The 55719-nt window shown below is 30.5% G+C and carries 58 protein-coding genes and 1 pseudogene; 4 read left to right on the plus strand and 55 right to left on the minus strand.

The annotated features are described in order from the left end of the window. Positions 1 to 434: 434 nt before the first annotated feature. A complete protein-coding gene (locus GOQ27_RS00935) occupies positions 435 to 629 on the minus strand; it encodes a DUF4177 domain-containing protein (protein ID WP_203364936.1) in 195 nt (64 codons plus the stop codon). A 316-nt stretch (positions 630 to 945) separates the two neighbouring features. Next, positions 946 to 1479 carry a hypothetical protein gene (locus tag GOQ27_RS00940; protein WP_203364937.1) on the minus strand — a complete coding sequence of 178 codons (534 nt, stop codon included), beginning with the start codon at positions 1477 to 1479 and terminating at the stop codon, positions 946 to 948. A gap of 178 nt (positions 1480 to 1657) precedes the next feature. On the opposite strand from GOQ27_RS00940, the gene GOQ27_RS00945 reads away from it, so the two are divergent. Together GOQ27_RS00945 and GOQ27_RS00950 are read left to right on the plus strand one after the other, a co-directional pair. Further along, positions 1658 to 2032, plus strand: a complete 375-nt coding sequence (locus GOQ27_RS00945; protein WP_203364938.1) for a BlaI/MecI/CopY family transcriptional regulator — start codon at positions 1658 to 1660, stop codon at positions 2030 to 2032. An 11-nt stretch (positions 2033 to 2043) separates the two neighbouring features. Continuing rightward, positions 2044 to 3765 (plus strand): M56 family metallopeptidase, encoded by a 1722-nt coding sequence (locus tag GOQ27_RS00950; RefSeq protein ID WP_203364939.1) that lies wholly within the window; start codon positions 2044 to 2046, stop codon positions 3763 to 3765. Between the two features lie 45 nt (positions 3766 to 3810). On the opposite strand, the gene kamE is transcribed toward GOQ27_RS00950, so the two are convergent. The 22 genes from kamE to GOQ27_RS01060 form a co-directional block, all read right to left on the minus strand. Next, positions 3811 to 4566, minus strand: coding sequence for a lysine 5,6-aminomutase subunit beta (gene kamE, locus GOQ27_RS00955; protein ID WP_203364940.1), 756 nt, complete (start codon positions 4564 to 4566; stop codon positions 3811 to 3813). Further along, a complete protein-coding gene (gene kamD, locus GOQ27_RS00960; protein WP_203364941.1) occupies positions 4566 to 6122 on the minus strand; it encodes a lysine 5,6-aminomutase subunit alpha in 1557 nt (518 codons plus the stop codon). Before kamD ends, kamE begins: the two co-directional genes overlap by 1 nt. Next, positions 6112 to 7761, minus strand: coding sequence for a lysine 5,6-aminomutase reactivase ATPase KamC (gene kamC, locus GOQ27_RS00965; protein WP_203364942.1), 1650 nt, complete (start codon positions 7759 to 7761; stop codon positions 6112 to 6114). The genes kamD and kamC overlap by 11 nt, the downstream gene beginning before the upstream one ends. Positions 7762 to 7773: 12 nt before the next feature. Continuing rightward, a complete protein-coding gene (gene kamB, locus GOQ27_RS00970) occupies positions 7774 to 8787 on the minus strand; it encodes a lysine 5,6-aminomutase reactivase subunit KamB (protein ID WP_203364943.1) in 1014 nt (337 codons plus the stop codon). A 108-nt stretch (positions 8788 to 8895) separates the two neighbouring features. Then, positions 8896 to 10161 carry a lysine 2,3-aminomutase gene (gene kamA / locus GOQ27_RS00975; RefSeq protein WP_203364944.1) on the minus strand — a complete coding sequence of 422 codons (1266 nt, stop codon included), beginning with the start codon at positions 10159 to 10161 and terminating at the stop codon, positions 8896 to 8898. Positions 10162 to 10181: 20 nt separating this feature from the next. Further along, on the minus strand, positions 10182 to 11219 hold the full coding sequence (kdd, locus tag GOQ27_RS00980; RefSeq protein WP_203364945.1) for an L-erythro-3,5-diaminohexanoate dehydrogenase: 1038 nt from the start codon (positions 11217 to 11219) through the stop codon (positions 10182 to 10184). Between the two features lie 381 nt (positions 11220 to 11600). Then, the gene (locus GOQ27_RS00985; protein WP_252187703.1) at positions 11601 to 12995 is read right to left on the minus strand and encodes a sigma-54 interaction domain-containing protein; all 1395 of its coding nucleotides are present in this window, start codon (positions 12993 to 12995) and stop codon (positions 11601 to 11603) included. 76 nt (positions 12996 to 13071) lie between these two features. Next, entirely contained in the window at positions 13072 to 13488 is a 417-nt protein-coding gene (locus GOQ27_RS00990; RefSeq protein WP_203364947.1) for a YwiB family protein, read from the minus strand. Between the two features lie 79 nt (positions 13489 to 13567). Continuing rightward, complete coding sequence (locus GOQ27_RS00995) at positions 13568 to 15904, minus strand: ABC transporter permease (protein ID WP_203364948.1); 2337 nt, start codon at positions 15902 to 15904, stop codon at positions 13568 to 13570. Next, positions 15904 to 16614, minus strand: a complete 711-nt coding sequence (locus GOQ27_RS01000) for an ABC transporter ATP-binding protein (RefSeq protein ID WP_203364949.1) — start codon at positions 16612 to 16614, stop codon at positions 15904 to 15906. The genes GOQ27_RS00995 and GOQ27_RS01000 overlap by 1 nt, the downstream gene beginning before the upstream one ends. A 108-nt stretch (positions 16615 to 16722) precedes the next feature. Next, entirely contained in the window at positions 16723 to 18087 is a 1365-nt protein-coding gene (ypeB, locus tag GOQ27_RS01005; RefSeq protein WP_203364950.1) for a germination protein YpeB, read from the minus strand. A 14-nt stretch (positions 18088 to 18101) separates the two neighbouring features. Further along, the gene (sleB, locus tag GOQ27_RS01010) at positions 18102 to 18827 is read right to left on the minus strand and encodes a spore cortex-lytic enzyme (protein WP_203364951.1); all 726 of its coding nucleotides are present in this window, start codon (positions 18825 to 18827) and stop codon (positions 18102 to 18104) included. A gap of 101 nt (positions 18828 to 18928) precedes the next feature. Continuing rightward, positions 18929 to 19600, minus strand: a complete 672-nt coding sequence (gene spoIIR, locus GOQ27_RS01015; protein WP_203364952.1) for a stage II sporulation protein R — start codon at positions 19598 to 19600, stop codon at positions 18929 to 18931. Positions 19601 to 19736: 136 nt separating this feature from the next. After that, complete coding sequence (locus GOQ27_RS01020) at positions 19737 to 20879, minus strand: Ger(x)C family spore germination protein (protein ID WP_203364953.1); 1143 nt, start codon at positions 20877 to 20879, stop codon at positions 19737 to 19739. Beyond that, positions 20876 to 21979, minus strand: coding sequence for a GerAB/ArcD/ProY family transporter (locus tag GOQ27_RS01025; RefSeq protein WP_203364954.1), 1104 nt, complete (start codon positions 21977 to 21979; stop codon positions 20876 to 20878). The genes GOQ27_RS01020 and GOQ27_RS01025 overlap by 4 nt, the downstream gene beginning before the upstream one ends. Further along, positions 21963 to 23564, minus strand: a complete 1602-nt coding sequence (locus GOQ27_RS01030; protein WP_425475000.1) for a spore germination protein — start codon at positions 23562 to 23564, stop codon at positions 21963 to 21965. Before GOQ27_RS01030 ends, GOQ27_RS01025 begins: the two co-directional genes overlap by 17 nt. Before the next feature lie 18 nt (positions 23565 to 23582). Further along, complete coding sequence (locus GOQ27_RS01035) at positions 23583 to 23783, minus strand: CLC_0170 family protein (protein ID WP_203364955.1); 201 nt, start codon at positions 23781 to 23783, stop codon at positions 23583 to 23585. A gap of 331 nt (positions 23784 to 24114) precedes the next feature. Next, entirely contained in the window at positions 24115 to 24795 is a 681-nt protein-coding gene (locus GOQ27_RS01040) for a GntR family transcriptional regulator (protein WP_203364956.1), read from the minus strand. A 36-nt stretch (positions 24796 to 24831) separates the two neighbouring features. Next, positions 24832 to 25683: a 4-(cytidine 5'-diphospho)-2-C-methyl-D-erythritol kinase gene (gene ispE / locus GOQ27_RS01045; protein WP_207751242.1), complete on the minus strand. Its 852-nt coding sequence runs from the start codon at positions 25681 to 25683 to the stop codon at positions 24832 to 24834. A gap of 128 nt (positions 25684 to 25811) precedes the next feature. Further along, positions 25812 to 27380, minus strand: a complete 1569-nt coding sequence (locus tag GOQ27_RS01050; protein ID WP_203364957.1) for a DUF3794 and LysM peptidoglycan-binding domain-containing protein — start codon at positions 27378 to 27380, stop codon at positions 25812 to 25814. 349 nt (positions 27381 to 27729) lie between these two features. Then, the gene (locus GOQ27_RS01055; RefSeq protein WP_484477097.1) at positions 27730 to 28026 is read right to left on the minus strand and encodes a Veg family protein; all 297 of its coding nucleotides are present in this window, start codon (positions 28024 to 28026) and stop codon (positions 27730 to 27732) included. Between the two features lie 113 nt (positions 28027 to 28139). After that, positions 28140 to 29558 carry an N-acetylmuramoyl-L-alanine amidase gene (locus GOQ27_RS01060; RefSeq protein WP_203364958.1) on the minus strand — a complete coding sequence of 473 codons (1419 nt, stop codon included), beginning with the start codon at positions 29556 to 29558 and terminating at the stop codon, positions 28140 to 28142. Between the two features lie 208 nt (positions 29559 to 29766). Here GOQ27_RS01060 and GOQ27_RS01065 point away from each other — a divergent pair, with 208 nt between their 5' ends. Then, positions 29767 to 31569, plus strand: coding sequence for a heme NO-binding domain-containing protein (locus GOQ27_RS01065; protein ID WP_203364959.1), 1803 nt, complete (start codon positions 29767 to 29769; stop codon positions 31567 to 31569). A gap of 11 nt (positions 31570 to 31580) precedes the next feature. Here the strand turns inward: GOQ27_RS01065 and GOQ27_RS01070 are convergent, their stop codons facing one another. The 31 genes and pseudogenes from GOQ27_RS01070 to GOQ27_RS01215 form a co-directional block, all read right to left on the minus strand. Further along, a complete protein-coding gene (locus GOQ27_RS01070; RefSeq protein ID WP_203364960.1) occupies positions 31581 to 31919 on the minus strand; it encodes a DUF3784 domain-containing protein in 339 nt (112 codons plus the stop codon). A gap of 105 nt (positions 31920 to 32024) precedes the next feature. Next, positions 32025 to 32516: a hypothetical protein gene (locus tag GOQ27_RS01075; protein ID WP_203364961.1), complete on the minus strand. Its 492-nt coding sequence runs from the start codon at positions 32514 to 32516 to the stop codon at positions 32025 to 32027. Between the two features lie 57 nt (positions 32517 to 32573). Next, positions 32574 to 33089: a hypothetical protein gene (locus GOQ27_RS01080; protein WP_203364962.1), complete on the minus strand. Its 516-nt coding sequence runs from the start codon at positions 33087 to 33089 to the stop codon at positions 32574 to 32576. A gap of 19 nt (positions 33090 to 33108) precedes the next feature. Beyond that, the gene (locus GOQ27_RS01085) at positions 33109 to 33501 is read right to left on the minus strand and encodes a GNAT family N-acetyltransferase (protein WP_203364963.1); all 393 of its coding nucleotides are present in this window, start codon (positions 33499 to 33501) and stop codon (positions 33109 to 33111) included. A gap of 127 nt (positions 33502 to 33628) precedes the next feature. Next, complete coding sequence (locus tag GOQ27_RS01090; protein WP_203364964.1) at positions 33629 to 34870, minus strand: MDR family MFS transporter; 1242 nt, start codon at positions 34868 to 34870, stop codon at positions 33629 to 33631. Positions 34871 to 34967: 97 nt separating this feature from the next. Further along, positions 34968 to 35345: a hypothetical protein gene (locus GOQ27_RS01095; RefSeq protein ID WP_203364965.1), complete on the minus strand. Its 378-nt coding sequence runs from the start codon at positions 35343 to 35345 to the stop codon at positions 34968 to 34970. A 44-nt stretch (positions 35346 to 35389) separates the two neighbouring features. Beyond that, positions 35390 to 35572: a DUF6440 family protein gene (locus tag GOQ27_RS01100; protein ID WP_203364966.1), complete on the minus strand. Its 183-nt coding sequence runs from the start codon at positions 35570 to 35572 to the stop codon at positions 35390 to 35392. A 24-nt stretch (positions 35573 to 35596) separates the two neighbouring features. Further along, positions 35597 to 36127: a GNAT family N-acetyltransferase gene (locus tag GOQ27_RS01105; protein ID WP_203364967.1), complete on the minus strand. Its 531-nt coding sequence runs from the start codon at positions 36125 to 36127 to the stop codon at positions 35597 to 35599. A gap of 182 nt (positions 36128 to 36309) precedes the next feature. Next, positions 36310 to 37419, minus strand: coding sequence for a DUF4037 domain-containing protein (locus GOQ27_RS01110; protein ID WP_203364968.1), 1110 nt, complete (start codon positions 37417 to 37419; stop codon positions 36310 to 36312). Positions 37420 to 37445: 26 nt separating this feature from the next. Further along, positions 37446 to 38189: an ABC transporter permease gene (locus GOQ27_RS01115; RefSeq protein WP_203364969.1), complete on the minus strand. Its 744-nt coding sequence runs from the start codon at positions 38187 to 38189 to the stop codon at positions 37446 to 37448. Continuing rightward, on the minus strand, positions 38189 to 39106 hold the full coding sequence (locus GOQ27_RS01120) for an ABC transporter ATP-binding protein (RefSeq protein WP_203364970.1): 918 nt from the start codon (positions 39104 to 39106) through the stop codon (positions 38189 to 38191). The genes GOQ27_RS01115 and GOQ27_RS01120 overlap by 1 nt, the downstream gene beginning before the upstream one ends. Before the next feature lie 30 nt (positions 39107 to 39136). After that, the gene (locus GOQ27_RS01125; RefSeq protein WP_203364971.1) at positions 39137 to 39712 is read right to left on the minus strand and encodes a hypothetical protein; all 576 of its coding nucleotides are present in this window, start codon (positions 39710 to 39712) and stop codon (positions 39137 to 39139) included. 353 nt (positions 39713 to 40065) lie between these two features. Continuing rightward, entirely contained in the window at positions 40066 to 40434 is a 369-nt protein-coding gene (locus GOQ27_RS01130; RefSeq protein WP_203364972.1) for a RidA family protein, read from the minus strand. A gap of 25 nt (positions 40435 to 40459) precedes the next feature. Further along, positions 40460 to 41266 carry an AAC(3) family N-acetyltransferase gene (locus GOQ27_RS01135; protein ID WP_203364973.1) on the minus strand — a complete coding sequence of 269 codons (807 nt, stop codon included), beginning with the start codon at positions 41264 to 41266 and terminating at the stop codon, positions 40460 to 40462. A 33-nt stretch (positions 41267 to 41299) separates the two neighbouring features. After that, on the minus strand, positions 41300 to 41836 hold the full coding sequence (locus GOQ27_RS01140; protein WP_203364974.1) for a GNAT family N-acetyltransferase: 537 nt from the start codon (positions 41834 to 41836) through the stop codon (positions 41300 to 41302). A 25-nt stretch (positions 41837 to 41861) separates the two neighbouring features. Beyond that, entirely contained in the window at positions 41862 to 42344 is a 483-nt protein-coding gene (locus GOQ27_RS01145; RefSeq protein ID WP_203364975.1) for a hypothetical protein, read from the minus strand. Positions 42345 to 42362: 18 nt separating this feature from the next. After that, a complete protein-coding gene (locus GOQ27_RS01150) occupies positions 42363 to 42980 on the minus strand; it encodes a lactate utilization protein (RefSeq protein WP_203364976.1) in 618 nt (205 codons plus the stop codon). Between the two features lie 11 nt (positions 42981 to 42991). Next, positions 42992 to 43705, minus strand: coding sequence for a hypothetical protein (locus GOQ27_RS01155; RefSeq protein WP_203364977.1), 714 nt, complete (start codon positions 43703 to 43705; stop codon positions 42992 to 42994). Positions 43706 to 43735: 30 nt separating this feature from the next. Further along, positions 43736 to 44245, minus strand: coding sequence for a hypothetical protein (locus GOQ27_RS01160; protein WP_203364978.1), 510 nt, complete (start codon positions 44243 to 44245; stop codon positions 43736 to 43738). 579 nt (positions 44246 to 44824) lie between these two features. Then, positions 44825 to 45226, minus strand: a complete 402-nt coding sequence (locus GOQ27_RS01165) for a hypothetical protein (RefSeq protein ID WP_203364979.1) — start codon at positions 45224 to 45226, stop codon at positions 44825 to 44827. A 124-nt stretch (positions 45227 to 45350) separates the two neighbouring features. Beyond that, entirely contained in the window at positions 45351 to 46283 is a 933-nt protein-coding gene (locus GOQ27_RS01170) for a magnesium transporter CorA family protein (protein ID WP_203364980.1), read from the minus strand. Between the two features lie 265 nt (positions 46284 to 46548). After that, complete coding sequence (locus GOQ27_RS01175) at positions 46549 to 46812, minus strand: metal-sensing transcriptional repressor (protein WP_203364981.1); 264 nt, start codon at positions 46810 to 46812, stop codon at positions 46549 to 46551. A 170-nt stretch (positions 46813 to 46982) separates the two neighbouring features. Further along, positions 46983 to 47195 (minus strand): heavy-metal-associated domain-containing protein, encoded by a 213-nt coding sequence (locus GOQ27_RS01180; RefSeq protein ID WP_203364982.1) that lies wholly within the window; start codon positions 47193 to 47195, stop codon positions 46983 to 46985. A gap of 14 nt (positions 47196 to 47209) precedes the next feature. Further along, entirely contained in the window at positions 47210 to 49411 is a 2202-nt protein-coding gene (locus GOQ27_RS01185; RefSeq protein WP_350445867.1) for a heavy metal translocating P-type ATPase, read from the minus strand. Further along, positions 49391 to 49528, minus strand: a pseudogene (locus tag GOQ27_RS17590) (cation transporter); the annotation flags it as partial. The gene GOQ27_RS01185 and the pseudogene GOQ27_RS17590, both read right to left, overlap by 21 nt. Before the next feature lie 220 nt (positions 49529 to 49748). Continuing rightward, positions 49749 to 50801, minus strand: a complete 1053-nt coding sequence (locus GOQ27_RS01190; protein ID WP_203364984.1) for an Mrp/NBP35 family ATP-binding protein — start codon at positions 50799 to 50801, stop codon at positions 49749 to 49751. A gap of 70 nt (positions 50802 to 50871) precedes the next feature. Further along, on the minus strand, positions 50872 to 51453 hold the full coding sequence (locus GOQ27_RS01195; protein WP_203364985.1) for a 5-formyltetrahydrofolate cyclo-ligase: 582 nt from the start codon (positions 51451 to 51453) through the stop codon (positions 50872 to 50874). Between the two features lie 852 nt (positions 51454 to 52305). After that, positions 52306 to 52875 (minus strand): prolipoprotein diacylglyceryl transferase family protein, encoded by a 570-nt coding sequence (locus GOQ27_RS01200; protein ID WP_203364986.1) that lies wholly within the window; start codon positions 52873 to 52875, stop codon positions 52306 to 52308. After that, on the minus strand, positions 52875 to 53525 hold the full coding sequence (locus GOQ27_RS01205; protein WP_203364987.1) for a TlpA family protein disulfide reductase: 651 nt from the start codon (positions 53523 to 53525) through the stop codon (positions 52875 to 52877). Before GOQ27_RS01205 ends, GOQ27_RS01200 begins: the two co-directional genes overlap by 1 nt. A 32-nt stretch (positions 53526 to 53557) precedes the next feature. Next, the gene (locus GOQ27_RS01210) at positions 53558 to 54250 is read right to left on the minus strand and encodes a cytochrome c biogenesis CcdA family protein (RefSeq protein WP_207751243.1); all 693 of its coding nucleotides are present in this window, start codon (positions 54248 to 54250) and stop codon (positions 53558 to 53560) included. Positions 54251 to 54295: 45 nt separating this feature from the next. After that, positions 54296 to 55255 (minus strand): cation diffusion facilitator family transporter, encoded by a 960-nt coding sequence (locus GOQ27_RS01215; RefSeq protein WP_207751244.1) that lies wholly within the window; start codon positions 55253 to 55255, stop codon positions 54296 to 54298. A 173-nt stretch (positions 55256 to 55428) separates the two neighbouring features. On the opposite strand from GOQ27_RS01215, the gene GOQ27_RS01220 reads away from it, so the two are divergent. After that, entirely contained in the window at positions 55429 to 55614 is a 186-nt protein-coding gene (locus GOQ27_RS01220; RefSeq protein WP_350445866.1) for a DUF1858 domain-containing protein, read from the plus strand. The last annotated feature ends 105 nt before the right edge of the window (positions 55615 to 55719 follow it).

A 55719-nucleotide genomic window follows, 5' to 3' on the forward strand; every position in this document is an offset into this window, starting at 1 on the left:
TATTGGATTGAGTAAACATAACCTCTTCCGTAACTTACATTGTTATTCATATCATCACCTATTTCTATTATATCATATGTTGCTAGTATATTCTACTATATAACTATTATTCATATGAATTACTTTTTATCATATGTTATATCTATTAAAAAAATATCGCCTTAACTCATCACTGAAGTAATGAGGGTGCGGGCGATAATACTCAAAACAATACCTCCAATAAACTCGTCACATTATACTACAATCAAGACATACTTTTATATAGCGGCATTCTTTGTGATATAGTTCTTATTTAATCTTTTGTTTTAATTCTTTTAAATAAACCCCGACTCCAACAGTGCATGAAAAGATACCTGCTAATATTACCCCCCAAGAATAACTATTATTAAACGGATGATTTAAAACCCTTGCAACATAGTTTAAAATATAGTATCTTAATTTTCTTTAACTCTTTCAAGAATAATAGTAGTTTCATTTTTATTTGGGTTAGTAAAAAAAACAGTTCTATTTCCAAACTTTATATCAAATATTCTCCACCCTTCTTTTCCATAATCATTTAAAATATTTTCTAACTCCTCAGTAAGAGTTAAAGTACTGAGATTCCATTTAAAAACCTTATATTCATACATAATAAACATCTCTCCTTTTCTATACAATATATTTTTTGTTACAATTAAATTTACAACTACAAATCTAATTCTTAATTTCTATATAAAAGCATTGAATCCTTTTAAATTATAATCAATATTTTCCAAATGTTCTATTTGTTATTGGATTCCAAAATGAAATAATGTATGGTTTCGTACTAAAAATGGCGTTGTGACACAAAAGAATTTTTATATGCCATTTATAAGATATTCTAAAATATGTATATAATGATCGAAATTTAACTATAGCAGAGCCTTAATAAAAAGGATAAAGTATTTTTCTACTTTATCCTTTTTATTATTCCCTTTTTAAAAGGTTTATCATTTCTAATTTATCTTCTTCCCTTATATATCCGTATCTGCCTTCAGTATTAAAAATAATAAGTTTATTAGACTCTTCATCTTTCCATAACCACATTTGAAGTATTATTACTTTTTGTTTACTATTATCTAATTTAATTTTGTAGTCAGGATTATCTAAATCTACGTCAAACTCTCTATTTGCATACTTAAATTCAAAAGATACATTTCCAATATTATCTAAAATTCTATATATACGGGATTTATCAGTAACTTTTATTAAGTCAATACTATCCTCAGTAGATATCCACATTACTTCATGTTCTAGTTTCACAAATTCTTTAGACTCATTTTTTATATAAATAGCTATAGAAAGGATAAATACTACAGATATAATAATTAAAATATTTTGAGTTTTTTCAGAAACTATATTTGAAAGGATATATTTAGCTATAATTACTATCAATCCTCTGAGAAAAAAATTATTGCCATTAGAATTCCATCTAAAATAGGCATGCCTCATATCCTTCATTCATTAATTAGTAGCGTCATGTCTTATCCTTATTTTACCATATAAGAAGATCCATATCACTCAATACTTTTGTATTATAATAGAAAAAGTTAAATATTTGCCTTGACTTTTTATGATTACAGATGTAATCTATATATAAAGACTACATCTGTAATCTATTAATAAGGAGGGTAAAATTATGAAGGATATACCTCAGATCTCTGATGCTGAATGGCAAGTAATGAAGGTTTTATGGGAAAATAAACCCATGACAGCTATGGAAGTTTATAAAGAATTAGAAAGTAATACAGAATGGAAATCTAAAACGGTGAAAACCCTATTAAGACGATTGGTAGATAAAAAAGCTATAGACTACATTGTAGATAACAGAACTTACATCTATACCCCTATAGTTAAAGAAAGTGAATGTATCAAGGCAGAAACTGAAAGCTTATTACAAAAGGTAGCTAATGGATCCTTTAATCTATTAGTACAAAATTTCATTAAAGAACAAAGCTTAAGTCAAAAGGATTTAGATGAACTAAAAGAAATTATAGACAAAAATAAAGAATAGGTGGGGATAATATGAGTCTAGAGCAAATATTTAAGTTTATACTTTTATCATCAGCAATGGGTAGTATTTTAGCTGTGTTAATACTCTTTTTGAAGAAAATATTAAAAAAACAATTGAATGCCCATTGGAGTTATTATATTTGGTTTATATTGCTCATACGATTGATTATGCCCCTTGCTCCAGAAAGTTCAATCAGCATATTTAACCTTTTTGATGATACTAATGCATCTGTTAAAGTTCTACAAGAAGATATTCAAAAGGAGTCCTCTCCTAATACATATTCTAGTGAAAGTAGTTCTAATGAAAATAATATTGCTAAGGAGAGTTATTCTAGCAGTGAACAAACCAATGAACTACTACCTAAGACTAATACAACAGATATAACACCTAAAGAAGGTAATTCATTAGTTACTAAATCTATAGAGAATAACATTTCTTACATGAGTATATTATCCGTCATATGGTTAGTAGGGATAATTATATTGATTCTATATACGATCTTCGCAAATATGAAGCTATGGTTTAATCTTAGAAAGGAATCTGTAAGTAATAGTGAACAAATGTTATCCCTTTGGGAAGAGTGTAAAAAAGAAATGAATATACATAGGTCTATACCTTTAATAACAAGTAAAAATATACATACCCCCACTTTAATTTCATTTATAAAGATACAATTGGTCTTCCCGGAGAAAATGATAAATAAATTATCTAATGAAGAAATAAGATATATATTCTTACACGAACTCTCCCACGTAAAGAGATTAGATACAGTAACTAATTGGATAATGGTTATTATTCAAAGTATACATTGGTTTAATCCTGTAGTCTGGTTCTCTTTTCATAAAATGAGACAGGATTGTGAAATATCCTGTGATGCTACAGTTTTATCCCATTTAAGTAAAGATGAACATAAAGAATATGGAATGACAATTATAAGCTTATTAGAAATGTTCTCTAATAAGTATTACATCCCAGGAACATCTTCTATATTAAGGTCAAAATCAGGAATAAAAAGGAGAATTAAAATGATCACTCAATTTAAAAAGCATCCATTTATATGGTCGGTGATAGGGATTGGATTAGTTGTGATATTGGCATTTATAGGACTTACAAACCCTATAGGTTCTACTAAGGCTGATAATCATGATGAACTTACTGATAAAGCAAACATACTAGAACAACATCAAGCTTATCTTAATTCCCTTAAAATATCATATGATGAGTTTGAATCTTCAGTTCAAAATATTGTATCTGCAGATTATTTAGCTTCTTATGATGATACCCTTATATTCGGTGCAAATGGAAAAGAGTATAAAGTATCTGATATCAAAGGTTTATCTGAAAAAGAATTAAGCAGTTTGCAGGATGAGTTAGTGAGAGTTAGAAAGGAGCTTGGGACTAATAATCCAGAAGTAATTATTGGCTTCTCTAAATCTTATGATGCAGGCATTTATGATTGGAAGTATGTTTATTCTAAAACTATTTTTAAGGATAATAATGGTAAGGACACAGGAATGATAACTACTAAGAGATATACTTTTGAACAACAAGGAGAAGAATGGAGAATAATCAATGTAGACTCTGATATATTTCCTGCTACGATAGATGATAAAGAGATATTAGGTGCATTACTTGATGAATCAATACCTAAGTTAAAATATCAAACAATAAATAATGAGAACTTCGAATATATTTTTAAGCTTGGATTATCTAGCTTTTATGAGATACGATAAACTAATAAAAAGGGTTAACTTGAAATTCAAGTTAACCCTTATACATTATACTAAATCTCTTTCCACTATTTCTGTAACTATAAAGCTTGCCACATCATTTGCAAAGCTTCCTGTTCCAAATCCTGCATCATAGCCTAACTCTTTGGCTAATTCATGGGATAATCTAGGACCCCCGCATACTAATACGATCTTATCTCTTAAACCTTCTGCCTCAAGTAATTCTACTAGTTCAGTAAGGTTTGGGATGTGAACATTTTTCTGTGTAACTATTTGAGATACTAATATCGCATCGGCATCTAATTCTATAGCCTTTGCTACTAGTTCTTCATTGGGTACTTGACTCCCCATATTTATAGCTTCTATTCCTTTATATCTTTCTAATCCATAATGACCATCAAAGCCTTTCATATTCATTATGGCATCAATTCCAACAGTGTGAGCATCCGTACCAGTGCATGCTCCTATTATTGTTATATCTCTTTTTATATTTTCTTTTATATAATCTTCTACTCCATATTTATCCATGGAATCAACTTCAACCTTAGGAACTTCAATTTTAGTATAGTCAATAGTGTGTTGACATTTACCGTATACTACAAAGAAAGTGTAACCTACTCCTAGGTCAGCATAATGTACTACTTCAGGATCTTCTAAACCCATTTTTTTAGCTAATAGTCTAGCCGCTTCCTTTGACTCATCATTATAAGGAATTGGTAATGTAAAAGATGTTTGCATCATACCATCATTTAATGTATCTCCATAAGGTTTTACCCTTGTTAAATCTACCTTTTCTACAGCCATTATCTGTCACCTCCAAGCATTAGTTTAATGAATGGATTGTAGTATCCTTCACCCTTAGTGATAACTCCATCAAGACCTTTTCCACCATCTCTTGGTCTCTTAACTGCTGCAAATTTACCTTTTTCTATAGTAGAGAATAGTCCTTCTTGCTCTATATCCTTAAGAAGTTCATCTGCATCTTTTAATACATTCTGAGCTCTTGTTTGAATCATTCCACCATCTTTGAATTCAATTTCATCTCCTATGTTTCTTGCATTATTAAAAATGTATTTTGCATTTTCTATAGATAGCATTCTATCTTGAAGATGTGGTGTATGGATTGCTTCTGTAGGCATACCTAACAACTGTAGACCTTGATTAGTCCATACGGATACAAGGTTAAACATTGCATCTTGAAGATGTCCTTTAAATATATTTCCTGTCATAAACTTTGTTGGAGGCATATATTTAAGAGGGGCATTAGGGAATATCTCTCTTGCCATTTGAGCTTGAGATAATTCAAGTAAAAATCCATTTTCTAAATTAGGATCCATCTCAAAAGCATGACCTAATCCCATTTGTTCTTCTGGTATTCCAGCTTTTAGGGCAAATTGCTCATTCATAAATTGAGATGCTAATACTGTATGAGCTTCCTCTACTGCATCAGCTGTAGTAAGGTAGTTATCTTCTCCTGTATTTATGATAACTCCACCATATCCATTGATGATTCTAGAGAAGTACTGGTCTACTAATGTTCTTTGCATATTTATATCTCTAAATAATATTCCATATAAAGCATCGTTAAGCATTACATCAAGTCTTTCTAATGCTCCCATTGCTGCAATCTCTGGCATACATAATCCTGAGCAGTAGTTACAAAGTCTTATATATCTTCCAACTTCTTCTCCCACTTCATCAAGGGCTTCTCTCATAAGTCTGAAGTTTTCTTGAGTTGCATATGTTCCTCCAAATCCTTCAGTAGTAGGACCATAAGGTACATAATCTAATAAACTTTGAGCAGTAGTTCTGATTACAGCTATGATGTCTGCTCCCTGTCTAGCCGCTGCTTGAGCTTGAACTATATCTTCATAGATATTTCCTGTTGCAACTATAACATAAAGATAAGGCTTTGTTCCTTCTCCTAAATTCTCAATATATTCTTCTCTTTTAATTCTATTTTGTCTAATTCTTTCTGTTGTATCTTTTGCTATACCATCTATTACTTTGTATATATCTTCATCAGATGCTATAGGTAGCTTAGTTAAGTCAATATCTCCTGCACTAACCATTTCTGCTACTTTTTGGGGACTTTCTTTTGTATGAATCATAGCATTACCTATCCAATAGGCTATACCTTTATTTAGTCCTCCTCCTTCTTTAACATTATCTACTACTACGTTTGGTAATGGTCTTTCTATTTCGTCTACTCCGTCAATACCCAATAGTCTAGCTACTGTTCTTTCTACAGATACCGTAGAGTGCTTATCGATAAATTCTTGAACATCTTCAGCGATATTATTTGCAGCATTTCTTGCACTATCTACTACATTAAAATCAAGATTTAATTTACTCTTCATAGTTTGTCTCCCCTTTCATTAATATTTCTTCGGCTAAATCTAATATTTCTTCTTGAAGTCCCATAAACCTAGCAATATTTAATGCATCCCTAGGCACTTGGGTATTATCTTCTACTCTTTTTAATCTATAGTCCATATACTCACTTATCATATCAATACCATATCTATCATAATTGATCATTTCTTCCTTAAGTCTATCATAGTCTAAGTTTTCCAATCCTACTACTTGATAATGGGCTACACCTGAAGTATTAGCCACATTATCATAGTGAGTTGTTATCACACTAATAGAGGGTTTATCTAAAAGAAATTTAACTATGGCTTTGGATATTGCATAGCCCTCCTTTGGATTTGTCCCTCGCGCTAATTCATCGATTAATATAAGTCCGTTCTTATCACTTTCCCTTAAGGCACTTTTCACCTGATTTATTTCTCCCCCAAAGGTGCTAAGGCCTGAATCGATTGATTGCAAATCTCCTATAGAGACATATATATAATCTACTATAGATACTTCCATATATTTTGCGGGAACTAGTAATCCATATTGTGCCATAGCAGTAAGAAGGGCTATGATTTTTAGTGTGATGGTTTTACCTCCCATGTTGGCTCCAGTGATACATGTGGCTCCAGACTTAAGATCTATTGATATTGGTATGAATTTTCCTCTACGTCTATTAAGTTCATCTTGAACTTCAGGGTGAACCCCTTCAACTATATCAATCTTATTTTCGGTTATTATTTTAGGTTGACTACAGTTAAGACTTAATGCAAGGTAAGCTTTTGCTATTTTTAAGTCAAAATTGGCTATAGCTTCAATATTGTTATTTATAAGAGGTAGATTTCTTGCTATTTCTTTTGACAATCTTTCTCTTATTCTTAATTCTTCTTCTTCTTCTAATTCTTTAAGTTGTTCTAATCTATTTAGTAATTCTTCTATTTCAATTCCATCTACTACTCTATATCTTATAGACATATAGCTTTCTGATAAATACTCAAAGTCTGAGTGCTCTGATATGATTCCATTTAATGATACATCTTCCTTAGGAACTATAACTTCACCTTTAGGGTTAATTCTAATATTAAGCTCTTTTTTTAACCTACTTCTTTTTTCATTCTTCCTTAATTTTATATCCCGTCCTAAAGCTCTTTTTTCTTCCCTTATATTTGTTAATTCTTGAGAATATTCATCATAAATATAGAAGGTTTGAAGATTTTTATCTTGAGGATCAAATAGAGATTTTAATTCTTCTGATGATTGAACCTTCATATCATCATACATGGTAAAGGATAATTTTTGGGTTAATCCTTCAATATCATCTATAAAGGATACAAAGCTCTTTATCTCATAAAGCTCTATCACTGTAAGTATTTGATCATTTTGGGCCCTATATAGGGAATGTCTGATATCTTTAATATGAGCTAGAAGGGATTTTATCTGATTAAATATGTTTTTGTTTTCTTCAACACTTTTTGTAATTACTCCAACCTTTTTTAACTCCTCTTCAAGCTCATTCTTATCAAAATAGGGAGTTATTTCTCTTTTTTTATCTCTCCCATAGGGAGTTAATAATTGAAGTTTATTCATCACATAGTTAAAGCCAATCAGTGATTTTGTATCATCATTCATATATTTAATCAAAATTCCACCTCCTTACATCATCACATCAAATACAGGCAAATCCTTTATATAGCTACTCATTTTTTCTCTAAAATCTTCTGGGTTAAAGTAATATCCTAATGGTGAATAGGGGTTTAATGTTATTGCTACAACATTAATAGTGTTTATCACTTTAACTTTAACTCCTCTTTTCATGAACTTTAACCAATCTTTAGGCCCTATAAAAACCTTTGTCCCATCCGGAACTACTATAGTAACATCCTTATATAATTTAGAAGATTCAGTGATATCCTTTAATGTCTTAGTTACCAAAGACCCCGGGATAAATATATACTTGCTAGTTTCATCTATATTATCTGCTATTATTTTTCCAGAGTTTAATGATGTTTTTATATCTAATTTATTAATGTTATAACTTTCATCTATAATACATATATCCTTAGTTCCATCTAATTTTTCTTTTAAGTTTTCTTCAATTTCAGGAAGTCCTAAAAGAGTTTTCTTATGCAGAGTCTCTTCTATAACCCTATCCATACTTCTGCTAAGTACCGCTCCAGTAGCTAATACTGCTCCTTCGGTTATAGTAGGGTCTGCCACAGCTATTCTGTTTAAGGAACCATCAACTAAGACTAACTCTGCTCCTAATTCCAGTATCCTATCAGATATGTCCTTCATCTCCTTTATAGTTTGAGGTCCAGCGATTTCTATATATCCTCCATCTATCACTCTTCCTAAGACTATATTTCCCATAGGAGATCTGTATTTTGTTATTTCTATTATTTCAATAGTAGCATCGCTTCTATCAATACTACCAGTAGTTGTTGCTATAATATTGCCATCGGAGGCGTATATGGCTGGTTTTTCTGTATTGGTTAATACATCTGTCCGTTCCCCATCTCTCCCAGTAGATGTGATACCTAGATTTATATCTCTATCATATGCATCTTCTATTATTCGATTTAGTGCAACTGTTTTTCCTGCATTTTTTGCCATTCCTATTATTGAGACTATTTTATACTTTTGATGTATTAAACCAATTAACTCCATTCCAGCCTGCCCTCCTTTTATTTGGTTTGTATTATTAATTTGTCATTCTGAACGGAGTGAAGAATCTTAAGATCCTTCGCCTTCGCTCAGGATGACAGACTTAAACTTTTACTCAGCTGTAGTCATTCTATTCTTTGCTCTTTCATTTCTTGCAAGCTTAGTAGGCTCTAGAGCTATATCATGACCTTCTAATAATCCCGCTACACCAGTTAATTTATGATCTTCTTTACCAGTACACACATCACATTTACAAGCAGATTCTTTTACTTCTGGCTCAGTATAAGTAGTAATAACCCCTTCAAAGTTTCTTAAGATAAGCTTGTTTGATGATCTAGATACTACATAGTTTGGCATTACTGGAATCTTTCCACCGCCACCAGGAGCATCTACAACAAATGTTGGTACTGCATAACCTGAAGTATGACCACGAAGACCCTCTATAATCTCAATACCTTTACCTACAGAAGTTCTGAAATGCTCGATTCCCATAGATAAATCACATTGATAGATGTAGTATGGTCTTACTCTAATTTTAACTAATTTATGAACTAAATCTCTCATAGTATGAACACAATCATTTACTCCTCTGAGAAGTACAGATTGGTTTCCTAATGGTACTCCAGCATTAGCTAATAACTCTATAGCTCTTGTAGATTCTTCAGTGATTTCTTTTGGATGATTGAAATGAGTGTTCAACCATACTGGATGATATTTTTTAAGCATATTTACAAGATCTTCAGTTATTCTTTGAGGCATAACAACTGGTGCTCTTGAACCTATTCTTATTATTTCTACGTGAGGAATTTCCCTTAACTCTTTAATTATTTTTTCAAGTCTTTCATCAGAAACTAATAAAGCATCTCCTCCAGATAATAATACGTCTCTAACTCCTGGAGTATTTCTGATATATTCTATAGCTCTTTCTATTCTGTCCATTCCCATAGCTGAGTCCTGTTGTCCTGCAAATCTTCTTCTAGTACAATGTCTACAATACATTGAGCATTGATCTGTTATTAAAAGAAGTACTCTATCAGGATATCTATGAGTTAATCCAGGTACTGGAGAGTCAGTATCTTCATGAAGGGGATCCTCCATATCTGCTGCTCCCATGTGTGTTTCTAATACTTGAGGTACTGCTTGAAGTCTAACTGGACAGTTAGGATCATTTTCATCCATTAATGAAGCATAGTATGGAGTAATACCCATTCTAAATTTCTCTAAAACTTTAGAGATTCTTTCTTCTTCTTCTTTAGTAATGTTTATTATTTTTTTCAAATCTTCAATAGTATCTATTCTATTTCTTACTTGCCACTGCCAATCGTTCCAATCTTCTTCTTTAACATTTTTCCAAATTTCAATATTTTTATAGTTCATTTCATTAGCCCCCTTTTAATTTATGCGTATAGTTCTTCGTATACTTTTCTTAATTCTTCGTTTTCTCTCATTATTTGAAGTGCTATTTCAGCGTGTCCTTTTGTATATCCATTACCCATAATCATGTTTGAGTCTCTTCCTACTCCTTCTGCTCCTAAAGCTGCTTTAGTAAAGCTCGTTGCCATACTGAAGAAATAGATTGTTCCATCATCTTTAGTAGCTAATATACTTCCCATTTCAGTATTTGGCACATTAACATTGTTTATAGTTATATCAGCCATTTTCCCATCAGTTAATTCACTTACTCTATTCATTACATCTACTGCATTAGTAGCATCCCCTACTATATAATGATCAGCTAATCCTAACGCTTTAACTCTCTCAATACTCTTTTCACTATACCCTAGGCAAATAACTGTACCAGTTACTCCTACTCTTTTCTTTGCTTCATATAAACAAAGCATTCCAGACTTTCCTGCTCCACCAATAACTAATACAGTATCTCCTGGTTTAACTAATTTTGCAGTTTGAGCTGGTGCTCCAGCAACATCTAGTACTGATAATGCTAAATTCTCTGGAATATCAGAAGGTAATACTGCATATATTCCACTTTCAAATAGTATAGCTTTTCCATTTATATCAACTTGATCAATATCTTTTCTTACTTCTACTATTTCATCAATTCTTAAAGGGGTTAATGATAAAGAAACTAAAGTTGCTATCTTATCTCCTACTTTAAGATCAGTTTTTCCTTCTAAAGCTGGACCTATTTTTTCAACAGTTCCTATAAGCATTCCACCGGATCCTGTTACTGGATTTTGGTGCTTTCCTCTAGATTCAACTATACCCTTCATTATTTCTTTGATTTTTTCAATATCTCCTCCAGCTTCTTCTTTTATTTGAGTAAAACTAGCTGAGTCAACATTTAATGTTTGAACATCAATAAGAATTTCATTGTCATAAATCTCCATGTTGTTATCTATTTTTGTAGCTGGTTGAGGTAACGTGCCCTTAGGTTCAATTACTCTATGAGTTCCAAATTTACATCCTTTTTTCATAATAACGCCTCCTTAGATTTTTTATATTTTTATTTATTTCGAAAATGTTTTCCTACTTGTAATATAGTTGCAAATAGCATGCCACTTTCAATGTAGTTAATAAATTAACAATCTAAAATAGAGAAAATTAACTTTTATTATACTGGTATTGTTAATAATAATAGCCTCAAAATAAGTATTAGCCTTGGTTAACTTTTTCTTTTTACTATTTTTACATATTCGTAATACTATTTATATTCTGAATATTGAGTGTTTATTATCAAAGAAACTGGGTAAAAATTTCTTATATTTGATTAATTGTGCTGGATTTTGGGCATTAATTAATGGTTATTGTTAAATAATATACTTTTTATCCTTCAAAAAACTCCTAAGATTCATTTCTTAGGAGTTTTTTAATCCATACTTCTTCATCTTATATTGTAATGTCTGTCTCGGTATTGATATAATATCTGCTGTTTTACTGATATTCCAATGGGTTTTATTCAAACCATCTAATATTATTTTTTTCTCCAGTTCCTCTACTGCCTTATTTAATGGTTGCACTTCCTCATCTAGTGAAATAGTATCAATAAATTCTCCAAACTGATAAGGAAGATGTTCTCTTTTTATTATATGAGTCTCCTCTATAGACAATATTCCTTGGATCACATGTTCAAGCTCTCTAATATTTCCTGGCCAATCATATTTATTAAATATGTCTAAGACTTCTTTTGATATATTATCAACAGATGTATCTAGTTTTCTATTATATTTATCAATGAAATACTCTACTAATACTGGGATATCATCCTTTCTTTCTCTTAAAGGAGGTATTTTAAGGTTTATTACACTAAGTCTATAGAATAAATCTTTTCTAATTAGTTTTTCATCCATTGCTTGTTCAGGCTCAGTATTAGTTGCAGTAATCACTCTAACATCCACATCAATAGTCTTTGTTGAGCCTAGTCGTCTTATACTACCATCTTGTAGCACCCTTAACATTTTTGCTTGAAGTTCTAGGGGCATGGAGTTTATCTCATCAAGAAATAATGTACCCTTATTGGCTAATTCAAATAAACCTGGCCTATCCTCAGCTCCGGTAAAACCTCCCTTTACTGTACCAAATAGGATCCCCTCAAGTAAATTAGCAGGTAGGGCTGCACAGTTCTGAGCAATAAAAGGTTTGTTTTTTCTGCCACTGGCATTATGGATTGATTGAACTAATAGTTCCTTTCCTGTCCCAGTTTCACCATATATAAGTACTGGAGAAGAAGTTTGAGATGCCCTTAATGCCATTGCTTTAAGTTTAAGCATCTTTGCATTTTGCCCTATTATATCAACAAATGTATATTTAGCTCTTTCTTTATTCTCCTTAGGATCTTTAGTTTCTTTATATAATTTAGATTGAAGATCTACTATTCTCTCTGATAATTCTCGAACTTTGGTTATATCTCTAGATAACTCAATGGCCCCCTTTATTCTTCCTTTTTCTTTGATAGGAATTGAGGTGTTTATTGTGGTTATCTTATCTCCTTTATAATTGACAAAAGTCTGTTCTGCCTCAAATATAGGACTACCAGTCTGCATTACCTTTATAAGAGTACTGGTATCATGGGATAGGGATGGATAGACTTCAAATATATGTCTACCTAAGGTTTTTTCTACATCTAACTCATCAAGATTTTGAGCTGATTTATTAAAATATAATATTTTACCCTTTTCATCAATTATTTGAATACCTTCTTCTATATAGTTAAGTATTTCAAATATATTTTCTCTAAAAAAAATATTTTTCATCATTATCCTCCTATGCTTAATTTTCGGCACCTGTTGCAAAATAATTGGCATCAATTGATGCCAATTATTAATGTTTTTATGAAAAAGTAATATCTAATGTATTTAGACTTTCCATTGTATTAGATATTATAAGTCTATATTTCAAGCTAAGATCACCTTTACCTTCATCGCTTATATCTACATTTACCTTTTGGGTAGTTACTTCCATATTTAAATTACCATAAGCTGTGGTATATTCGGTATTATATCTGTCACCCTTTTTGAAGGATAATTTAGAGTTATTCTGTCCAAATCTTTTCATCCATACTTCATCATCTTTTATCTTTAATGTAGTAGTGGATCCCTCCATGCCAGATATCTCAGTTTCATCATATACTACATAATAAAAATTATTCTTTTTATAGAATTTTCCTTCTGTTGTTAATTCTATTTTATTACTCTCACCATCATCTGTTTTTTGAGTACCTAATATCTTTACCATTACATCTTTCATTATATCTTCCTCTCTTATCTAGGACTATATTTCTTAGTTTATTTCACATCCCATAGTTTATAATTTATATAGTAATTTATCAAGTAATTCTGTTTTTAAGAGCTTCTATAAAGTCTAGATTCTTTATTTTTCTATAGGTTGCTAATTGAGCAATAATTACAAATATAACCGTTGCAAGGATAGATCCTAAATAACTAAGTAAGGATATATCTACTCTCAATGTATATATATCAGTACTATACATACTCTCTAAATATTTAATCATATATAATCCCAAAGGGATACCTAATAAAATTCCCGTTATAGTCATTATAGCATTTTCCTTAGTAACTATCTTGAATATTTCTTTTTTAGATAGTCCTAATACTCTTAAAGAAGAAAATTCTAATCTTCTCTCAGCTATATTCATTATTGTTGAATTATATATGATAACGAATCCTAAGATTCCTCCGGCCAATAGCATGATGCCTAAACTCAATATAATTAAATCTGTAAACTCCATATATATATTTATCATATCCTTTGTTGATTGGATAAAGGATACATATTCTAGATCATCTAATCTATTTTTAACATCTTCATCAGAGTTTATATATACTCCAGTGGTGATATTACTGCCGATAAATTCTTCTCTCATTTGAGATATATTCATATATCCATTACTTCCTAGAGACTGTCTTATTATACCTTTAACTTCTACTTTAATATTTTCGTCATTATTGAAGGTTTTGATTTCAATATTATCTCCTTCTTCTAGATCCAAGACTTTTGCTAATCCCTCTGATAATAAAATACCCTTCTTCGGTAATTCTATATCATCTCCTTTAACTGAAGTAAAATCATAAAACTCTGTATTTTCCTCTAATCCTATTATAGTCACAACTTTTTCTTTTTCTTCATTAATTATTTCAAAAGGATACTCAATCTTATTCTCTATTTTACCTATTTGTAATTCTTCTTTTATATCCTCTATTACATCTCCCGTCATAGGTCTATTAAAGTTTATATTATACTCCATTAATTGAAAGTCAGTGTAGTGTTTATCAAACATTGTATTCATTGCATCTAGCATTGCAAAGGGCATTATAACTATAGAGAATGTTATAGCTATTCCTAAACTTAAGAATATAAATCTTTTCTTATTTCTGAATATGTTCCTAAATACCATCTTCTCACTAAAGTTTAATCTTCTCCATAAAAATCCTATCCTATCTACAAATACCCTACCGCCTTTTTTAGGAGGATCTGGTCTCATGGATTCAGCTGGATCTATCTTTAATACCTTTCTAGCTCCCCATAGTCCAGCTAATACACAAAACATCACAGATAATATGATGCCATATAGGGTGAATTCCGGATAAAATCTTCCCTCCAAGAAGGGGATATTAAAGAAATTGAGATACATTTTAGCCATCTGATTAGCTAATAAACTTCCTAATAATATCCCTATAACTGATCCTATCAGACCTAAACTTAAGGATAATTTAGTGTAGTGGGCTAATATTTTTCTATTATTATATCCTAAGGACTTCATTACACCGATAGACATCCTATCATTTCTTATCATTCTAGATATCAATGCAGCTATTATAATCCCTGCTACCCCTAGAAATAATAGCGGTATCGTACTAGATACCTGTTTAAGTCCTTTTATCTCTTCATGAACCATTCTATTACTCAACTGATCTTCTCTAGGATATATTCTTCTAATTTTAGATCCTTTCATCTGATCTTCTATTTCTTCTTTTAATACTTCTAAGTTCTCTGTATTTTTTGATGTTACTAAGGCTTCGGTGTAAACACCACTATATCCTAATATCTCTTCTAAGTATTTCTCATCCATATATACTACTCCAAACTTCTTAGGAGTTGGAAGAAGACTTTGTTCATCTTCCATCAAATAGATATATTCAGGACTGGATACTATTCCTTTAATAGTAAATATAATATCCTTTCCTCCTATTTCTAATGTTATATCATTTCCCACATCTAGACTTCTAGCTTCAGCAAATTGCTTTAGCATTAAAACTTCCTTTTTCTCTATATTTTTATCTCCCTTTACCGTATATAGCTTATTTATTTCTTTATCCTTTCCTTGAGATATTAACCTCACCTTTGCATCTTGATCTTCATCTTTAAAAGGAACATCTACTACTATCCTTCCTTCAACTTTAGATACATCGGTAATCTGTTGGATTTTCTCGATATCTCCATCAGATAGTTCTACTGCCTCTATAAAAAGATCACTAAAATTCATTCTATTAAAATATGTATCTATAGACTCTTCTAAATTGATCGCTGCCATACTTAATCCAGTGTATATTATAAGTCCAATGATTATTAGGACAGTTATCGCAATAAATTGACCTTTAGAATTTTTAATAAGCCTTAATAGTCTTAAATCTAATTTTTTCATTACCATTCGATCCTTTCTGGAGAAATAGGATTTTCATTAACTTTATTGTCTACTATTTTTCCACTTCTCATCTTTATAACTCTATCCCCCATTTTTGAGATTGGTGAGTTATGGGTAATTATAACTACAGTCTTTTTATAGTCTTTATTGATTTTATTTAGTAAGGACAATATAGATTTTCCTGTCTTATAATCTAGTGCTCCTGTAGGTTCATCACATAATAATATAAGGGGATTTTTAGCTACCGCCCTAGCAATAGCTACCCTTTGTTGTTCTCCACCACTCATTTGAGATGGAAAATGTCCTTTTCTATCTGATAAATTCACACTTTCTAACACTTCTGCTATTTTTAATGGATCTTTACATATCTCTGTTGCTAACTCCACATTTTCTTCTGCTGTTAGGTTCGCCATTAAATTATAAAACTGAAATACAAATCCCACTTTATCTCTTCTATAACTAGTAAGGGATTTATCATTATATTTTGTTATATCTTCATCTCCTATAAAGACTTTTCCTTCTGTTGGAGTGTCCATCCCTCCTATAATATTTAATAGAGTACTTTTCCCAGAGCCACTGGGCCCTACAATTACTACAAATTCCCCTTCATTTATATCAAAGGAAACTTTTTTTAGAGCATTTACCGTTACTTCTCCCATTTTATATTCTTTGCTTAAATCTTCTACCCTTATCAATTTATTCTTCTCCATATTTACACCCCCGATTAAATAACTTCTTATTTATATTTTATTGTATATATTGTCTTTTGAATAGAGTAGACAAGAAAAAACCTGAGATATTTTATCTCAGGTTTTACTCTACATCATTAATGTTCCATTTTCATCTTGTATTATTCTAAGGATATCCTCTTGGCTACCATCTAATGCATTTATATATACTATGAAATCTGATCCTTTATATGTACCACTAAATTCATAGCATAATACATCTCTGTTGCCATTATCAGGTATAACTGCTAACCGGACCTTTTTAATTTCAAATCCAATCCTAATTTTATCCTTTGCTTCTTTCTCACTAATCTTAGGTTTTAGTAATTCTCTCTCATGATTACTCTTAAGGAAGTTAGACGCGTCTACTCCTATTACTTCCCCATTATCTAGAGCTACTTTTACCTTTATCAAATCTGTGTAAATTGGGATTCCATTTTGTTCATATACAAAATTATAAACTATAGAATCCTCATATTTTGTACTATAATTAGCTTGCATATTAGTATAACCATTTTTATCCAAAAACTCTTTAGCTATCCTTAAGGCTTCTTTGTCACTGAGTTTCTTATTTTCAACATTTCTAGGATTCTCCATCCATACTACCTTGCCGCCTTTTACACTAACTCCTACAATTACACTACTTTCCTCACCTTTAGGAGTTATACTAAAGGTATAGGCATCAATATTAGAGCTACCAGTAGATTCTCCTTTATTAAACATATTTATCTCTTCTGGATTTTTAACCCCTATGAAATCTAGAGCTATTTTTTCTGCTTCATTTTCATCTACTGTTCCTTCTCCTAGACCTTTAGGTTTAACATTTAGTACTTGATCTGAGAAGGGTCCATCATATATTAATTCAGGATAATCCGTCATCTGTTCTTCTTCATATTTTTGCATTTGGGTATCTAAAATATCTTCATTAGCATCCCCTATTTCTTCCTTTTGACCCTGTCTTACCTTGAACATTGTCAAGTTGCCCTTCATTATTTTATCATGGGCTCCTTGTAATTCAGTTGTTAATTGCTGAGTATAATCTTGTAATTTAAATAAAGTCTGTCTTTCCTTATCATCTAGTTTATCACCCTTCATATATCTACCTATCATTGAATAACTATAGTCAGCCACTTGAGTTAGAAATTTTTCAGTCTTGGCTATATTTTGATGCCCTACTGGAAGTTGTGACAATTTATCATGGGCAAAAAATGCCTGTTGATATATTTGGCTAAGTAATAATACATCACTCTCTTCTGATGTAGATACTAGAGTCTTAGATAAAGAGGTCTGTACTGTTTCTATATTATCCTTCATATCATAAAACATTCTTTGATATTGATTAACTAACTGATCTTTATAATAGTTTTTCTCTCTATATTGATTATATCCCCATACTCCCGCAACCACTAATGCTATGGCTAAGAAGGTGGGTAGAAGACCTTTTCTATATCTCATTTTCAACCTCCCTTTTAGTTTCCGAACCAGTGTTTACCTATCTCGATGACTTTTTCTCTAGACCATATCCATTTACTAGTAGCTGTAGCTGGATTCCAATAATAAAGACATCCATAGGAAGGATCCCAACCATTTAACGCATCCCTAGCTGCCCTTAAGGATTCTGCATCGGGAGTTAAATTGATTTGCCCATCAGCTACTGCAGTAAAAGCTAAGGGTTGATAGATAACTCCTGCTATTGAATTTGGAAATGTTGGACTTTCAACCCTATTTAATATGACTGCAGCTATGGCAACCTTACCAACATAGGGCTCTCCTCTAGCCTCTCCATGAATTGCTCTACCTAAAAGATATACATTATCATCTCTTGTAACTCCTCCACTTCCACCTCCACCAGTAGATTGAGTCCCTCCTAAGGATATTCCTAATGCATTAGCCGTTGATGGACCTATGATTCCATCTACAGCTATGCCATTTCTCCTTTGGAACTCTCGAGTAGCCCTATAGGTTTGAGCTCCATATACTCCATCAATAGCCCCATTATAATATCCCCAATCCTTTAATCTCTGTTGAGCCTCTCTTACTGCACTTCCTGATGATCCCCAATATATTACCCTTGGGGCTCTGGCTACAGTTGTATAGGAGGTAGTCTCTTTACCATTCATTCTTTGGATAAAAAATAAATTGAAAGGTATTAATACTAATAAAAATATAGATGTAATTATTATTAGTTTTTTCATTTTAGTCCTCCTCATAAATTACTTTGAATTTTTACTATATTTTTTGTCAGAAGGACTAAGATTATACATATATAAAAAAGAAAGGGTTAACCCTTTCTTTTTTATATGCCACTATCAAACATCTTAGCTAGTTTAGTCCTATTTCGTTCTAATACTTCTACTAATTTGAATTTTATTTTAACTGGGACATCTTGAGAATTTTCATTATTATTTATCATATTATATTCTTCTTCTGATAAAACTTCAGTCATATTCTTTTCTGTTTCTTCACTGGGTACTCCATTATCCATATCTAAGAAACATAGGGGCGGGAACATAACACACCACCAATTTTCTCCTTTTCCTTCACCTAATACCACTCTAAGAGCTGTATAGTTTCCTGCCGGAAGTGTAAATCCTCCATAGGTTTTAGTTGGGAAATCATAATCTCCAAAATATACCTTCACATCATATTCCTTACCTATTCTATGTAATTCTTCTTTTGCTATTTTTTGTATAATATCCATATTATTAGATAAAACTTCTCTAGTTTCTCTAATAGATTTAGACTTTTCAAATTTCGGTGTCATTTCCTCAATGATCTTATCTCTTATTTGTAGCTTTATACTTTGATCCTCTTTAGTATCACTATTGGCTATAACATGGAGTCTAATCAACTTTTCTTTATAACCATCTACATTTTTATAGACCTCAGCTAAGGATACTGCTGCTACCCCTATCAATATGCCAATTATTAATATAATATTAATTACAATCTTTGTTTTACCTTTCATCTTAATACCTCCTATTTCTAGGGAATTTATTCCAATGTTTGTCCACTCCCACTCCCTTTATTAATATAAAGTATTAGCATAAAAGGTAATTTTTAAACCTATTTTATATATTTTTCTAGAATAATTTTTAAAAAAATTATTCTGTTAGTCCTACTCTTCTTATTTTACTATTTACATTTACTTGAAAATCAATTTTTCTGAACTCTTCCTCCCAATTATCTTCTAGTTCTTTCCATAAGTCAGGTTCTCTCTTACTAATATAGTCTTCTATTCCTATAATATCCGTTGCAAATTCATCTTGTAATTTATTTATAGTATTTAATATTTTTGTTTCAATTTCATTATTTAACTCTTTTTCAATTTCTTTTATTTTTTTAGTATCTAATATATCTGTATCTAAAGCAATAGTACCTGGCTCTAAATATTCTTCAATATAACCTTCATTTTCTATATCATAAGTAAACTTTATACTACCATCCTTAATTTTCATACTTTTTTCAATATTAAAATTTTCAATAATATATGTTATAACATATCTTCCTGAATCTCTAATAATAGTAACATCCTCATTATTTATTTTTTCTCTGAGTATTAGCACTGATGTAGTATCTGTTTCATCTAATTTCCCGATCATTTTAATATCTTTGATAATAGATGCTCCTGCTAACTTAAGCTCTTCTTCTCTAGGCATAACTATCCCAATCATGGCCACTTTACTTCTATGTAAATGAGTAAATAATTCTCCTATGCTTTCAGTATAATACCGTCCTCCTACATTTTCTCTTTGTACAAGATCCCATATGAATCTACCTATAACCGGTTTCTCTTTCATTTCTGTATTTATCACATCTCTGGCCTTTCCTTCAGCTATAAGTATAATAATCCTTCTTCCTATATCTGGGGACCTGTCTAAAGCATTAAGTACCGTAGCTAACTTTATTTGGTCTTTAGCAACATCTTCTCCAATAATTACTACCTTTAAATGCCTAAAAAACATATCATTCTCTATTCTAGTTGCTACCTGTCTACTTATCTCAGATATAGTGGCTCCTTCAACTGCTATTGTAAACCTAGGCTCACCTTCTCCAGTTTTTCCATAAGCAGCTAAGTTAGGATACTCATAGGTAAGTACAAATCCAGGGGAATTCTCCTTTCCTTCTATGCAATCTATTCCTATAGCTGATATATAAGCTCTGTTTTCTATTTCTTTCTTATCCCAACAAGCAGTGTTCATTAAAAGAACGAAAAAAAACATTAGTCCTAATATCGACTTTTTCATGCTTTATTAGCTCCCTTCTTCTTCTTAAATAATGAAATACTAAATAATAGTATAGGTATAACTATAGCTATGGCAGTTCCAAAGTAATTACTAAACAGACCAATATATTCATAGGCTGCCGCTATATTTTCCGGAACAAGAGCCAATATATAAATTATAGGTAATAATGGCATAGACATAAAATTTGTCTCTTTTAATTTAAGAGATTTACTTAATATAACACTCCCTTGCATCAGTATTATAGCTAAACTTTGAAGGGTAAGAAACGTCCATAGGCCTATGACTACTCCATCTACATTTTCTAAAAAGGTACCTGGAACATCTACTGTTTTCATTAAGAATAATGTTGGCCATAAAAGATCCATAGTTTGTATCCGTCCAAATTGGGTTAACACCACGATAAATATAGTTATATATATCACAGCAAGAAAAACCACAGATAAAATATTGTATCTTAAGACCTTTTTAGTGTCATTTAAATAAGCCGTTGAGATTAATATTATCTCCGTTCCTATGAAACTAAACATAACCACCTTTATTCCTTTAGCTATATCCATAGGACCTACTTGAAATATAGGATAAATATTAGTAAAGTCTAAATCAGGAACAATTGCTAATAATAAAATGAAAAAAGGGATGATCGCCAATGGAAATATTATTTGAACTAATCTAGCTATTGTTTCAATTCCTTTTCTAGCAATATAAACATTAGATATGAGCATAGTTATGATAATAACTTCTAAGGGGGTATTCTGTAATAAAAACATTTTTACTATCTCTGAGGAGATTCTAACTACACTGGCTGCTGAGAAAATATAAAAAAGTATAAATATTATACTAAATAACACACCAATAGGTTTTGGAATGAGGGCATCCATTATCTCTACTACCGTTTTACCTGTAAATTTTAAAGTTAATTTAGTATGAATCATGACTAATAATATAGTAAGAACTGATCCTATTATTAACATCATAATACCATCAGAGCCAAAATCCTTAGCTAAATCACTAGGAAGAGATAATATCCCCACCCCAAAAACTGAACCAATGATAAGTCCAGCATTTTGTCCTTTTGTTATCTTATCATTGTTTCCTATCATCTTTGTTTTCACCCTCGCTTTCACTACTCACGTCGTTTACCTTTTGGCTGTTATCCATCCTAACTCTGTTCTTTATCCTAAGATATTTAGGTCTTAGTTTCATAAATTTATGGGGTACACGAATTATACTATCTTTCAAATCATAAAAATCATTTATTATATTTGAATAAGGCTCCATATAAGGAATACCAAAGCTTTTCAAGCTAACTAAGTGCGTCAAAAGTACCATTAACCCTAAGACTATACCATAAAAACCCAACACTGCTCCTAATACCATTAAAATAAATCTCCAAAGTCTTATTCCTGCCGCGATCCCAAAGCTAGGAAGAGAAAATGAAGCTATGGTAGTTAAAGCTACAATGATTATCATAAAGGGACTAACAATTCCAGCCTCTACTGCCGCTTGACCTATTACTAGACCTCCTACTATACCTATAGTGGTACCAATAGGTCCTGATATCCTAGTTCCTGCTTCCTGTAGTATTTCTAATGTTCCTTCCATAATAAAAGCCTCTATAAAAGCAGGAAAAGGTACATCTATCCTAGTAGCAGCAAGATATAAGGCTAGTTGGGTTGGTAGCATTCCAGGATGATATGAAGTAATTGCTATGTATAGAGCAGGTAGTACTAAAGATAAAGGTACAGCAACGTAACGTATCATTCTTACAATAAAAGCAGCAGACCATCTGCCATAATAATCCTCTGCCGCTTGTAATAGTGTATTCCAAGTAGCTGGTAGCAAAAGAACAAAGGGAGTATTATCAATTACTAAGGCTACCCTACCTTCATACAAAGCAGCTGCTACTGAATCTGGACGTTCTGTATCTTGTATTTGAGGAAAGGGGGAAAGCCAGTTGTCTTCAATTAATTGTTCTATAAAAGAACTTTCCAATATAGCATCTACTTTTATATCATCTAACCGTTTATTCACTTCTTCTAGTATGTTTTTGTCTACTACATCATCTAAATACATTATTGCTACATCAGTTTTCGATTTTACTCCTATTTGTTTATATTTTAATTTAAGCTGAGGATCTCTTATTCTTCTTCTAATAAGGGTAGTATTCACTTTCCCTGTTTCAGTAAATCCATCCCTCGGACCCCTTGTTACACTCTCTGTAACTGGTTCACTTATACCTCGAACAGGCCATCCTCTAGAAGATATAAAGAGCACTTCTTTAAATCCATCTAAGAGTACTATGGTTTCCCCAATCAACACACTGTCTATAGCCTTTTTAAGACATTTTAAATCTTTAACCTCTGTTATAGGGATATTTCCTTCCTTTGATAAATCATATAAATTATTGCCAACCATCCTAGGGTTAGGAATTTCATCTCTAGCCACTTGCATCAATGATTCTAATACATATTCACTCACTAGTTTTTTATCTACTAGACCATCAACATATACTATTGCAAATCTATAATTCTGTCTTTTACCTACATTAAATTCTCTATATATTACATCATCACAGTCAGTTAGTATTTCTTTCATTTTATCTATATTATCATTTAAGTCTTTAGAAATAGGAATTTCTATTTCTTCTTGCTTCTGATCTTTTTTTTCTTTATCTTTTCTTTTCAAAAGGAAATCCTCCCATCTTTACAAAATTATCGATATGATATAGGTTAAAGGTCCTATTACTGCTAAAGCTATAGATAACCCCACCACTATTTTCCTTTCTTTTTTTAAACCTTTCTTTTTTAAATCATTTGCATCAATAAAAAAAAGAACAAATGCTAATACTAAAGTTAATAACACAAAATAAAAGTCTATTAATCCCTTAAACTTTTCAATCAACATAAAGATCTCCTTATATAAGTTTTATTTTCTTTTAATCTTTCCTTATAATATTTACTATAGTGAGATTTGTTATTCATTGGCAATTAAAAAAGGCGGACTAAAAACGTGTCCGCTCATCTCAAGAAAACCTAGTTTCCCTTCGACGATGCATAAGACGTGCATCTGAGCACCCTTCTAATGCGACAGGGGATTTTATCCCCCACACCCCCAACTTTTTTATTATATTCCAATATTTTCTATAGTATTAAAACTCAGTGTTTATCATCAGTTTAGAAAATCTATTAAATTAAATTCCTATACAATAAAAAAGAGACCCAATTCAATTGGCCTCTTAGGATTCTTTATTATTTTTAAAATCGGATACTATATATTTTTTAGATATTTCAATATGCTCTTCTGCATATTTTTTAGCTGCTTCTTTGTCCCTCATTTCAATAGCATCTATTATTTTTTGATGTTCCTTAGCTAACTCAGAAGATTTATGGTGACTGCTTACATAACTAACTCTAAACCTTTGGACTTGTTCTCTCAATCCATCTACTAAGTCCATGAGCATATTATTTCGTGTTGCTTTAAAGATTATATCATGCAATTCCGTATCCTTCTCTACAATACAAGCCACATCTCCATCATTGATACATATTTTTAGCTCCTCATGTTTCTTTTTTAAAGCCTCAATCTCATCTTCCTCCATTCTTTCTGCTGCAAGATATGCCCCTAAACCTTCTATACTCGCCCTTATCTCTAAGGCCTCCTTTATATCCTTTAATGATACCTCAGATACATAAGCTCCTTTTCTAGGAACCATTATAACAAGTCCTTCTAACTCTAACTTTCTTATAGCCTCTCTTACAGGGGTTCTACTAACCCCTAAACTTTCTGCTAATTGAATCTCCATAAGTCTTTCTCCAGGTTTCATTTTTCCTAATATGATTGATTCTCTTAAATGTTCAAATACTATTTCTCTCAAAGGTTTATAGTCGTGTAAATTCAGCTTATCCATTTCCTTCATTGATTTTCCTCCTCGTCCCTCATCATATTTTATAATCTATATTGTTTTGCTAAAGAATACCTCATCAATGTAATTCTTTAAGAACTTTTCACAGTCTTTTCCTTTTTTATAATCATCGAAAATACCAAAAACAGTTGGCCCACTTCCACTCATAATACTTCCAATCGCCCCTCTGTCTAGCATCTCTTTCTTTATTTTATTAATTACAGGATACTTCTTTATAGTTACAGTTTCTAATACATTAACCATGTTTTCTGCTAAAATATAAATATCATCATTTTTTATGGCTTTAATTACTCTTTCAGTATCAGGATGAGTAGGAATATTTTCTATATCTAAATTATTATATACATAAGCAGTAGATACATCAATATCAGGCTTAGCAATTAATACATACTTATCTGAGAAACTATTAAGCTTTGTAAGCTCCTCACCTATGCCTTCAGCTAGAGCAGTACCTCCCATTATACAATAGGGTACATCAGCACCTATTTTAACTCCTATATCCATTAATTCTTCTTGAGTTAAGTTTAAATCCCACATTTCATTTAACCCTATTATAGTCTGGGCACAATCGGAGCTACCTCCAGCTAGTCCTGCTGCCATAGGAATTTTTTTATCTATTCTCACTTTTATTCCTTTGCCTATATCAAACTTATCACTGATTAACTTATAAGCTTTATACACTAAATTTGATGAATCCGTAGGAACTCTAGAATCGGAGCATTCAATCTCTATACCGGAGTCTATTTCAGTTAAAGTTATTTCATCCTTTAAATCTATCTGTTGCATTATCATTTTTACTTCATGATATCCATCTTCTCTTTTCTTTAATACATCTAAAGATATATTTATTTTAGCATAAGCATTTAATTTTATCTCTCTCAAAAAATCACTCCTAGGACTTCCATTTAATTTATTATATCAAATTAGTACTTTGTATTTATTATAACGAAATATTGTATACATTGAAACACTTCTTTTGCAAAAAAAGAAGCTAGAGATTAATCTCTAGCTTAAATAGTAACATCTACAGTTTTAATTATAAATATTTTTTCTCCTGGCATTATATTCTCCGGAGTCATTATTTCATTTATCTTTATTAGCTCCTCTATTGTAGTGTTATAGTTTTTAGCTATATCCCACAGAGTATCATTAGCTTTCACAGTATATATTACGATAGAAGGTCTCTTCTTTTCATCTACTGCCTCTTCTAATTCAATAGCCTCTGTTACAATATCTATACTCTTAATTCTATTTATTGAAGTATTAAGCTTAATTTTTGATTCTACTTCTACTTCTCTAGAGCTTACTTTTTCATATTCTATATCTTCAAGAATCATATCAATTTCAGCATCCATATCTTCTGAAATACCTTCCATATCAATATAAGATTTAAATGGAAAATCACTTCTTATACTCTTTATTTCTCCACTTTCTTCTCCTAAATAAAGCATATTAGCAGTAGCTATTCCTTCTATTATAGCTTTACTTTCTATTATTCTAGTATCTGTTATTATAGGCTTCACACTAACCGTATATATTTCTTTGATTATCTCATCATCTTCAGATACATCTATTACACCTCTTACATTTTCTTGGTTTATAGTTGCTCCAATATTTTCATTTATTTTTATTACTTCCTTAGATAAATCAAATCTCTTATCAGTAGAGTATGTATCTATTGTTATCTCTTTTTCTTTATTCTCAAAGACTTTGGCATCAATTTTTATAAGAGATTCTACATCTACAACTCTAGACCTACCATTTATGTCTTCCTTTATTTCATAATAAGGTTCTAAGGAATCTAATTTTACTTTATATTCCATATCATTGTTTATACCAGAAATATCTACAAAATGAGTAAAGGGAATTTCATGAGTTATATGGTTAATCCTATTATTTTCATCATCCCCTAGATACATTATGGAACCTTTTATTTCTCCTGCAACTATAACTTTGTCTTCTACAATCTTTATTTCCCTTTCATAAGCCTTTAGATCTACTCTAAGTATATCAATTACATCAGGAAGCTCCTCTGATAATTCAAATGCATCCTTTATCATAGTAGTAGATGAGTTCTCCCCAAATACTTCATTATACCTGATTTTTTCTTTTAATACTTGAATACCCTTTTCTCCTTGAATATCCTTTAATATGTTTATATTGTTACTCTTCATAATTTTTCCATCTAAGGATATCACAGATTTAACTTCTATATTTTTATCATCTAACAATCTATAGTCTATATTCTCTACATTTGGAATAATCTCGGCCTTCATATCTTCTTTTATTCCATCTATAGAGATATCTTCTTTAAATACTAATTTATATCCTTTACTATAGATTCTATTTTCCTCTTCTCCCATATAAAGAGTTCTTGTATTGAGATATCCAGATACTTTTATTTTATCTTTATGTAATTCTACAGAATCAACAACTACATCTCCTTCAGTATTTAACACTTTAAATATCTTAGGTTCATCCGATGCCATTTCGATATTTTTGTGTAAATATACGTCTTTTTTATCCCTACCAACAGTTTGGTCTATCTTAATTAGGTCTTTTATTAATTCAATTGGCACATTACTCCCTCCTCTTATAATTACCCTGAACTAATACAGGCATTATTCTATTAATATATCTATGCATTAGGTAGGGATAAAATGTCCAGTTTCTTTTAAAATTTCATACTCTTCTTTAATTTTTAATGATTTTTATACAAAAATATTCAATATCCATCTATAGACCTATTATCATATATTTATAATATGATAAAATATAATTGAGTTAAATAATTTTACGTAATTTCCCTAACGGGATCCTTCCCCTTTTTTCTTCAATAGAACCCTTAAATATAAAAATACTATCCTCTTAAGAGGATAGTATTTTTATATTTACCAAGTAAAAAACCGCCTATCGGGCGGTCTACTATTAGCTAATCTGTATTTTGTTATCGATCTCACAAAGAGTGACTTCAACTGTTTCTGTTAATATATCGGAGTAACTATAGGATACTCTTCTTACAGAGTTATATCCTCCCTCAATTTTTACAACAAAAATACTAGGATAAGCGTTCTCTAAGACACCTTCTCTGATAGTTGTCTTTTTTCTTCCTTTGTTTGCCTTAAGTCTCACCTTTTCCCCTATGTGGGTCTCAACATTCTCTCTGATTTGTTCTAGAGTGTTTCTTTTTATCAAAGGATCACCTTCTTCATTTATTTTAGACAAATGGTGTTAAACTAATAATAACACAAATTTCGCCAAAAGTCAAACATCTAAATAATCATTATACTACTTGGCTTGTATCATGTCAATAATATTTAGAATTAATCTATTTATTATCAATATTTATAGTATTCAATAATTCCCTTTGTGATGGACTTTGATATATTTTGTAGAAATTTCTTATCCTTTAATCTTTTTTCTCTGTCGGGATTTGTAAGATATTCTACTTCTATGTGTAATGAACTAACCCCTATCTCTCGAAGAATAAAAAAATCAGCAATTTTTATGCCTCTATCTATAATATCTGTATCCTTTGATAATATTTTCATTATACGTAGAGCTAGATTTACACTATCTCTATCATTTTTATAATGATATATTTCACAACCATGTATAGAAGAATTATGATAAGAATTTAGATGTAAACTTATAAAAAAATTCGGACGAATTTCATTAGCAGTTTTCACCCGTTGACTTAATGGTACATATTCATCTACTTCTCTTGTGAGTATTACTTTTGCCCCAGCTTCCTCTAATTGATTTTTTAATAATTTAGCTATATCTAGTACTATATCTTTTTCCCTTGTTCCATCTATACCAATTACATCTTGACTACTATTTCCACCATGTCCAGGATCTATCATAAGTATTCTTCCCTTTAATGGCTGATTTATACACGGTTTATCTATTTCCTTTATTTCAATACCTGTATAATAGTACTCAAGTATTTGTTTATAGCTCTTTCCCAAGTTAGCCATTTCATTAGCTCCCCATTGACATAATCCCAAGCCATCTCCTTTTCCTCTAGTTCTTATTTTTAATCTCTCAGGAGCAATACTAAATCGAGTTGAATCAATATCTAATTTATTTTTAAAATCAATACCATTAAATTTAGAGTCTCCTATTTTTATACTAGCTACTCTACCTAGTAAATCTCTTTTTATATCTTGAACGAAATTATTAATCCTTATATTCTCAGTAGCATTCATATAAGGAAATCTAGTATCTAGTCTTTCGGATATTTCCTTTATATCCATCTCTATTTCATTTTGCCAATTAGGAGAGTCTTTACAATAATTACACAATACTCTTCTAAGATAAAAGGTTTTAGTTCCTATAACATTCTCAGAATTCTCTGTAGACCCTCCACAGGTGTCATGAAACCTTGCATCTATAGGTTTATTATTTACTGTAATAATAAGATTTTTAGTATCATTTATTGCCTTTTCTAATTTATTTAAATTTTTTTCAGATAATGCTTTATATTTTTGTAATATATTCTCACCTAAATAATGTTCTCCATCACATATATCGCAATTTTCATGATAAAGAGATCCTTCACCACCAAATAATTTCATTTTTCTGATTAAATTAGTTCTTGCTATTATTGCATTTGCCTTCAAGGCTTCAATATTAAACTCTATAGGACACTGAGATAATATAATCATTTCTATTACATCCTCTACAAGCCTCTCAATAATATTTCCCTTTTCATGGTTATACATTTTTATATAAATATGTTTATCCTTATTCAACCTCCATTCCTCCTATACAATAGTTTAATATTTCTTTTGATCTAGTAATGGATTTATTTACTAAAAAAGATTTAAGAAATTACAAACTTTCGGTATAATATATATTATGAATTTATATATATACTGTTCCTTGTACATTAAGTTGTTACTAAAGGAATAGGTAAAGAAACAGTTATTAAAAAAAAGGGGGGAAGGTTTAACCGTATATATGAAAGGAACTGTGGTATCCTCATGGGTAAAAACTTGCCAGAAAGTATTTGGTGAAGATATAACAAAAGAAGCAATGATACAGGCTGGTATGAAACCAGATAAGGTATTTAGACCTACCGAAGATGTGGATGACAAATATCCCAAGGCAATGATGGAATACATATCCGATAGGAGAAGTGAGTCCGTATATGATACTTGGAAAGAAATGGGTAGGGATAATATATATACTTTTTTCAATGATTATCCAGCATTCTTTGATCATAAAAACCTATATTCTTTTTTAAGGTCAATGTATGATGTTCATGTGGTAATAGCAGGAAAGATACCAGGAGCAAAACCGCCATTGGTAAATATACATTCGGTGGATAAATATACAGCTGAAATGACTTATCAATCTAAAAGGGGTCTATTTGGCTACTTCCATGGTCTATTAGAGGGAGCAGCAAACTTTTATGGTGAAAAAATAGAGATAGATACCTTGGAGAGAACTAAAGACTTTTTAAAAGTACATATTAAATTTGAAGAGCAAATATATTATTATAAATCCTATAAAATAAACAAGATTCTTTCCTTTGGGTTTGTTAAAAAATTAGAGGCCAAGATAGCTATATCTTCTCTCTTATTAGTAGGACTACCCTACTTATTGCTTTCTCAATTCATAGAAGGTACTCTTTTGACAGGGATAACTTTAGGTCTTACATTAGTAGTGCCTTACATAATATCAAAACTATTATTTATGCCTAAGAGAAGTATCATCAATCAATTAAATAATATAAAAGAAAGACAGTATGCAGAGGATAACGAAATATCTACTAATGATTTTTTTGAAGATATAAATAATCTAATATCAGAATATAAAGATGTGTTAAAAACAGATTTTGTTGGATTTAAAGGAGTAATTGATGAATTAAGTGTATTTAGTGATAAGTTCAATGAGATTTCAGGAAATATGAACACTACCTCCAAAGAAATAGCTGGAGTAGTTGAACAAGTAGCTTCAGGAGCAATAAATCAAGCTGAGGAAACTGAATCAGCAGCATATCTTTTAAATAACAATATATCCTCATTAAATGAAATAACTAGAAAAGAAAATGATAGTAAAGAATCCTTAGAAAAATCAGTTAGCAATATTAATAGAGGTTATGATGAACTTAAAGATACTTCTTTAAGCTTACAAGATATCTTAGGAAAATTCTCTAAGGTTAAAGAAAATAGTTTTAGCCTACAAAGTAAGGCTAAGGACGTAACAAGAATAGTAGAAACTGTAGAAGGCATATCAGAGCAAACTAACTTGTTAGCCCTTAACGCCTCCATTGAAGCCTCTCGAGCTGGAGAATATGGCAGAGGATTTGCTGTAGTAGCTCAGGAGATAAGGAGTCTAGCAGAAGAATCTAAGTCAGCAGTAAACAATATAAATGAGAATTTATTATCCTTTATAAATGAAATAGATATCTTAGTCGGACAAATTGATGATCAATATAAAATATTAGATAAAGAAAACAACAAACTAGCTCAAGTTGCTGATGGCAACTATGATACTGTAGTGTCTATTAAACAGGTATCAGACTCCCTTATTGATATGATAAACTCTTTAAGTGAAGAGACAGAAGCTATCACAAGGGTATCTGGAAATATAGAGTCTCTTGCTGCAATAGCAGAGGAGAACTCTGCTTCCTCTCAAGAGGTAAGTGCAAATGTTACTACTTATTCTGCTGAAATAGGTAGAATGATGGATAATATAAAAGAGTTTAAGAAGGTTTCAGATGAGTTTAAGAAGGATCTAGGAAAATATAAAATATAGACAAAATAAACCTAAGGAGTTTCCCTTAGGTTTATTTTTGTATCCTTTATTTCTCTTTTAAATTTATCATTCTTTTCATAAAATATCGTAAGATATATTCCACCTAATATAGTATATAAGACATATAATATAAGTATAAGAAATGAATTATAAAATGCTAATACCATAGTGAATAGACCTAAGGAATAAAGAAATATTCCAATAGCTCTAGTTATTTTATCTATATCAATGTACTTTTTTCTCTTTTCAGTCAACATATTATATCCTGATATAAGCCAATACATCTTAAATACATGAACACATAAACCTATTCCGATCAATAATATACCTAATAGAATACTTATAGTCATAATTTATATCCCCCGATCACATCTATCAACCTCTACTTATATACACTTCAATAAAAATAATGAAATACCTTCTATTTTTTATAATTATTTCCATAAAGTTTTATTCTAACTTATCCATAGCATCTTATTTTTTATCATTTTCCACTCAGTTCCGCTTTTTTTGAATTCAAATTTTATACCAATAGCACCTAATCCAGACCTATATTTAGATGCTTCAAATGATATTTTATTAGAGGAAAATTTGTTCATCTTATCTATTGATATTAAAATTCCGTTCTTTAAAACTAGCTTTTCTTCATCAAATTCTCCTTGCTCCTTTAATTCATCTAAGGAAGCATCCTTGACTTCAGTGTAATTTTCTTCAATATAATCTATTATTTCTTTTTTTATTTTTTCATCAATTCCTTCAAAAGTATCAAAATCTATCGCTATATAATCAATATCACTATTCAATCCTTCATCTTCTTCGATTAACCATTCAATAGCTTGGATATATACATTAGCCAAGCCATCCTCTTCCCCCGGCGAGTTATTTATTCCACATCCCGAGAACATTAACAGCGCTACAATAAAAATCACAATTAATATTTTTTTCATATTCATTACCTCTTCTCTTTTATATATTAAACGAGGTAAATATGATTTTTGTTCCATCTAATCTAATTTTCTTACTTTATTAATAATATTACTTAATCCTTTTCCACCAAATACTAATATAATACCAAAAATAACTCTAGTTATATCACTGATAAGCATTGTATAATACATAGATATGTTCCTCGTTAGACCCATACCAGTGCTAGGTACTTGATATATTCTAAATACTGTAGTGATTAATGTTGGTAATGATATCCCAATTAGATATACTCCTAAGGTAGAAAAAGCAACTTGTTGAACTTTATTATAATCAATGTTAATTGTGTATTCTTCTTTGTCCTCTTTAACCATCATATTAGAAATCTTATCAGAGAAAATCCATATCAATAAACTTAAAACAAATAATATAATTATAGGCATAGTATAAGCGACAACTTCTAGACCTGGGTCTGGCATGCTAGGATCATTTCTTAATAAGGACTGTATTACACCTGGTAGATAAAGTGTCATCCTAACAAATACATTTATTGATATTATTTTCAACGCTATATTAGCTATTTTTCTATAATTCATTTTTTCTCCTCCTTTATAATTATAAATATCTTCTCAGTACCATCCCGTGAGACTTTAACATATCGAACCTTTCATAATATGATTGCATCTCTTTATCGCACATCAGATCAATGCATGGTATATCTTTTAGCTCTTCTAACATTCTATTCATTAACTCTGTACCTATGCCTTTTTCTTGATATTCAGGTAGAATCTCAATCATTGGAATAAACGCAAAATTCACATTGTCACTTAATGCATTTATAAATCCTATAACCTTTCCTGTATCAGTATCTATAGCTAATACTTTATATTGACTATTTTCTAATATCTTAATATGTTCTTTTGTACTAAGAGGATTTTTCCAACCTACAAAAAAACCTTGTAAGTTAGATTCCATTATACCTTCTAAGTTAATTTTATATTTTATCATTCTATCCCCCTTAACTAAATCCCATATTATTACTATTATTACATTTCTATATATATTATTAATTCCCTTTATTTATATTAAAAAATTAAAAGGCATCTCCATAATGAAAATACCTTTTATTATCCTTCTATATAACCTTGACATCTTCTTTTCTTATATCCATGATATAAAGTCTATACATCATTATGCTTCCTACAAGGGATAAAGCCCCTATCAATATCCATAGACTTTTTATTCCTGAGTATTTTACATAAGCCCCTGCCATCATTGGACCTATTATAAATCCTAATTTTCTTATGATAGGAAATACAGCATTGAACCTACCCCTATGGGTAATAGGAGTATGATTGGCTATATAAACACTAGTATTGGTAGCTACTAGTATCTCTCCAATAGTCCATATGATAGTTGATACAACAAATAACCAAAAACTATTAATAAATGCTATCATTCCAAATCCAATCATATATAGTATTCCTCCTACCGCTATATTAAAGGAAGATTTAAAATCTTTAGTTGCAGAATTAACAACCACAGTGAATATACTACACATAACAGCATTAACTGTCATAAGCACACCAAAAAGAGTAGCACCATTATCCCCAAAAACATCTCCTATTTGTAAAGATAATCCAAAATTAAACTGGGAAAAGACAATAAAATATATCACAATGATAAAGGAAAACATCAATAAAGTTGGTCTTTTTATCAATATTGATAGTAGATTTCCTTCTTCTGCTTTTTCATAAGTTTTACTCTGAGACTCCATTATTTCATCTTTATCTGGCAAGGTTTCAGGTACAAAAATAGCTACTAAAGCTATGGATAGGAATGTAGTTAAAGCATCTCCTAAAAATAACCACATCAGATAATTCTTATATAAAAATCCAGCCAATAAAGGTCCTACAGAATATCCTATATTAATAGCCATATAGTGAAGAGAAAAAGCTGATTTTCTTTCTTCTCCATCAGTTATATCTGTAATGATAGTTCCATATACTGGTTGAGAAAATCCACCAAAAAAGCTAGAAAACATTAAAATACTTGTGATTATAAGGGGACTTTCTACAAATGCACATGTCCCATAGCCTATTCCTGCTAATGTTCTAAAGATTATAAGTATCTTTTTTCGTCCTATTTGATCAATTAACTTTCCACCTATCATAGCTCCTAGCATACCTAGACCGGCATTGCAAGCTACAATAATACCTACCATCCCTACATTAATACCTACCCGATAAGTTAAAAACATCGTTAAAAATGGTCCTACAAAATTTCCCATATTATTTACTATTGCTGCGAAAAAAATAACATATATACTTACTGGTAACCCTTTATAAGGTTGAATATATCCCCTAAGCTTATCCATTTTATCACCCTCATTTCCTTTGTATATCTAAATATCTCTTAAAAAACATATGATTCTATTCATTTCTTTGTATCCAATGTTTTTATGAAAAGACCTTTTACTTTCTTTTAAGAAGTCCAAATAGACCTTTTTTCTTCTTTTTAAATCTTTTATCAATACTCTCTATTATCTCTTTTGGAACTTGATTCCCTCTATATAAAGTAAAAGGATTAGAATAAAAATCATCAGACAGACTATACCCTCTATTACAATCAGGACACTTCCAGCTGTGGGGTTTGTTTTCTAAGTTCTCTACAAAAGGTCCTCCCATGCCGCAGTCTTCACACCAGACATCTGCTATTTCTTTACTACAATTATTACATTTTATAAAACAATCTTGCTCCATATCATCTATAAAATAAATTCCTTCTTCTTCACAGTTTACACAATATAAATACATATAATTTTTCTTATTCATATCTTCACTCTTAATCATTATTTTCCCCCTTATATTTAACTAATAAAATTAAGCTTGAAATATTATCTAACAGGAGTCACTACCGGTTTCCCATCCTTATCTAATAGAACAGTAAGTCCTCCTGCATAACCATCATTTCTAAATAAATAGTTTACCCCGGTTTCAGTATCTACTATTATCTTGATCCGGGAAAGCTTTCCCTGCTCATAAGTTGTAATAAATCTTTTATTATCTTCACCGAACATAATACCTCACCCCTCTTACATATATTATTCACTAAATTCTTCTCTTAATAGACTCATTATAATATCATCATGATATTCTCCATCTCTAAATATTTCTTGCCTTAATATACCTTCTACTTTAAACCCACATTTCTCATAGGATTTTTGAGCTCTTTCATTGAAAGAAAATACATTTAATTTGATTTTATTTATATTCATCTCTTTAAATATAAATTTGATTAATACTTCCATTGCATCAGTACCATACCCTTTTCCCCAATAATCTTTATCTCCAATAAATATTCCAATAGTGACAGTACTATTCTTCCAATCTACTTTATTTATTCCACATCCTCCGATGTATTTCCCTTCTTCTAAAGTCTCAATAGCAAAACTATATGTATCATTTGTTGCGGATTGACTTGCATACCATTTCTCCTCATCCTCTAAAGTATACAAATAGGGTATTCCAGGGGTTAATAACCCTCTTACCTCTGGATCATTCATGTACCTTTGAGCTTTTTTCACATCATCCTTTGTATATTCTCTTAATTTAATTTTATTCCCTATGAACATTCTAATTCCCCCTTTATTAATTTGCCCTAAATGATTAATATAATAGTTCTGTATAATGTAAATAAATCCTTTAATTTTCAATAAGAACGTCTCTATACTTTGAGATTTTTACAAAAATTCTATATTGCTAAAGATGGTTATTTTTCTATTTTATAATTAGTTTAATTAATCTCCTTTAACCCCTACTCCTTTTGTTTAGTAGTCATTGTTTCTCTAAATAATATATATATTAATTCTTTATTATCTGTTAAATCTATTCCATCAGTATTTTGGATAACAGATAAATAGTCCAAGTTTATATCATTTAAATATTCTTTTTTTATAGAATAAACCAACATTTCTGCAACCTTATCAACAAACACTACTTTATAAGGTCGTCCATAATAATCATCTGCTTTAAGAGATATTTTTTCTGTTATATTTAATTTATCCTGTAATGAAATGATCTGTTCATATGCTTTACATATTAGACCATCAACTTCTTCTATATCTTCACAATTTAATATCTCTGAAAATGTTGTACTTATTTCTTCATAGCATCTTAAACCTCTAAAACCTTTATATGTCCACTTGCTATAAGGTATATATTCTCTTTCAGTTAAGTAGCATATTTTCATTAATGTATTTACTATTCTAGAAGCTATAAGCTTTACGCCTAAATCCTCTCCTAGATCTATATTTCTTCCTACAAAGGCTTCTTCTTCAGCTATGTGATTCCAGAAGGCTGCTAATTTTAATCTTAGTACATCTTCAGGATAGAACTCAAAGTATCTTCTCACTCTATTTAACTTGTCTAGTCCATCGTGAAATACTTTTCCTTTAGTTACTTCTATTAAACCTTGATCTGAAAACTTCAACCAATCCGTTATTTTAATATTATCAATATCTTTTATTCCTAAAGAATTTCGTAAAAAGTCACTAATACTCATAATATCTATAAGGTGATTTACTTCACCTTGCTGGATTTCTTTCATCCTCTGAACTCCATCCTCTAAAGGATCAGTAAAATTGGTTGGTAAATCTCTATATTCATAGGGCAAATTTTTTCTTAATAATTGATTTACTTTATTTTTATATTCATCCATATCTTTCTCATCTAAGAATATTATCATTCTCGGTCCCCAGTTATGATCCATAGATATATGAGTATCATATCCTAATACATCTGATCCATAGCCTATTAATCCCACAGAGTATTTTAATCCTGGATAGTTTTCTTCAATTAGTGGTTTTACAACCTCCTTATAATATCCTTCATTCAACTCTAGTCTCTTTATGAATTTTTTATTCATATACTCCCCCTTTTATTATTAATCCCTTACTCCCATTTAAAAAACTTGATAGATAATATTGTTAGTACTATAGTGATTCCGATTAATATGATTAATTCAGTGGTATAGTCCATTAAATGACTTCCTAGCCATACACCTTTGAATAGTTCAACTCCATAAGTTAAGGGTAATAACTTAGAAATATTTATTATACTTTGAGGCATCATTTGTAAAGGCATAGTCGCTCCTGATAAGAAAAGCATAGGAAAATAAATAATATATGAAATGGCAGTTGCCATTTTTGCATTCTTAGAAACCCCTGCAATGAACAAGCCAATTGAAAAAACACTTAGTAATATAATAATAAACGCAATAATTCCTTCAAAAATATTACCAAAGTAATGAAGATCAAAAATTATTTTTCCTACTATAATTAAAAGTCCCATACCAATAAATGTGTTAATTGTATTAACTAATAACTGAGATAAAAGTATATCTAAAGGTTTAATTGGTGTTGCCATAAATCTCTTTAAAATTTTCCCCTCTCTATATTGAGCTAATGTAAGGGGTAATGTCATTAGTCCACTTACAGCAATAATAATACATATATATCCTGCTATAGATGCATCTACTCCACCATATCCACCCATAAACTCGGAAGGTTCATTACCATAGATAGTTCCAAATAAAAGCAACATCATCACTGGAAAAACTAATGAAAAAAACAGATTTAAAAAGTTTCTATTATTTAATTTCCATTCTATTTCAGTAATTTTCATAAATTCTTTCATTACATTTCCCCCTTCCAAGTTTTCCCTGTTAATTTGAGAAAAGCATCCTCTAGACCAGGTCTCAAGATATTTATCTTTTTATATTTTATTCTTTTATCTTTCATAAGAATTACTAAATCAGTAATCAAATCTTCTCGTTTTGAAAAAATATTTATAGTATCATTATGTTTTTCAATCCTACTTATACCAGAGATTTCTTCATTAATTAAGTCCATAACATCTTCTTTTGTTTCAAATGTAATTAAAGTATCAATATCAGCATGTTCAATCACTCCATCAATAGTATCTATAGTAGCAATTTTACCTTCATCAATAATACAAATCTGATCACATAAATAAGCTGCTTCTTCCATATAGTGGGTTGTCATAAATATTGTTCTTCCTTCATTTCTTAATTCTTTAACACATTCCCACATTTCTCTTCTTGATTTTGGGTCAAGACCAGTAGTAAGCTCATCTAGAAAAATAATTTTAGGATTAGAAATTAATGCTAATATAATAGCAATTTTTTGTCTTTGCCCTCCAGATAATTGGGATACATAAGATTTACTTTTTTCTATTAAACCAAACCTCTCTAGAAGAGATTTATAATCTAATGGATTTTCATACATTGACTCAAATAATTCACAAAGTTCATAAACCTTTATTTTATCTTGATAAGATGTTTCTTGTAATTGAACCCCAATCATGTCATATAACTTTCTATTATCTAGCTTAGGATCTAGACCAAGAATTCTAACCTCACCATTATCCCTTTTCTTTAGCCCTATAATACATTCTATCGTTGTACTCTTACCAGCCCCATTAGGACCTAACATGCCAAAGATACTTCCTTTTTGTACAGCAAAAGAAACATCATTTACTGCTGTTATCCCGTTGTACTTTTTAACCAGGTTATTAACCTCAATAACATTCATAATACTCCCCCTCTTTGATAAATCCTCTTATTAATTTTTTAATGAATTCTGTATCCAATTATATACCTCATATGTTTTTGGCACCTGGATACATATTTGTGCTTCCTCTGTCGGTATAATTATCCCTTTAGATAGATCTCTAAAAAACAGTCTATTAAATATCGAGTACTTAAAGTCAATGATTGTTGTTTCATTTACTTTTATGTCTTCTAATTTAACAAAAAATCCTTCATTCTTGAGATTGTCTTTAAATGGAGTAAATTTGATATAGTTATCATTTACATTTAAAATTCCAAACATGGGCCCATCCCATTTTTTCACATTACATATTATAAAAAGTCCTTCTTTGTTAGATTTTCTATCTTTATAGTATTTATCAACCCCCTCTCTTGTTTCTCTATAGAGATAGTCAGGTATGAGTGAATATTTTATTATGCCAATTATTATGATAATCACAAAGGACAATATTGTTCTATTATATATACCTGTAATTTTCAAGAAAATAAAGAATAGTAGTATGTAAATTATAAATCCTTTTATATTCTTACTTCTAAAATAATTCCTTACAAAATCCAATGTTTCTCTTTTCTCTAAATGAGTTGTCAAGACTATCACCTCATTTATTAATTTCTCTAACTTTTTATGAATTCCTTTTATTTAATAATAAAAAGCCCCATATATAAATTATGAGACTCATCTTGTCCTATATTATAGATAATAATCCTTTATTAGTTAGTGACTCTATTTTTTAACCACTCAATATATGGATTTCCTTTTAATCTTATCTCCACCTAACTTTAGTAATCTATCTTCAATAAGCATGTGTCTATATCCCTACTGTTCAAATATAGACAATCTTTTGTCCAAATATCTTTATCTATTTTAAAACTCTATATGCCCTTTTGCTTTTTACTATTTCCCTCTGCTAAATAAGATATATCTCTCCAGTTCCTAACCATTTATTTACCCTTATATGCTATTCCATCTATCTGTACCTTTAGTCCTTCAGCCCCACCTTTATGGGCAAATTCTGTAGATATAGTTTTTCGTGCTGGAAGATTCCCTTTAAATCTTCTTTTAAATACTTCCTCCATTATAGGAATATCCCACACATCTCTAAGGAGGACATCAACCTTAACTACTGAACTTAAGGTTAAATTAGCTTCTTTTAATCTATCTTTCATATTATCTAAGGCACCCTCAACCTGTCTTTCTACAGATTCACCTACGTTTCCTACACAAAAACTTAGAAAAATAAAGTCTCCTGCTTCTACATATCCAGAATAAGCATTTTCTTCATTTACATCTTTTCTAATTATTTCACTCATTTTTATCCTCCTTAGTTATAAATACTTACTTTGATTTGTTTTTCAACCACTCTGTAGCATAATCCACTGCTACCTTCTGATTGAAAAGTTTAGATTTAGAAGATCCTATTTGCCCTATATTTATATTATTATTTTCTTCAAAGTCCTTACCTATATCTTCAAATACATCAGTATCAAACTCTATATCATCAAAAATTTTCCATACTCTTTTATCATTTTCAATTATAGGTGCTTCCCCTTTAAATCTATTTGATAATCCTGATCGATATTCTGCCAAATGGAAGGATGTATTACTATCGTATCCTACCCCTAGAAGCAATACCCATCCATCTAAACCATATATCTTTGCTAATAGAGATTCTTCCCCTAAACTATAGTCTAAAGAATGATCTATTAATATTTTCTCTGCATACTTACCATAAGCAGCAAAGGAATGATGAGGATGGGAACTTCTTATCACTCCAGGGAACTTACGGAAAGTTTCTACTATTGCCCCCATCCCCCTAGTTGGAGTGATTTCTGGCTCATAGGCTGGCATTGTATCTTTTATAATATCTATCCATTGCTTTGGAACTGCTGGATTCCCCCATAATGATGGATCACTATAGTCCCCAGTATGAGTTGGCATAATTATTGTACCAGTATCTGTAACTACATCCATCAAAGCTTGGATAACAGCTACTGGACCTCCACTAACCCATCCCAAAGATTTTAAAGAAGAATGAACTAATATTATCATGCCTTCTTTCAACCCCATATCTCTTAAATCTTTTGCAATACTGTCCCTTGTTCTTGGTACAGATGTATTTTCTATTAAATGTTTTTCACTCATTTTTATGTCCCCCTTAAAATTTCAATAATTGTCTTACTCTTTAATTTTTTCCATCACTATAAACTTAAAGTTATCATCTTCTATATATTCATCACATTTAACAAATTTTAATTTTTCAAATAATTTCAATGCTGCCTTATTATTTTCACCAGTTTCTATATAGATTCTATTTATATTTAAATCTCTAAATATATAGTTTACGACCATGCTAACTGCTTTCTTTGCAATCCCTTTACCCCAATATCTTTTATCTCCTAGTATAACTCCCATCTCTCCTTGTTTCTTTTCTTTATCTATACTAAAAAAATTAACGAAACCTATGGGATTATCTTGATTATCAGCAATTATGAAGTATATATATTTTCTTTTATTTACATCACCATTAATTATTTCAATATCAAATTTTTCACAGAAACTACCACATTCTTGAAGTAACTCTTTACTATTTTTAGGTAATGGTCTTGGATCATGTTCATTTAAAGTTTTATCTATACTCCAAGAAAATAAACTATTAATATCTTCTTCACTAACATCTCTAATTTTAATATCATCATCTTTAAAATAAATCATTTGTTGTCCCCCCTAAGAATATTGTCTAATCAATTTCTTGTATATTTACATCTTCCATTGATATTATTGAAATAGCCACTTTACCCTTCGCTTCCTTCCCTACTATTTTTATTCTACTTTTACCTTCGGGTAATTCTATAGTTTTATTATCTTTATCTTCATCCTCAAATATATTTATAACTTCATCCTCTGGAGTTATAAAGACACATTTAAATCGTCCTTTATCAAGGTGTAGATCATATTCAATTGTCAGGGTATTATCTCCTTTTGACTTAATAGACCAAAGGGATTCCATACCTGAGAAGCTACTAAAGCTTATAGCTAAGGTATCATTTGTGGTATTCCCTATTCTTTTGAAAAATGTAGCACTATCATTCTGTTTTACTATTTCTTTATCTTTGTCATAAATACCTTTTTGATAAGCACTTACTCTTGAACAACCATTCAATACAGTAATCATTATTATAGATAATATTAATAATAATGCTACTTTAGTTATTCTTTTCATATTACTCCTCTCCCTTTTCTAAAACCCAATGTCTTCACTGACAATAAAAAGTCTCATTCTATCCTTTTTATATTGCCCTTCTATAGTCACATCATTAAAACATACCCTTTCAGAACTTTTACAATCCACACACCTACTTAATTCTACACAGGGTGGATTATATCCTGCCCTCTTTGCATTTAAAGGGGCCGCTATATTTCTTGCTCTATTTTTAGCATCTTCTAAGGTGTTACAGATTTTATTTTCTCCCACTACAACTATTACTTTATCAGGACCATAAATCATTGCAGCAACCCTATTTCCACTATGATCTATATTCACTATATGTCCTTCAATAGATATTGCATTTGACCCAGTTATGTACCAATCTGTTAATAAAGATTGTCTTTTAAGTTCTCTAACTTCCTCTCTAGTCTTTCCTAAAGTTTTATCGTAAACTTTATTTCCTCTTTCCCTTAGTTTCTCAGATATTTTCATTTCTTTTAAAGTTTTAGAGTTTCCTACACCAACTGTACACTCTAATCCTATTAATTTTTTGATTCTATCTGATGCCTGATCTAACCTTTCAAAAAACTCTACTTCAATATTTCTTAATTTAAAATTCTTAATTAACTCCTCTTTTCCTTCACTTAGCATATTAAATCCCCCTACTTATATTTATCATTATCTACATTTACTAATATGCTTATAGTACTTCCATTACCTTGACCATTATTATTAAAGAACATTAGGGATAAATCTATAACTTTATTTTCAAAATCGACCAATTCTTCATTTTCATTATATTTAAACAGTTCATCATCCTTAGCAATATAGGTAGATTTAGTATTTTTTAATTTATTTTCATTGTCAATTATTCCAGTAATATCAAATCTATAAGTATGAGCATTTTGCCATTTATTAATTATATTCTCACTAGTGACCTTCTCTATACAATCCATAGCATCAACTAGCTTTATTTCCGTGTCCCCTATTGTATTAGTATCCTCGGATTTATGTATAGTTACTTTATCTTTTGTTATAATTACTCCATAATTCTCATAGTTATTTGAAGATCTTTTTACTGCCATATTCCATATAATTCGAGAAATCTTATTCCCTTCAATAGAAATATTAAATGCATAATCCCCAGCAAATTTCTCTGTTTCTCCATGGGATACTACATCCATTCTAGTAATATAAATATCTTCTTCATTTTGTATATTTAACTTCCTGGTCAGTTTACTCATCATTTCATTAGTATTAAATTCACTAATCCTATTACTGGAAATAGAAAATGTCTGTTTATCATCCGTTAGATTTATTAAAATAGTAACAGTAATAAAAAGCAATCCTATAATTAATACTTTTTTATACTTCATCCTCTATAACCACCTTTTCCTTTTATATTTTTAATCATGCCAATATGCATTTGGTAACTCTCCTACTTTACCCATAATTGGATTTACCATAAAATATCTATCCTTATCTAATACCTTTACATGGTAATAATATGTTCTATCTTTTATTAAGAATCCTTTTGGATTATTCATTACAGGTATGGTATCTTCCCCTCTACTATAATTTATAAATTCAACTTTTTCTGTAGTATTCAAATACTCTATAACTCTTTTCTGCCCTTCATTATAAGTATACTTAGGTAAAGTAAAATAAATAAGTAAAGGTAAAGCAATAGAGAGAATCATCACAGTAACTATTCTCCATCTCAGAAAAATTTCGTGATCCTTTAGTATCATTCTATAGCTAATTGGAAGAAATAATAAAGGAATAAATACTACAATATTATAAACTCCTCTATATTCTATATAGACTCTATATCCCCAGTAAATTATAATTAGAGTTAATAATATTACTAGTGAGAAAATTATTTTTTTTATTTGTTGATTCTTTAATCTTGTCATGACTTTTTCCCCTCAACTCAATGATTATATAAATAATAAATATGATATATTTTTATAACATTAAATATTTATTTCTATATAATATGAATAATACCTTCTGTTTCTTCTAATTATTATTATTATTATTCTAAAGCAGATTTCACAGAAAACTAAAATATTGATTCCCTTATAAACTTTCTATCTACTTCACTACGGGTATCCTATTCTTCACAACTAAGATCATCTCCACCATAAATCATCTGACCGAAAATGACATTTCTATACTCTTCCACCTCATCAAACTCTAATGATGAAATTTTATTTTTTATCATAACTTATTCCCTCTGGTATAATTTATTTAACTACAAAAATTATTTTTACATTATAAAAAAAGGAAAGAGAGAATAACTAGCTCTCCTTCCTTAAACGTATAATATTCTTATTTATCTTATATTCTCATTTTAAAGAGTTAAAATCCTAATTACTTAAATTCAACTAAATACTTAATATTCCCCTTAATAAAATCTTCATCAGATCTCATATTTGTATCGTATTGATGCACTCCCATAGCCCTTCTCCTTTCTTTTATTCAAAATGCCTCTATTCACTAATTCTATCTCCGGATAATGTTATATTTACACTTGGCTCCATATTATCACTATCGGAATAGGTTAATGTTAATATGACCTTTTTATCCTCATGAGTTAATCCATACTGCTTTATTTTATCTACGTTTCCAGCAGGTTTGTCCTTTGATTCCTCTATGTCCCATATATCTTTATCTATATTTTCCATATAAAAATCAACCACCTCTCCAAAACCAATATTAGAGTTATTCACCGAATATATTTCTGTATATCCCTCTCCAGTATCATCACTCATTACTTCATTAGCTCCCTCATATATTGGAATTCCTACGAAATTCTTAGAATACTCAGTATTACTACATCCACTTAATATTAGTACTACTCCTATCAACATAACAAATAATATTTTCCTCATCCCTGTACCCCCTATATTAATACCCTGTATATTAATATTCTTCATAATTATTCCATATCCTGCTTATTTATATAACAAAAAACTGTCGATCTAAGGACCGACAGTGATTAATGTATATTTAATTTCAAAACATATTTTTCTTAGCTAATATTATTATTACTATAGTGGATAAGGCTATTGAACCTCCTAATATCAATAGAAAAGCATAAGGGGAATTTTGTAGGGGCAATCCTACATTCATACCATAGAAACTAGCAATCATTGTTGGTATAGACATTACAATTGTTATAGATGTTAATACCTTCATAACTATATTTAGATTATTTGATATGATTGATGCAAAGGCATCCATCATTCCACTTAGAATATTACTATAAATGTTTGCCATCTCTATTGCCTGTTTAGTCTCTATTATTACGTCTTCTAGTAAATCCTCATCTTCTGGGTAAAGCTTTACTGATTCTGATTTTAACATCTTCTCCATTACTATCTCATTAGCAGTTAATGATGTAGAGAAGTAAACTAAACTTTTCTCTAAGTCCAGCAGCTGAATTAACTCTTTGTTTTTCATGGATTTGTGTAGTTGTCTTTCTATTCCGTTACTCATTTTATCTATTTGTTTTAGATATGTTAAATATCTTGCTGACATTCTATATAGGATCTGTAGTACAAATCTAGTCCTTTTATAAGTGAAAAAGGATTTTACTTTTCCTTCTATAAACTGTTCAACAATTGAATTATCTTTTAGACATATTGTTATTATATATTTTTTATAAAGGATAATTCCTAGTGGAAATGTATAGTAGACATATGATTCATCTTCCTTTTCCACCATAGGTATATCTACTAATATGAATGTTTGATTATCCTCAATCTCAAGTCTTGAGGTCTCTTCATCATCTAGAGGAGCTTTAAGAAAATCCATATCTACATTTAATTCCATATGAACTTTATTCAATTCCTCTTCTGTAGGGTTTATTAGGTTTATCCAACATCCTTCTTCAAATTCATCTAATTGTAATAGAGTCTTATCTATAGTTTTATATATACTGAGCATATTGTCACCTCTCTATTTATATTGCCCTTTTATGACTCTATTACACTTTTAAGAGTGAAAATAGAATCACAACTAGGATATTTAATTATTGTAGTACTATTAAAATATAAACTCGGTCCTTCATCCATTTTCACCACTCCTTTTTAATCAATTATCACTCTATATATCTTATTCTATTATATAAGCTTTTGCAAGATAAACAAAATGTGGGTAACTTATTTTTTGAAAAATAAGTTACCCACATTTATAGTATTGTTATTAACAATTACTTGATATATTTATCTAATACATTAATAATTTCATCTATTTTTTCGTCCCCTTGGCCTTCTAAAATAGCTTCTTTTACACAACTTTTTATATGACCGTCTAATATATTTAAATTAGATCTTTTTAATAGTCCTTGGACAGCAAGAATCTGTTTAGAAATATCTACACAGTATCTGTCATCTTCTAGCATTCTTATAATACCTTCTATTTGACCTTTGGAGGTTTTTAGTAGATTTAATGCTTTTTTTCTTTCATCATTCATCTTTCTCACCTCAATATTAAATAATAAATGAGTAACAGAAATAGAAGTGTCACTCTGAGCATGTCGAAGAGTCTTAAATAAAGATCCTTCGACTACGCTCAGGATGACAAAACCATAAATTATAATAGGATTATAGTTATAAAATTTAATTTAGGCTGCCCTATTATATATTATACAGTCTTGATATCTACTACTTCATATCCTGCTTCTTCTACAGCTTTTGTTAAATTCTCATCCTTAAGCTCATATCCTTCTACTTCTGCTGTTTTGCTTGCTAAGTCTGCTCTTACTTTAGTTACTTCTTCTAAGTTCATTAAAGATTTTTCCACTGCATTTGTGCAATGACCACAACTCATACCTTCTATTGTTAATGTTTTTTGCATATTTACCTCTCCTTTTATTTTACTTTAAATCTTTTTAATCTCAGGGAATTACTTACTACAGATACTGAACTAAATGCCATAGCTGCTCCTGCTATCATTGGGTTTAATAATCCTAATGCTGCTAGAGGAATTCCTGCAGTATTATATCCAAAAGCCCAGAATAGATTTTGCTTTATAGTTCTCATTGTTTTTCTACTTAATTTAACAGCTATAACTATATCCTTTAGATCACCCTTCATCAAGGTGATATCTGCTGCTTCCATAGCTACATCTGTTCCTGTACCTATTGCAAATCCTATATCTGCTTGAGCTAATGCTGGAGCATCATTTATACCATCTCCTACCATAGCAACATGCTTTTCCTCCCCTTGAATTCTTTTAACATTCTCTGCTTTATGTTCAGGAAGTACTTCTGCTATTACATTATCTATTCCAACTTCTCTTGCAATAGCCTTAGCTGTTCTTTCATTATCCCCTGTTATCATATATATCTCAATACCCATTTCTTTTAAGGCATCGATTGCTTCTTTTGAGCTTTCTTTTATAGTATCTGCTACTGCTATTATACCCTTTAATTCCTTATCTATAGAAAGAATCATTGCTGTTTTTCCTTCATCTTCTAATCTTTCTATTTCTGATAAAGCCTCTGATACATCTATCTTTTCTCTATTCATTAGTCTTCTATTTCCTAAAAATATTTCTTTTCCTTCTAGAGTAGAATATATACCATGCCCGGGGATTGCCTCAAAGTCTTTAACATCTGATAAATTAATGCCATCATCTTTAGCTTTATTTACAATGGCTTCTGCTAATGGATGTTCAGAGCTTTTTTCTGCTGAAGCTGATATTCTTAGCACTTCTTCTTTTGCCAAATTATAATTTATTATATCTGTTACTTCTGGCTTACCCTTAGTGATTGTTCCTGTTTTATCAAATATTATTGTATCTATTTTATGAGCCTTTTCTAAATGCTCTCCGCCCTTTATAAGAATACCATTCTCTGCTCCTTTACCTGTTCCAACCATTATAGCTGTAGGAGTGGCTAATCCCAGTGCACAAGGACATGCTATAACAAGAACTGCTACTGCACTTATAAGGGAGGGTGTTACATCTCCTGTAACTACATACCATACAATAAATGTAACAGCTGCTATCAGAACTACAATAGGAACAAATATACCTGATACCTTATCTGCTAATCTTTGAACTGGAGCTTTTGACCCCTGAGCTTCTTCTACAAGCTTTATAATTTGGGATAATGCTGTATCCTTCCCTACCTTAGTAGCTTCAAATTTAAATGTACCATGTTTGTTTATAGTTGATCCAATTACTTCATCCCCTGAAGTTTTCTCTACTGGAATACTTTCTCCCGTTAACATGGATTCATCAACAGTAGATTTTCCATCTATTATCTTTCCGTCAACTGGAATTTTCTCTCCAGGACGAACTATTATAGTATTCCCTACTTCCACATCTTCTACTGGTATATCTTTTTCTTCTCCATCTTTTATAACTCTTGCTGTTTTAGCTTGAAGTCCCATAAGTTTTTTCATAGCTTCAGAGGTTTTTCCCTTAGCTACTGCTTCCATTAATTTACCTAATAATATTAATGTTATTATCATTGCAGAAGCTTCAAAGTAATACTGGTTTACTCCTACTATTACATTATATAAACTATAAAAATATGCTGCTGAAGTACCCATAGCTATTAATACATCCATATTTGCTCCTCCACCTCTTAATGCGTGGTAAGATCCTTTATAGAATCTATAGCCTACAATAAATTGTACTGGTGTAGCTAATATAAACTGGAACCAACCATTACTTAAGATTGTATGAATTCCTGCCATATGGAAAAACATTGCTGAGAATAAAGGTAAAGTAAGTATTGAAGAAACTATAAATAAATTCTTTAAATGTTTTATTTCTTTCTCCCTTGCTTCCTTCTCTTTATCTCCTTTGCTCTCTTCCTCTCGATAGGCTTTGTAACCTGCCTTTTCTACAGCTCCAATCATATCTCTAACTCCCACTTCAGAGGATAGATATTCTATTGTAGCTTTATTTGTAGCAACATTTACATTTACTTCTGATACTCCTTCAAGAGCCTTTAACGATTTTTCAACCCTTGCAGCACAGGCTGAACAAGTCATACCTTCAATACTCAATCTCATCTTATCCATTGAAGCATCATATCCTGCCTTCTTAACTGCATTCATTAAATTTTCTATATTAACCTCATTTGGGTTATATTCAACTGTTGCCTTTTCAGCAATCAGGTTAACCGCTGCTGATTTCACTCCATTAAGCTTTGATAGAGAACTCTCTACCTTATTAGCACAGGCTGCTCAAGTCATGCCCGATATTTTAAAGCTTACTTTTTCTATAGCCATAAAGTCATCTCCTTTTTACCCCACCCCACATGGGGTGTCTTTGAGTTAATTGTACCATAATATTTCATGTTGTGCAAGAGGTCATATAATAGTATTACCCAATTAATTTAAAAAAAATATAGCCTCTATAATTGAGGCCATATTTTTGACTTACAAATGTGTATTATTCTGTTCTTAAAAGATTAGTAGCTATTTCTCTATATTTATCCTTCATATTTAATCTATCATCTAGTACTGAGGGCACTCCTTTATCTCCATCTTCTCTAATTAATGTGGATAAAGGTATTTCTCCTAATAATGGAGCATTTAATTCTTCACTTAGTTTTCTACCTTCTTTTTTTCCAAATATATAATGTTTTTCATCACAATTATCGCATATAAAATAGGACATATTTTCAATTATACCGATAACCTTACTATTAGTTTTAGATGCCATAAAACCTAGGCGCTTAGCTACATCTGCTGCTGTTATTTGGGGAGTAGTTACTATAAGAATTTCTGCATCAGGCAACTGCTGCATAAGACTTAAAGGGACATCTCCTGTTCCTGGAGGAAGGTCTATTAACATATAATCTAAATCTCCCCAATATACATCATTGAAAAATTGAGTTAATATTCCTCCCAGTACCGGTCCTCTCCAAATCAACGCTTCATCTTTATCTACTAGGTTACCCATAGAAATCACTTTAACTCCATTTACATCAACAGGAAGCATCATGCCTCCATTTACTACCATAGGTTTTTTATCTTTTATACCTAATATTTGTGGAATACTATGACCTAATATATCTGCATCAATAAGTCCTACTTCATATCCCATTTGACTTAATTCCACAGCTAGATTAGCAGTTACCGTAGATTTACCAACTCCACCTTTACCACTACCTATAGCTATTACTTTAGTATCTTTAAAAGGATCTTTAGTCTCCTTTTTACCTTGAAGCTGTTGAACTAACTTTTGCTTCTGTTCATCAGTCATTTCACCAAACACTACTTCTACATGATCTATTTCTTCAAGCTTTGTTAATTCTTTCTTTATGTCTTCACTCATTGTATTCTTTAAAGGACATCCAATTGTAGTTAAAGTTACATTAACTACTACGTTTCTTCCCTCTATAGCTACATCACCTATCATATTAAGTTCTACTAAATTCTTCTTAATTTCAGGATCATCAACTTTCTTTAATCCCTCATATATTTTATCTTTAAGAGTCATTCCCTTCATCTCCTCAAGTTTTTATTTTAGTTTACTATATATTTAAAAATAACTCAGTTATTTATATCAATCAATCTTCAACTCCCATGATAATCTTAGTTGGAGTTACTATGTAATCTACTGGAATGTCATGTTTATTAGGTATAATTCTAGGAAAAATTTGAAAATCATAAGCTACAGCTACTTTAAAAGCATCGGTTTGACTTAAAAGTTTGTCATAGTAACCTCCCCCATAACCTATTCTATTTCCTAATTTATCAAAAACTAGCCCAGGAACTATAACCAAATCTATTTCTTTTGGTTTAATAGGATCTAATGCGTCTTCTTTAGGTTCTAAATATCCATAAGGATTCTTACTAAGGGAATCCCCTAAATCTTTTAATCTGCTAGGAATCAAGACATTCTCTTTCTTATCAGTATAAGGAACTATAATAGTCTTATTCATCTCCATCATTAATTCTATAAGTTTAAAAGTATCCACTTCATTTTTAAAGCTTAAATATACCATTATAGCTTTACTTTTCTGAAACTGAGGCATTCTCATTAAATAAGAGATGATATTACCACTTAAACTATCTACATCATCTCGATTAAGCTGATCCCTTTTTTTAAGCACTTTTTTTCTTAAATATTCTTTAGCATTAGTATCCATTATGTACACTCCTTTTAAAGAATTTAATATTCTTTAATACCTAAATCTTATATAAAACTAATCACATCAATATTATATAAGATTATTTCCTTTGCGACAAATTATGATAAACTTTTTACACTTCTTTATGTATAATCATTATATTGCCAAATTTAGGAGGCTGATATCATGATAATTATTCCCATTATACTAATATTATTAGGGTTTATTAATATACTTTTTCCCAATAAAGTTATTCTATTTACTGGAGGATGCAGCGATAAAAGTGTATATATTAGCAAAAATTATATAAATTTAATAAAATTAAGAGGGTTATTCTTAGTGATTATATCCAGCTTAATTATCTTTATACTAAAATAAATCAATCTCTGTTATATAACAGAGATTGATTTATTAAGGGGATATTCTAGCAAGATGATCCTCCGTTACCTGTTGTAACTCTGAATCCTTTGTGTAACCAGTCATTTGAATAATCTACATTAAATTCATCAACTTGGTTAGTTAGATTATTGTCTACTAAAAATGTTAGACCTCCGATAGTCTCAACTGTATCGTCATTATTTTGCTCATCCAGAGCAAGACCATAAGATGGACCACCTCAACCAAAGCCTGCCACATATAATCTTACTTTTTTATCTAAAGCGTCTTTTTTGTCCATCACCTTTTTAAGCTCTACAATAGCTTTAGGCGTTACATTTAATTTCATTTAATAGCCTCCTTATCATTCTTTAAATCTAAATACCCTGGAGGGGTATACTTTGATTATATTGTAATATTATAATATTACAATGTCAAGTGTTAATTCTATATTATTTAATTACCCTTTATAGATTATTTATATTCAATATTTTATTAATAAAATATTGATATGCCATAATAACCAATCATAGAGATAAACAGAATTACTAATCCACTTTTCTTAAATTTTTCAACCGTTAGAGAATGAAGAATCAAAGCTAATATAAAAAGTATCGAAAAAGATACTGTTTGAACTTGAGATACACTTGATAATATGCCTTCAAATTCAAAAGCCCAGACTCCTACTGCCATAGAAAAGTAAAATGGAATTAATAGAGGATTTAGTATTTGAAAAAATGGTAGTTTCTTAAATTTAGTCCCTATATAAAGAACTAATAAAGCTATCATGACTCCACCTATCAAGTTCAAATTATAGTGATTTATCCTTATTGCATCAAATAAATTACCTTTATATAAACTAAAATTAAATAGGACATACACTAATCTAGATCCTATAAAGCCAGCTATCAGCTCTATAAAGTAGTAATCTTCAAGTTCTTTTTTATATTTATTATCTTTTGCTAAGAGTTTTAACATTATATATCCTACAATAGTTAAGATTACACCAAAAGCCATATACCATGTAATACTTATCGGTCCGTATTTAAAAAATATGGGTCTCATTAAATTTCCCCATTCCTAATCTGTTCTAATATTTGAGTCATTTGAGGATAAGTCATCATTCCCGGTACAGCTCCGATTAAAGTTCCATCCTTGTCAATATAATAAGATGTAGGATAGGCACTTACATAGTATCTTTGCTGAGCCACTTTGCTATCTTCATCTAATAATACAGGAAATGTATATCCGCCTTCATCTATATAATCTCTAGCTGTTTTTTCATCTTCACCAACATTTACTGCTAATACTACGAAATCTTTATCCTTATTTTCTTCATATAATCTTTGTAAATCTGGCATTTCTTGATCACAATAGGTACACCAAGTAGCCCAGAAATTCATCATTACTATTTTGCCTTCGTAATCACTAAGAGATACTTCTTCTCCAGCTAATGTAGTAAGGGTAAAATCTGGTGCAGGTTTACCTCTTTCTAATGTTACCTGTTCTTCCTCTTCTTGAGGCTCTTCTGCTGGGTCTTCTTCTACCTTTTCCTCTGGAAGTGTTTCTTTATCATTATTTTCATCTATAACTGCATCTTCTTTAGGTGTATCATTCCCATCATTTGTATCATTCTTATCCTGAACAGTATAATAGATACCTACTACTAGTATTATAGCTAATATAGCTATAGCAATTATACTTTTCTTATTCATAATATTCCTCCTTATATTATAAGGTTACTGGTTTAAGTCAACCAGTTCCCGATTATTACAATTTTATCTAGAAATACTAAAATACCAAATATCACTAAAATTAATCCTGCTATTTTATATATATAACCTGCCCATTTTTGCACTCTATTAAGAAATTTACTGAAATAACTAATGAATAGAGCTGTTAAAATGAAAGGTATCGCCATTCCTAGAGAATATACTAATAATAGATATACAGATTGAGTTACATCACTAGATAATCCCGCCTTCACTAATATTGAGGCTAATATTGGTCCATAACAAGGGGTCCAACCTGCAGCAAATGCCATTCCCATTACTGTAGATCCTAAAAAGCTAGTAACTTTTTTAGGAGATTTGGCTCTTTTTTCTGTATTCATAAATCCTATATCTATAATACCCATTAAATTAAGTCCAAAGAACATGATAAGTACACCACTTATCTTAGTAAATATTGCTTTATTTTGTATAAAGATTCTGCCTATGTAAGTGGCAGATACACCCATTAGCATGAATATAATGGTAAAGCCTAGCACAAAACCCAGTGTTCTAGATAGGGCTAACCATCTTTTTTGGGCTAATTCCTCCTCCATACTTGTTCCAGTCATATACATTATATAAGCTGGTATAAGAGGTAATATACATGGAGAAAAAAACGAAAGAACTCCGGCTCCAAATGCCATTGGAAATGTTACATCATTAAACATAATATCCCTCCTTATACTAACTATACCATACCAGGGTATGTTTAATCAATCATTATCCCTTAATGCTTTTTCAACAAAAGTACTAACCTTTTCCGTACAAATTTTGCAATCATCTTTATCTATACAACAAGGGTTTACATGGACTAATACACTCTTAATGTTTTCAATTCGTTCATAAACTATAGCCTCTACATCTTCAGCTATATCATGTCCTTGACTAACAGTTATGTCAGGATCTACTGCTATCTCTATATCTACATAAGCCATAGATCCGTGCTTTCTTGCTTTGATATCATTTACTGTTTTAACTCCTGTGTGAGTCATTACTGCATTTACTATTTTAATTAATTTTTCTTCCTCTAAAGATTCATCCATTAACTCATTAGTTCCCTTTACAAATATCTCTACTCCAACCTTTACTACTATAATGGACACTAGAACTCCTGCTACAGGATCTAAGAAGCTGTATCCTAGTCTAGCACCTAATATACCAACTAATGCAGCTATTGAGGATAATGCATCGGAGCGATGATGCCATGCATCGGCTATCAAAACATCACTATTTATTTTCTTCCCAGCTCTTAGTGAGATTCTATATTGTATCTCCTTTACTACTATTGATATTATTGCTGCCCATATAGCAGCTATTCCTGGTACTTCTGCCCCACCACTAAATATTAGCTTAATGGAGTTATATCCTATGTTTAATCCTACCGCAATTAATAGTACAGATAATAGAAATGTGGCAATAGTTTCTGCTTTTTCATGGCCATATTGATGCTCTAAATCTTCTGGTTTTTTGGCAATAAAAAGACCTACTATTATACCTAATGAACTACCCACATCAGAAATACTATGTATACCATCGGCAAGCATCGCATTAGAGTTTGATATTATACCTATAACTACCTTTAATACAGATAAAATTATATTTAATATTATAGTTATCCATATTACTCTTTGACCTAATTTATATCTATCTTCTTTATTTATTATTTCTCCCAATTTATTCACCCCATATTAAAAGTCTTATAATATTATACAATACTTTAGATGATAATAAACTATATTGATTAACTTACCCTATTTAAATAAATATAAAGGTTGGGTAAAAATAAAATATAGTGTATAATAAATATACTAAGTAATAAGAATTTTTTATTAAGGAGGAATCTCAATTGGCTATAACTAAAGATATGCTTATTGGTGAAATACTAAGAGAAAGATCAGATGCACCACAAATCTTAATGAGATTTGGTATGGGTTGCGTTGGCTGACCTGCTTCCCAAATGGAATCCTTAGAGCAGGCTGCTCAAGTTCATGGTTTAGATGTTGACGAATTACTTAAAGCATTAAATGAGTAAATAACTAAGACCCAGTGTATATACACTGGGTCTTTCTATATTATTATAGTAATTCTTCTAATCTATTTTTATCGAATCCTACCATTTCTTCTCCATCAACTATGA

This window comes from Anaeromonas frigoriresistens (genome assembly GCF_016820655.1).
In the GTDB taxonomy this organism is placed as follows: Bacteria; Bacillota; Clostridia; order Tissierellales; family SIT17; genus Anaeromonas; species Anaeromonas frigoriresistens.

Bases quoted from the DNA above. Each gene is read 5' to 3' on its own strand.
- GOQ27_RS00935 (WP_203364936.1), bottom strand. From the start codon at position 629: ATGTATGAATATAAGGTTTTTAAATGGAATCTCAGTACTTTAACTCTT.
- GOQ27_RS00940 (WP_203364937.1), bottom strand. From the start codon at position 1,479: ATGAAGGATATGAGGCATGCCTATTTTAGATGGAATTCTAATGGCAAT.
- GOQ27_RS00945 (WP_203364938.1), top strand. From the start codon at position 1,658: ATGAAGGATATACCTCAGATCTCTGATGCTGAATGGCAAGTAATGAAG.
- GOQ27_RS00950 (WP_203364939.1), top strand. From the start codon at position 2,044: ATGAGTCTAGAGCAAATATTTAAGTTTATACTTTTATCATCAGCAATG.
- kamE (WP_203364940.1), bottom strand. From the start codon at position 4,566: ATGGCTGTAGAAAAGGTAGATTTAACAAGGGTAAAACCTTATGGAGAT.
- kamD (WP_203364941.1), bottom strand. From the start codon at position 6,122: ATGAAGAGTAAATTAAATCTTGATTTTAATGTAGTAGATAGTGCAAGA.
- kamB (WP_203364943.1), bottom strand. From the start codon at position 8,787: ATGGAGTTAATTGGTTTAATACATCAAAAGTATAAAATAGTCTCAATA.
- kamA (WP_203364944.1), bottom strand. From the start codon at position 10,161: ATGAACTATAAAAATATTGAAATTTGGAAAAATGTTAAAGAAGAAGAT.
- kdd (WP_203364945.1), bottom strand. From the start codon at position 11,219: ATGAAAAAAGGATGTAAATTTGGAACTCATAGAGTAATTGAACCTAAG.
- GOQ27_RS00985 (WP_252187703.1), bottom strand. From the start codon at position 12,995: ATGAAAAATATTTTTTTTAGAGAAAATATATTTGAAATACTTAACTAT.
- GOQ27_RS00990 (WP_203364947.1), bottom strand. From the start codon at position 13,488: ATGAAAGATGTAATGGTAAAGATATTAGGTACTCAAAAAACAGATGAT.
- GOQ27_RS00995 (WP_203364948.1), bottom strand. From the start codon at position 15,904: ATGAAAAAATTAGATTTAAGACTATTAAGGCTTATTAAAAATTCTAAA.
- GOQ27_RS01000 (WP_203364949.1), bottom strand. From the start codon at position 16,614: ATGGAGAAGAATAAATTGATAAGGGTAGAAGATTTAAGCAAAGAATAT.
- ypeB (WP_203364950.1), bottom strand. From the start codon at position 18,087: ATGAGATATAGAAAAGGTCTTCTACCCACCTTCTTAGCCATAGCATTA.
- sleB (WP_203364951.1), bottom strand. From the start codon at position 18,827: ATGAAAAAACTAATAATAATTACATCTATATTTTTATTAGTATTAATA.
- spoIIR (WP_203364952.1), bottom strand. From the start codon at position 19,600: ATGAAAGGTAAAACAAAGATTGTAATTAATATTATATTAATAATTGGC.
- GOQ27_RS01020 (WP_203364953.1), bottom strand. From the start codon at position 20,879: ATGAAAAAGTCGATATTAGGACTAATGTTTTTTTTCGTTCTTTTAATG.
- GOQ27_RS01025 (WP_203364954.1), bottom strand. From the start codon at position 21,979: ATGATAGGAAACAATGATAAGATAACAAAAGGACAAAATGCTGGACTT.
- GOQ27_RS01035 (WP_203364955.1), bottom strand. From the start codon at position 23,783: ATGTTGATTGAAAAGTTTAAGGGATTAATAGACTTTTATTTTGTGTTA.
- GOQ27_RS01040 (WP_203364956.1), bottom strand. From the start codon at position 24,795: ATGAAGGAAATGGATAAGCTGAATTTACACGACTATAAACCTTTGAGA.
- GOQ27_RS01065 (WP_203364959.1), top strand. From the start codon at position 29,767: ATGAAAGGAACTGTGGTATCCTCATGGGTAAAAACTTGCCAGAAAGTA.
- GOQ27_RS01070 (WP_203364960.1), bottom strand. From the start codon at position 31,919: ATGACTATAAGTATTCTATTAGGTATATTATTGATCGGAATAGGTTTA.
- GOQ27_RS01075 (WP_203364961.1), bottom strand. From the start codon at position 32,516: ATGAAAAAAATATTAATTGTGATTTTTATTGTAGCGCTGTTAATGTTC.
- GOQ27_RS01080 (WP_203364962.1), bottom strand. From the start codon at position 33,089: ATGAATTATAGAAAAATAGCTAATATAGCGTTGAAAATAATATCAATA.
- GOQ27_RS01085 (WP_203364963.1), bottom strand. From the start codon at position 33,501: ATGATAAAATATAAAATTAACTTAGAAGGTATAATGGAATCTAACTTA.
- GOQ27_RS01090 (WP_203364964.1), bottom strand. From the start codon at position 34,870: ATGGATAAGCTTAGGGGATATATTCAACCTTATAAAGGGTTACCAGTA.
- GOQ27_RS01095 (WP_203364965.1), bottom strand. From the start codon at position 35,345: ATGATTAAGAGTGAAGATATGAATAAGAAAAATTATATGTATTTATAT.
- GOQ27_RS01100 (WP_203364966.1), bottom strand. From the start codon at position 35,572: ATGTTCGGTGAAGATAATAAAAGATTTATTACAACTTATGAGCAGGGA.
- GOQ27_RS01105 (WP_203364967.1), bottom strand. From the start codon at position 36,127: ATGTTCATAGGGAATAAAATTAAATTAAGAGAATATACAAAGGATGAT.
- GOQ27_RS01110 (WP_203364968.1), bottom strand. From the start codon at position 37,419: ATGAATAAAAAATTCATAAAGAGACTAGAGTTGAATGAAGGATATTAT.
- GOQ27_RS01115 (WP_203364969.1), bottom strand. From the start codon at position 38,189: ATGAAAGAATTTATGAAAATTACTGAAATAGAATGGAAATTAAATAAT.
- GOQ27_RS01120 (WP_203364970.1), bottom strand. From the start codon at position 39,106: ATGAATGTTATTGAGGTTAATAACCTGGTTAAAAAGTACAACGGGATA.
- GOQ27_RS01130 (WP_203364972.1), bottom strand. From the start codon at position 40,434: ATGAGTGAAATAATTAGAAAAGATGTAAATGAAGAAAATGCTTATTCT.
- GOQ27_RS01135 (WP_203364973.1), bottom strand. From the start codon at position 41,266: ATGAGTGAAAAACATTTAATAGAAAATACATCTGTACCAAGAACAAGG.
- GOQ27_RS01140 (WP_203364974.1), bottom strand. From the start codon at position 41,836: ATGATTTATTTTAAAGATGATGATATTAAAATTAGAGATGTTAGTGAA.
- GOQ27_RS01145 (WP_203364975.1), bottom strand. From the start codon at position 42,344: ATGAAAAGAATAACTAAAGTAGCATTATTATTAATATTATCTATAATA.
- GOQ27_RS01150 (WP_203364976.1), bottom strand. From the start codon at position 42,980: ATGCTAAGTGAAGGAAAAGAGGAGTTAATTAAGAATTTTAAATTAAGA.
- GOQ27_RS01155 (WP_203364977.1), bottom strand. From the start codon at position 43,705: ATGAAGTATAAAAAAGTATTAATTATAGGATTGCTTTTTATTACTGTT.
- GOQ27_RS01160 (WP_203364978.1), bottom strand. From the start codon at position 44,245: ATGACAAGATTAAAGAATCAACAAATAAAAAAAATAATTTTCTCACTA.
- GOQ27_RS01165 (WP_203364979.1), bottom strand. From the start codon at position 45,226: ATGAGGAAAATATTATTTGTTATGTTGATAGGAGTAGTACTAATATTA.
- GOQ27_RS01170 (WP_203364980.1), bottom strand. From the start codon at position 46,283: ATGCTCAGTATATATAAAACTATAGATAAGACTCTATTACAATTAGAT.
- GOQ27_RS01175 (WP_203364981.1), bottom strand. From the start codon at position 46,812: ATGAATGATGAAAGAAAAAAAGCATTAAATCTACTAAAAACCTCCAAA.
- GOQ27_RS01180 (WP_203364982.1), bottom strand. From the start codon at position 47,195: ATGCAAAAAACATTAACAATAGAAGGTATGAGTTGTGGTCATTGCACA.
- GOQ27_RS01185 (WP_350445867.1), bottom strand. From the start codon at position 49,411: ATGAATGCAGTTAAGAAGGCAGGATATGATGCTTCAATGGATAAGATG.
- GOQ27_RS01190 (WP_203364984.1), bottom strand. From the start codon at position 50,801: ATGACTCTTAAAGATAAAATATATGAGGGATTAAAGAAAGTTGATGAT.
- GOQ27_RS01195 (WP_203364985.1), bottom strand. From the start codon at position 51,453: ATGGATACTAATGCTAAAGAATATTTAAGAAAAAAAGTGCTTAAAAAA.
- GOQ27_RS01200 (WP_203364986.1), bottom strand. From the start codon at position 52,875: ATGAGACCCATATTTTTTAAATACGGACCGATAAGTATTACATGGTAT.
- GOQ27_RS01205 (WP_203364987.1), bottom strand. From the start codon at position 53,525: ATGAATAAGAAAAGTATAATTGCTATAGCTATATTAGCTATAATACTA.
- GOQ27_RS01210 (WP_207751243.1), bottom strand. From the start codon at position 54,250: ATGTTTAATGATGTAACATTTCCAATGGCATTTGGAGCCGGAGTTCTT.